Annotated in this window: 43 protein-coding genes, 3 tRNA genes and 1 other RNA gene (1 of these 47 running past the window's edge); 21 read left to right on the top strand and 26 right to left on the bottom strand. The window is 60.8% G+C overall.

The window, feature by feature from the left end; all coding sequences use genetic code 11:
• Window positions 1-109: 109 nt before the first annotated feature.
• The 4 genes from ABTW55_RS17430 (at window position 110) to ABTW55_RS17415 (ending at window position 2,447) form a co-directional block, all read left to right on the top strand.
• Window positions 110-337 carry a YejL family protein gene (locus ABTW55_RS17430; RefSeq protein ID WP_004935782.1) on the top strand — a complete coding sequence of 76 codons (228 nt, stop codon included), beginning with the start codon at window positions 110-112 and terminating at the stop codon, window positions 335-337.
• A 9-nt stretch (window positions 338-346) separates the two neighbouring features.
• Window positions 347-2,128, top strand: a complete 1,782-nt coding sequence (yejM, locus tag ABTW55_RS17425; protein WP_060421904.1) for an LPS biosynthesis-modulating metalloenzyme YejM — start codon at window positions 347-349, stop codon at window positions 2,126-2,128.
• A gap of 78 nt (window positions 2,129-2,206) precedes the next feature.
• A tRNA-Pro gene (locus ABTW55_RS17420) sits at window positions 2,207-2,283 on the top strand.
• A gap of 34 nt (window positions 2,284-2,317) precedes the next feature.
• Window positions 2,318-2,447, top strand: a non-coding RNA gene (locus tag ABTW55_RS17415) — RtT sRNA.
• A gap of 47 nt (window positions 2,448-2,494) precedes the next feature.
• Here the strand turns inward: ABTW55_RS17415 and ttrA are convergent.
• Genes ttrA through ttrB form a run of 3 tightly spaced genes read right to left on the bottom strand, consistent with a single transcriptional unit; the run spans window position 2,495 to window position 7,318 of the window.
• A complete protein-coding gene (gene ttrA, locus ABTW55_RS17410; protein ID WP_060421906.1) occupies window positions 2,495-5,566 on the bottom strand; it encodes a tetrathionate reductase subunit TtrA in 3,072 nt (1,023 codons plus the stop codon).
• Entirely contained in the window at window positions 5,559-6,584 is a 1,026-nt protein-coding gene (gene ttrC / locus ABTW55_RS17405; protein WP_060421909.1) for a tetrathionate reductase subunit TtrC, read from the bottom strand. The genes ttrA and ttrC overlap by 8 nt, the downstream gene beginning before the upstream one ends.
• Window positions 6,581-7,318 carry a tetrathionate reductase subunit TtrB gene (gene ttrB / locus ABTW55_RS17400; RefSeq protein WP_033635289.1) on the bottom strand — a complete coding sequence of 246 codons (738 nt, stop codon included), beginning with the start codon at window positions 7,316-7,318 and terminating at the stop codon, window positions 6,581-6,583. Before ttrB ends, ttrC begins: the two co-directional genes overlap by 4 nt.
• Window positions 7,319-7,547: 229 nt before the next feature.
• Here ttrB and ttrS point away from each other — a divergent pair, with 229 nt between their 5' ends.
• The 3 genes from ttrS (at window position 7,548) to ABTW55_RS17385 (ending at window position 10,174) form a co-directional block, all read left to right on the top strand.
• Entirely contained in the window at window positions 7,548-9,266 is a 1,719-nt protein-coding gene (gene ttrS, locus ABTW55_RS17395) for a tetrathionate respiration histidine kinase TtrS (protein WP_208495965.1), read from the top strand.
• Window positions 9,241-9,840: a tetrathionate respiration response regulator TtrR gene (gene ttrR / locus ABTW55_RS17390; RefSeq protein WP_060421912.1), complete on the top strand. Its 600-nt coding sequence runs from the start codon at window positions 9,241-9,243 to the stop codon at window positions 9,838-9,840. The genes ttrS and ttrR overlap by 26 nt, the downstream gene beginning before the upstream one ends.
• A gap of 91 nt (window positions 9,841-9,931) precedes the next feature.
• On the top strand, window positions 9,932-10,174 hold the full coding sequence (locus ABTW55_RS17385) for a DinI family protein (RefSeq protein WP_004935803.1): 243 nt from the start codon (window positions 9,932-9,934) through the stop codon (window positions 10,172-10,174).
• A 211-nt stretch (window positions 10,175-10,385) separates the two neighbouring features.
• On the opposite strand, the gene ABTW55_RS17380 is transcribed toward ABTW55_RS17385, so the two are convergent.
• From ABTW55_RS17380 to ABTW55_RS17365, 4 genes are all read right to left on the bottom strand, one after another.
• Window positions 10,386-10,461, bottom strand: a tRNA-Thr gene (locus tag ABTW55_RS17380).
• A gap of 6 nt (window positions 10,462-10,467) precedes the next feature.
• Window positions 10,468-10,555, bottom strand: a tRNA-Ser gene (locus tag ABTW55_RS17375).
• Window positions 10,556-10,712: 157 nt separating this feature from the next.
• Window positions 10,713-11,042 (bottom strand): osmotically-inducible lipoprotein OsmE, encoded by a 330-nt coding sequence (osmE, locus tag ABTW55_RS17370; protein ID WP_033635291.1) that lies wholly within the window; start codon window positions 11,040-11,042, stop codon window positions 10,713-10,715.
• Window positions 11,043-11,169: 127 nt separating this feature from the next.
• The gene (locus tag ABTW55_RS17365; RefSeq protein WP_049195938.1) at window positions 11,170-11,637 is read right to left on the bottom strand and encodes a nuclear transport factor 2 family protein; all 468 of its coding nucleotides are present in this window, start codon (window positions 11,635-11,637) and stop codon (window positions 11,170-11,172) included.
• A 107-nt stretch (window positions 11,638-11,744) separates the two neighbouring features.
• Between ABTW55_RS17365 and ABTW55_RS17360 the strand changes: the two genes are divergently transcribed.
• Window positions 11,745-12,323, top strand: coding sequence for a TetR/AcrR family transcriptional regulator (locus tag ABTW55_RS17360; protein ID WP_060421915.1), 579 nt, complete (start codon window positions 11,745-11,747; stop codon window positions 12,321-12,323).
• On the opposite strand, the gene ABTW55_RS17355 is transcribed toward ABTW55_RS17360, so the two are convergent.
• The 3 genes from ABTW55_RS17355 to ABTW55_RS17345 all read right to left on the bottom strand — a co-directional run bounded on the left by ABTW55_RS17355 (window position 12,317) and on the right by ABTW55_RS17345 (window position 14,473).
• Window positions 12,317-12,733 carry a VOC family protein gene (locus ABTW55_RS17355; RefSeq protein ID WP_060421916.1) on the bottom strand — a complete coding sequence of 139 codons (417 nt, stop codon included), beginning with the start codon at window positions 12,731-12,733 and terminating at the stop codon, window positions 12,317-12,319. The two genes, ABTW55_RS17360 and ABTW55_RS17355, sit on opposite strands and share 7 nt — an antisense overlap.
• A 151-nt stretch (window positions 12,734-12,884) precedes the next feature.
• Complete coding sequence (gene ompC, locus ABTW55_RS17350; protein WP_060421918.1) at window positions 12,885-14,015, bottom strand: porin OmpC; 1,131 nt, start codon at window positions 14,013-14,015, stop codon at window positions 12,885-12,887.
• 272 nt (window positions 14,016-14,287) lie between these two features.
• Window positions 14,288-14,473, bottom strand: a complete 186-nt coding sequence (locus tag ABTW55_RS17345) for a hypothetical protein (protein WP_125460720.1) — start codon at window positions 14,471-14,473, stop codon at window positions 14,288-14,290.
• 238 nt (window positions 14,474-14,711) lie between these two features.
• Between ABTW55_RS17345 and ABTW55_RS17340 the strand changes: the two genes are divergently transcribed.
• From ABTW55_RS17340 to rcsB, 4 genes are read left to right on the top strand one after another with little or no spacing between them, the layout of a single operon-like run.
• Window positions 14,712-15,119 (top strand): DUF4186 domain-containing protein, encoded by a 408-nt coding sequence (locus ABTW55_RS17340; protein WP_110620859.1) that lies wholly within the window; start codon window positions 14,712-14,714, stop codon window positions 15,117-15,119.
• Window positions 15,120-15,173: 54 nt separating this feature from the next.
• A complete protein-coding gene (locus tag ABTW55_RS17335; RefSeq protein WP_060421921.1) occupies window positions 15,174-16,328 on the top strand; it encodes an MFS transporter in 1,155 nt (384 codons plus the stop codon).
• A 20-nt stretch (window positions 16,329-16,348) separates the two neighbouring features.
• Window positions 16,349-19,051: a phosphotransferase RcsD gene (gene rcsD, locus ABTW55_RS17330; protein ID WP_033653782.1), complete on the top strand. Its 2,703-nt coding sequence runs from the start codon at window positions 16,349-16,351 to the stop codon at window positions 19,049-19,051.
• Entirely contained in the window at window positions 19,044-19,694 is a 651-nt protein-coding gene (gene rcsB, locus ABTW55_RS17325) for a response regulator transcription factor RcsB (RefSeq protein ID WP_004935900.1), read from the top strand. Before rcsD ends, rcsB begins: the two co-directional genes overlap by 8 nt.
• Before the next feature lie 61 nt (window positions 19,695-19,755).
• Here rcsB and rcsC read toward each other — a convergent pair whose 3' ends face one another.
• The gene (gene rcsC, locus ABTW55_RS17320) at window positions 19,756-22,617 is read right to left on the bottom strand and encodes a two-component system sensor histidine kinase RcsC (RefSeq protein WP_039565028.1); all 2,862 of its coding nucleotides are present in this window, start codon (window positions 22,615-22,617) and stop codon (window positions 19,756-19,758) included.
• A gap of 163 nt (window positions 22,618-22,780) precedes the next feature.
• The gene (gyrA, locus tag ABTW55_RS17315; RefSeq protein WP_200761774.1) at window positions 22,781-25,423 is read right to left on the bottom strand and encodes a DNA topoisomerase (ATP-hydrolyzing) subunit A; all 2,643 of its coding nucleotides are present in this window, start codon (window positions 25,421-25,423) and stop codon (window positions 22,781-22,783) included.
• 212 nt (window positions 25,424-25,635) lie between these two features.
• On the opposite strand from gyrA, the gene ubiG reads away from it, so the two are divergent.
• The 4 genes from ubiG (at window position 25,636) to yfaE (ending at window position 30,550) form a co-directional block, all read left to right on the top strand.
• Complete coding sequence (gene ubiG, locus ABTW55_RS17310) at window positions 25,636-26,361, top strand: bifunctional 2-polyprenyl-6-hydroxyphenol methylase/3-demethylubiquinol 3-O-methyltransferase UbiG (RefSeq protein ID WP_004935909.1); 726 nt, start codon at window positions 25,636-25,638, stop codon at window positions 26,359-26,361.
• A 438-nt stretch (window positions 26,362-26,799) separates the two neighbouring features.
• Window positions 26,800-29,088, top strand: a complete 2,289-nt coding sequence (nrdA, locus tag ABTW55_RS17305; RefSeq protein ID WP_033635301.1) for a class 1a ribonucleoside-diphosphate reductase subunit alpha — start codon at window positions 26,800-26,802, stop codon at window positions 29,086-29,088.
• A 67-nt stretch (window positions 29,089-29,155) separates the two neighbouring features.
• A complete protein-coding gene (gene nrdB, locus ABTW55_RS17300; protein WP_019453694.1) occupies window positions 29,156-30,286 on the top strand; it encodes a class Ia ribonucleoside-diphosphate reductase subunit beta in 1,131 nt (376 codons plus the stop codon).
• A 3-nt stretch (window positions 30,287-30,289) separates the two neighbouring features.
• Entirely contained in the window at window positions 30,290-30,550 is a 261-nt protein-coding gene (yfaE, locus tag ABTW55_RS17295; protein ID WP_033635302.1) for a class I ribonucleotide reductase maintenance protein YfaE, read from the top strand.
• Window positions 30,551-30,609: 59 nt separating this feature from the next.
• Here yfaE and ABTW55_RS17290 read toward each other — a convergent pair whose 3' ends face one another.
• The 3 genes from ABTW55_RS17290 to ABTW55_RS17280 all read right to left on the bottom strand — a co-directional run bounded on the left by ABTW55_RS17290 (window position 30,610) and on the right by ABTW55_RS17280 (window position 32,448).
• The gene (locus ABTW55_RS17290) at window positions 30,610-30,762 is read right to left on the bottom strand and encodes a Hok/Gef family protein (protein WP_004935921.1); all 153 of its coding nucleotides are present in this window, start codon (window positions 30,760-30,762) and stop codon (window positions 30,610-30,612) included.
• 230 nt (window positions 30,763-30,992) lie between these two features.
• Window positions 30,993-31,115, bottom strand: a complete 123-nt coding sequence (locus ABTW55_RS17285; protein WP_230120923.1) for a helix-turn-helix domain-containing protein — start codon at window positions 31,113-31,115, stop codon at window positions 30,993-30,995.
• 136 nt (window positions 31,116-31,251) lie between these two features.
• Entirely contained in the window at window positions 31,252-32,448 is a 1,197-nt protein-coding gene (locus ABTW55_RS17280; protein WP_060421926.1) for a nicotinamide mononucleotide deamidase-related protein YfaY, read from the bottom strand.
• A 245-nt stretch (window positions 32,449-32,693) separates the two neighbouring features.
• On the opposite strand from ABTW55_RS17280, the gene tyrP reads away from it, so the two are divergent.
• A complete protein-coding gene (tyrP, locus tag ABTW55_RS17275) occupies window positions 32,694-33,902 on the top strand; it encodes a tyrosine transporter TyrP (protein WP_033653776.1) in 1,209 nt (402 codons plus the stop codon).
• A gap of 47 nt (window positions 33,903-33,949) precedes the next feature.
• Here the strand turns inward: tyrP and ABTW55_RS17270 are convergent, their stop codons facing one another.
• On the bottom strand, window positions 33,950-34,489 hold the full coding sequence (locus ABTW55_RS17270) for a YfaZ family outer membrane protein (protein WP_004935943.1): 540 nt from the start codon (window positions 34,487-34,489) through the stop codon (window positions 33,950-33,952).
• Window positions 34,490-34,827: 338 nt separating this feature from the next.
• Here ABTW55_RS17270 and katA point away from each other — a divergent pair, with 338 nt between their 5' ends.
• Window positions 34,828-36,264 (top strand): catalase KatA, encoded by a 1,437-nt coding sequence (katA, locus tag ABTW55_RS17265; protein WP_033653775.1) that lies wholly within the window; start codon window positions 34,828-34,830, stop codon window positions 36,262-36,264.
• A 43-nt stretch (window positions 36,265-36,307) separates the two neighbouring features.
• Here katA and menE read toward each other — a convergent pair whose 3' ends face one another.
• From menE to menD, 5 genes are read right to left on the bottom strand one after another with little or no spacing between them, the layout of a single operon-like run.
• Window positions 36,308-37,693, bottom strand: a complete 1,386-nt coding sequence (gene menE / locus ABTW55_RS17260) for an o-succinylbenzoate--CoA ligase (protein ID WP_060421932.1) — start codon at window positions 37,691-37,693, stop codon at window positions 36,308-36,310.
• Window positions 37,681-38,664 carry an o-succinylbenzoate synthase gene (menC, locus tag ABTW55_RS17255; RefSeq protein ID WP_060421934.1) on the bottom strand — a complete coding sequence of 328 codons (984 nt, stop codon included), beginning with the start codon at window positions 38,662-38,664 and terminating at the stop codon, window positions 37,681-37,683. Before menC ends, menE begins: the two co-directional genes overlap by 13 nt.
• Entirely contained in the window at window positions 38,664-39,521 is an 858-nt protein-coding gene (gene menB, locus ABTW55_RS17250; protein ID WP_033635308.1) for a 1,4-dihydroxy-2-naphthoyl-CoA synthase, read from the bottom strand. Before menB ends, menC begins: the two co-directional genes overlap by 1 nt.
• 11 nt (window positions 39,522-39,532) lie before the next feature.
• A complete protein-coding gene (gene menH / locus ABTW55_RS17245; protein ID WP_060421937.1) occupies window positions 39,533-40,303 on the bottom strand; it encodes a 2-succinyl-6-hydroxy-2,4-cyclohexadiene-1-carboxylate synthase in 771 nt (256 codons plus the stop codon).
• Window positions 40,300-41,982: a 2-succinyl-5-enolpyruvyl-6-hydroxy-3-cyclohexene-1-carboxylic-acid synthase gene (gene menD, locus ABTW55_RS17240; protein WP_060421939.1), complete on the bottom strand. Its 1,683-nt coding sequence runs from the start codon at window positions 41,980-41,982 to the stop codon at window positions 40,300-40,302. The genes menH and menD overlap by 4 nt, the downstream gene beginning before the upstream one ends.
• Before the next feature lie 541 nt (window positions 41,983-42,523).
• On the opposite strand from menD, the gene ABTW55_RS17235 reads away from it, so the two are divergent.
• Entirely contained in the window at window positions 42,524-51,181 is an 8,658-nt protein-coding gene (locus ABTW55_RS17235; RefSeq protein WP_060421942.1) for a glycoside hydrolase family 94 protein, read from the top strand.
• Window positions 51,182-51,214: 33 nt separating this feature from the next.
• Here the strand turns inward: ABTW55_RS17235 and elaB are convergent, their stop codons facing one another.
• The 3 genes from elaB to idnO form a co-directional block, all read right to left on the bottom strand.
• Window positions 51,215-51,526: a stress response protein ElaB gene (gene elaB, locus ABTW55_RS17230; RefSeq protein WP_025303653.1), complete on the bottom strand. Its 312-nt coding sequence runs from the start codon at window positions 51,524-51,526 to the stop codon at window positions 51,215-51,217.
• 81 nt (window positions 51,527-51,607) lie between these two features.
• A complete protein-coding gene (idnD, locus tag ABTW55_RS17225; protein WP_033653769.1) occupies window positions 51,608-52,639 on the bottom strand; it encodes an L-idonate 5-dehydrogenase in 1,032 nt (343 codons plus the stop codon).
• Window positions 52,640-52,661: 22 nt separating this feature from the next.
• Window positions 52,662-53,426 carry a gluconate 5-dehydrogenase gene (gene idnO / locus ABTW55_RS17220; protein WP_033648038.1) on the bottom strand — a complete coding sequence of 255 codons (765 nt, stop codon included), beginning with the start codon at window positions 53,424-53,426 and terminating at the stop codon, window positions 52,662-52,664.
• A gap of 268 nt (window positions 53,427-53,694) precedes the next feature.
• Here idnO and ABTW55_RS17215 point away from each other — a divergent pair, with 268 nt between their 5' ends.
• The gene (locus ABTW55_RS17215; protein ID WP_047571215.1) at window positions 53,695-54,678 is read left to right on the top strand and encodes a LacI family DNA-binding transcriptional regulator; all 984 of its coding nucleotides are present in this window, start codon (window positions 53,695-53,697) and stop codon (window positions 54,676-54,678) included.
• Here the strand turns inward: ABTW55_RS17215 and ABTW55_RS17210 are convergent.
• Together ABTW55_RS17210 and ABTW55_RS17205 are read right to left on the bottom strand one after the other, a co-directional pair.
• On the bottom strand, window positions 54,658-55,167 hold the full coding sequence (locus ABTW55_RS17210) for a DUF1097 domain-containing protein (RefSeq protein ID WP_033648040.1): 510 nt from the start codon (window positions 55,165-55,167) through the stop codon (window positions 54,658-54,660). The genes ABTW55_RS17215 and ABTW55_RS17210 overlap by 21 nt on opposite strands.
• A 130-nt stretch (window positions 55,168-55,297) precedes the next feature.
• Window positions 55,298-56,533, bottom strand: a complete 1,236-nt coding sequence (locus ABTW55_RS17205; RefSeq protein ID WP_041036053.1) for an MFS transporter — start codon at window positions 56,531-56,533, stop codon at window positions 55,298-55,300.
• Between the two features lie 288 nt (window positions 56,534-56,821).
• Between ABTW55_RS17205 and ABTW55_RS17200 the strand changes: the two genes are divergently transcribed.
• On the top strand, window positions 56,822-57,671 hold the 5' portion of the coding sequence (locus ABTW55_RS17200) for a LysR family transcriptional regulator (protein ID WP_060421945.1). It continues 26 nt past the right edge of the window; the window shows 850 of its 876 coding nt (coding positions 1-850); the start codon lies at window positions 56,822-56,824; its stop codon lies off the right edge, out of view.

Here is a 57,671-nt window from a genome sequence, read left to right as displayed (position 1 = left end):
CCCGGCGCGGGCGAACAATTTCCCGAATGACAGGAAGTGATAAAAGAGCGGAAAATCACTGCCCTATACGGTAAGATAGGGCACTTTGCAGATTACTAAGCGCAATTTTATGCCACAATCATCCCGTTACAGTGACGAACACGTTGAACAACTGCTCTCAGAGCTGGTCAATGTTCTGGAAAAACACCATACCCCCACCGATCTTTCCCTGATGGTGCTGGGCAATATGGTCACTAATTTGATCAACACCAGCGTTGCCCCCGCGCAGCGGAAAACCCTGGCGAGATCGTTCGCGGAAGCCCTGCAGGCTTCTGTCCGTGAAGATAAAGCACATTAATATTGACTTATGGTGACAAACCGTCAGCGTTATCGTGAAAAAGTCTCCCAGATGATCAGCTGGGGGCACTGGTTCGCCTTATTCAACATTTTGCTCGCCCTTGGGCTGGGCAGCCGTTACCTGTTTGTCACCGACTGGCCCGCATCCCTGCTGGGCCGGGTTTATGCCTTTGTCAGCCTGCTGGGGCATTTCAGCTTTATCGTGTTCGCCGGCTATTTGCTGGTGATCTTCCCGCTCACCTTCGTGGTGATGTCGCAGCGGCTGCTGCGATTTATTTCCGCCGCGCTGGCCACCATCGGGCTCACGCTGTTGCTGGTCGACAGCGAAGTGTTCTCCCATTTCCACCTGCACCTCAATCCGGTGGTGTGGGATCTGGTGGTCAACCCGGACCAAAGCGAACTGTCGCGCGACTGGCAACTGATGTTCATCTGCGTGCCGGCGATCTTCCTGGTGGAGATGCTGTTCGCCACCTGGAGCTGGCAGAAGCTGCGCAGCCTGAACCGCCGCCGCTTCGGCAAACCGCTGGCGGCGCTATTTATTAGCGCCTTTTTTGCTTCGCACCTGATTTACATCTGGGCCGACGCCAACTTCTATCGCCCGATCACCATGCAGCGAGCCAACCTGCCGCTCTCGTACCCGATGACCGCGCGCAAGTTCCTCGAAAAACACGGCCTGCTCGACCAGCAAGAGTATGAGCGCCGCCTGATGCAACAGGGCAATCCGGAAGCGGTGGCGGTAGAGTATCCGCTCAGCGATCTCAGCTACGGCGATAAAGGCAGCGGCTATAACCTGCTGATGATCGTGGTGGACGGCATTCGCGCCAAAGACATGGCGCAGGATATGCCGGCGCTGACGCGCTTCGCCCAGGAAAACGTGCGTTTCAGCGATCATTACAGTTCGGGCAACCATGCCGATACCGGGCTGTTCGGCCTGTTCTACGGCATTTCTCCGACCTATCTGGACAGCGTGCTCGCCGGCCGCAAGCCGTCGGCGCTGATCGCTGCGCTCGGCGATCGGGGCTACCAGCTGGGGCTGTTCTCCTCCGATGGCTTCAACGCCAGCCTGTACCGTCAGGCGCTGTTGACCGACTTCTCGCTGCCGACGCCGGCGCCGCAAAGCGACGCGCAAACCACGCAGCAATGGCAGCGTTGGCTGGCGGATCAGGGTAGCAAAGAGCCGTGGTTCTCCTATATCAGCTTCAGCGGCGCCGAGGCTGTCGAAGGCGACAAAACCCCGGCTCCGGCCGACTTTATTCGGCGCTATCGCACCGGCGCGCAAGACGTGGACGCCCAGATAGCCCAGGTGCTGGACACCCTGAAACAGCGCGGCCTGCTGGATAAAACCGTGGTGGTGATCACCGCCGAGCACGGCGTCGAGTTCAACGACAGCGGCAAAGGCCAATGGGGCGCCGGCACCGGTTTCAACCAGGCGCAGCTGCAGGTGCCGTTGGTGATCCACTGGCCGGGCACCCCGGCGCAGACCATCAGCAAGCTGACCGGCCATAACGACGTGATGCGCACCCTGATGCAACGATTGCTGCACGTGAAGACCGCGCCGAAAGACTATTCGCAGGGCGAAGATCTGTTCACCGCCCAGCGCCGCAACGACTGGATCGCTACCGGCGATGGCAATCAGCTGGTGATCATCACGCCGACGCAGACGCTGATGCTGGACAACAGCGGCAACTATCGCGTCTACGATCAGAACGGCGATGAAATAAAAGACGAGAAACCGCAGCTTGCTCTGCTGTTGCAGGTGCTGACCGATGTAAAACGCTTTATCGCCAACTAACTGCTTAAAACTAAAGCAATCAAGTGGCGAGGCGCTTGCATTAACATCGGGAATCGGTAGTATGATTTTTCATAGCGTCGGCATGTAGCGCAGCCTGGTAGCGCACCGTCATGGGGTGTCGGGGGTCGGAGGTTCGAATCCTCTCATGCCGACCAAATTTAAGAAAACCTGCTGTTACAGCAGGTTTTTTTTCGTCTGCACACTGAGAGGATGAGAATCTCCGAAGGAGGTTTGAGCCGAACGTAGTGAGACCACGTTGCTTTAGCAACGGCCCGCAGGGCAAGCATCGAAGATGCGCATAATCCTCTCATGCCGACCAAATTTAAGAAAACCTGCTGTTACAGCAGGTTTTTTTTCGTCTGCCGTTTACGCGGAAAGTTTGACGATCGCCGCTGGAATCCCCTGGCGCACCGCCGCACCGGTCACCCAGTCCAGCCAGGTGTTCGGCACTTCACGCGTCGGATCGGCAAACCCCAGATCGTTGAGATTGATGCCGGCGGCAATGCGCTTATCCATCGCCAGCGGCTCGCCGTCCAGGTAGTGCTGGCTGGCGCCCATCTCCCGGTGGCCGTAGCCGTGTTCCACCGCGATCACGCCGGGCATCACCCCCGCCAGCAGACTGATCTGCGCCTCCCGACTGCCGCCCGGGGTGCTGATGCTCACCCAATCACCGTGTTGAATGCCGAAACGCGCCCCGTCCGCCGGGTTCAGCGCCACCAGGTTCACCGGCTTCACGTCGTGCAGGCGCCGGATCACCGCGGTGGAGCTGCTCATCACATTGGATTTGAAGGACATCAGCCGCAGCGGCCACTGCCGCTCAGGGTAGAGTTCTTCCACCGCGCGGCCGTCCGACAAACGCGCCGGGTAGCAGGTTGGGCAGCCGCTGAAACGCTCGCCGGTAATCGCATGCCGGTGCTTCGCCACTTCCGCATTCCAGATCTGCAGCGGCTTCTCCCAGCGGTTGCCCACGCTGCCGTCGCGGCGGCCGCTGTCATGACCGGCGAAGCGGCCGCCGCGGCTGTAGATAAACGCCACGCGGCCGATCTCATCGGCGCGCAGCGTCTGCGCAAGCTGCGGCAACAAGCGATCGACGCCGCTCAGCGCCAGCTCTTCCTCCCTCACGGCCGGCACCGGCGCCTTGCCGGCAAACGCCACGTTGGCGGCGGCGCGCAGATAATAATCCTCGGCGCGGTTGAGCGGCAGCAGCCCGCCCCGGCCGTCGCCGATAGCGCGATCGCCGAACCCCGGCAGCGCCAGGCGTTTGGCGACGGCGATGCAAAACGCCTCCATGGAGATCGGCTGCCCTTGCGCCGTTTTCGCGGTCGCCGGCGTCACTATCGGCCAGCGCGCAGTGGTGGCCTTGCTGGCGACGCCGCCCCAGGGGGCGCTGAATCCCCAGCTCTCAAAGTTATGGGTGTCCGGGACGATATAGTCGGCCAATGCCGTCGTTTCGTTGATAAACGCATCGATGGCGATAAACAGCGGCAAACGCGCCGGATCTTTCAGCCGCTCTTCCGCCACGCCGCGCAACCCGGCGATACCGTACAGGGGGTTGGTCATGTTCGAGATCCAGGCTTTCAGCCCGTACGGATATCCCGCCAGCGCCGACGTCAGCAGCTCGGTCAACTGCCCGGCGACGAACGGATACCAGGGCGCCCTGGCCGGCCAGGGCGAAACGCCCGCCGCCACTTTTTCGCGGTATTCGTCGGAGGTTTCATAGGCGGCCTTGCTGCGCGCGATATTCAACCCCTTCGGTTTTACCAGGCCGGGAAACTCGACCAGGTTATAGCGCGGCCCCTCGGCGAAACCGTTGAATTTGCCGCCGCCGACGAACACCCCGCCCGCCAGGCTCAGGTTACCGATCAACACGTTGAGCATCATCACCGACCAGGTATTGTAAAACCCGTTCGCCGCCATCATCCCGCCATGGGCGATCACCGCCGCCTTGCGCCCGTGGGCGGTAAAGGCCTCGGCCAGCGCCGCGATGCGCGCCACCGGTACGCCACATTCCCGGCTGTAGGCTTCCGGCGACAGCTTGTCGGCCGCCTCTTTCAGACACTGAAAGCCGCTCTTCACCGCCACCTGCGCGCCGTCGTGCAGCGTCACCGTGCGGATTACCCACAGCTCGGCGCGGTCACACGTCTCGGCCGCCACCAGTTCCCCCGCGCCGTTGACCACCAGCGGCGACGCCGACTCGGCGCCGTTCAGATGGGCCAGCGTCAGATGCTGCCCCGCCAACGGGTGCTCGCTCTCGGCGATCACCAGATGCGTGGCGTTGGTCCAGCTCTTCTCGCCGGCGCGTTGCATGGCCGCCTCCGACGGGATGGCGAGATAACCGGCCTGATAACGCCGATTGTCGAGGATCCAACGGATCATCGCCATCGCCAGCGCCGAGTCGGTGCCCGGCAGTATCGGGATCCAATGGCCATGATCGTCCACCAGCGTGGTGGTCAACGGCAGCGCCGGCGCCACTACCGCGTAGCGGAATTCGCTGCGCAATCTGGCGCTGGCCAACTGCCGGGCCTGACGCTTGAACGGGTTGCCGGACTGCGCCGGCGAGGTGCCCATAAACAGCGCGAATTCGACCTGTTCCCAGTCCGGTTTCACGTGCGGATTCTTGTCCAGATCGTTCATCAACGCGCCGGAACCGGCGCGGTAGGCCAGCCCGCAGTAAGCGCCGTGCGCGCCGAAATTTTTGCTGCCGAAGCTGTTCTGGGCGAAGCGCCGCAGGAAGCTGTCGCGCCCGTCATCACCGGCGTTGGTCACCAGCAGCTGGTTGGCTTTCGGCCCCAGCCCCGGCTGTCGGGCATCGATCGGCGTTTCCAGATCGCGGATCGCCCGCAGGCCGTCCACATGCCCCTCGCCGAACAGATCGCCGCCCTCCACCACTTCGGCGATCAACTGCTCGAAGCTGATGCGCTGCCACTTGCCCTCGCCGCGTTTGCCGACGCGTTTCATCGGCTCCAGCACGCGCAGCGGGCTGTAAAGCCCCTCCAGCAGCGTAGCGCCCCGCGCGCAGGCGGTGGAACGCGCGTCGAGGCCGCTCTCCCCGCCCAGCTGCGCCAACGCGTCCTGCAGCGGCAACGCAGAATCGAGGTGCCGCTCCTGAGACAGCGGATGATACGGGTTGCCGGCGATACGCAATACCCGATCGGTCTGCCTGTCCACCCGCACCCGCACGCCGCATTGCGTCCAGCAACCGAAGCACTGGGTCATCGAGATGGCCTGCTGCGGATTGCCTTGCCATTCCGGCACCGCCCGCCCTTCGGGCAGCAGAGAGTTGCCGTTGATGCGATCCAGAGTCACGCGCCCTGAGGTGCCGTGAATCAAACCGTCGATCGCCCGTTTGGCGACCTCGCGATAGCTCAGGCCGAAAGCGGACAGCCCGCCGAAGGCCAGGCCCACTTTCAACCACTGACGCCGGGTGAGTTTAGCCATGTTGTTTTCTCCGCAGTAAAAACGCCTGTGCTTCACGCACCATGATCATTAACGCCAGCCACAGCCCGAAGGTGCCGACGATCGCCAGCAAGCCATCGGTACCAAGCGGCAGGCTATAGGGGGAATAAGACGCGTTGTATTTCGGGATGGTTTGCACCTCAATCAACAGCGTCCAGCGCATCAGCCAGCTCAGCCCCAGCGCGCCGGCCACCAGCAGCGGCGCGCCGCCGCGCGGCAAACGTCGATAGGCCGCCCAGGCGGCCCACGCCAGCGCCAGCCCCCACAGCGCGATCCAGCCGGCAGCATACTGGCGCGCCGTCGCCTGCGTCTGCAGCCAGTGGCGTACCGCCGCGCCGGATAGCGTATCGCCGCACACCCACAGCAGGATCGCCCCGCCGAGCGGCAGCAGCGTCAGCAGCATCCCGCGCGCCAGCGGCGCCTGCAGGCCGGGCCGTTTGCGCATCGCCAACAGCAACAGAGCCAAGAGCGCCTGCAGCGCGCTGAGGAACATCACGATCGGAAATGCGTAGCTGAACCAGATTGGGCGGGCGCGCACGACGGAAACCTCGCGCCCGGTGTACAACAGCAGGCCGATAGCCACCAGCGCGCAGGCGGGCGCGATCCCACGCAACAGCGCAACCGGTCTGCCCGTCAGTCGCGTAAATTCAATCGCGATAAACCACAGGCCGATCAGCAAGGTAAACAGCGGCAAGAACAGCGCGCCCCACGGCATCCACGACCAGGGCGTCGGGTAGGCGTAAAAATGCCAGAAACGGGCGGTTTGATGCAGATCGGCGGTCAACGCCAGCGGCGCGGTGATGGCGCACGTCAGCCCGATAAGCAGCGCCGCGCGCTCCAAATGTGCGGCGTTGTCTCCACCGCGCCAGCGCCACACGCAGGCCAGCAACGCGGCGCAGGCGGCAATGCCAATAAAGAAGAAATATTGCACGGCCCACGGCAGCCAGCTCACCGCCTGCGGCTGGCCCAAAACCTCTGCGATCATCAGTTGGCGGCTCATCGTCCCTCCCCCCATAAGGCGACCTGCGCCCGCCCCGGCAGCGGCGTGACGAAGGCGTCATCCAGCCCCAGATAAAATACGTGGGGCGCGGTTTGGTTCTCCGGCTTGAGGACTTTGATCTCGGCCTCGTGACGCCGCAGCAGCTTGCTCAGCGTGCTGTGCGGATCGCGCATATCGCCGATGATCCGCGCCCCGCCCACGCACGACTCCACGCATGCCGGCAGCAATCCCGCCTCCAGCCGGTGTACGCAGAAGGTGCATTTGTCCGCCGTTTGGGTGGCGTGATTGATAAAACGGGCATCGTACGGGCAGGCCTGCACGCAATAGGCGCAACCCACGCAGCGTTTGTTGTCGACCACCACGATCCCGTCCTCGCGCTGGAAGGTGGCCTGCACCGGGCACACCGGTACGCAGGGCGGGTTGTCGCAGTGGTTGCACAGCCTGGGCAGCAGCACGTTGGTCGCCACCGCTTCGCCTTCGAGACTGACCTGGTACTGGTTTACCGTGGTGCGGAACTCGCCGTGCGGCGTCTGGTTTTCAATGGCACAACTGACGGTACAGGCCTGGCACCCAACGCAGCGCCGCAGATCGATCAGCATCGCGTAGCGGCGGCTGGCATCCCCCTCGCGCCGCGTCGGCGCTAACGTCAGCCCGGCCTCCGCCACGGGGATCAGCGAAGCCCCCGCCGTCAACACGCCCAGCCGCTGCAAAAACTGCCGTTTACCGAAATCCATGCGCCTCTCCCACGCCCAGGGCATCACCCCGATCACGCTATTGATGCCCGTTAGATGAATAAACAATGTCGATGATTTACAGTGTAAAAATGGCATTGGGCTCAGCTCTATTGTGGTTAACCACATACCGAACCCAACGTTGATCTAAAACAAGTGGCGGCAGGCAAATTGCCCATCAGGAGGGGCCGTGAGGGTCGTGTTATTACTGCTGTTCAGTCTCGGCTGGGGGATGGCGGCACAGGCGGGCGAGTGGTCGGTCGGCGTGCTGGCGATGCGCGGCGATGCGGCGACCGAGCGTGACTGGCAGCCGCTGATCGACAGGCTCAACGACAGCGTCGGCGGTGAGCGCTTCCGCCTGCGGCCGCTCGATCTGGCGCAGATGCGCGAAGCGGTCAATCGGGGCAGCGTGCAGTTCGTGGTCACTAATCCGGCGCAGTTTGTGCAGCTGAACAGCCACTATCATCTGCGCTGGCTGGCGTCGTTGCGCGCCGCCAACGGCGATCGGGCAACGGGCAACATCATCGGCAGCGTGATTCTGGTGCGGCGCGACAGCGGCATTACGACGCCGCAGGCGCTGATGGGAAAAACGGTGGGCGCCATCGATCCGCAGGCCTTCGGCGGCTATCTGACCGGCTATAAGGCGCTCAGCGACGCCGGCATACGGCCCGAGCGCGATTTTCACCTGCGCTTTACCGGTTTCCCTGCCGACGCCCTGCTCTATCTGTTGCGCGAGCGCGCCATTCAGGCCGCCATCGTCCCGGTCTGCCTGCTGGAGAAAATGGGCAAGGAAGGCCTGATCAACCCGGCGGACTTTCGCCCGCTGCTGCAACAGGCCACGTCGGCTCCCTGCGTCACCAGCACGCCGCTTTATCCCAACTGGTCGTTCGCCGCCCTGCCCGGCCTGGATAACTCACTGGTGGATGCGGTGGCGAGAGCCTTGCTGACCGCACCGCCCCAGTCTCCCTTCCTGTGGGGCGCACCGGCCTCGACCAGCGAGGTGGAAGCGCTGCTGCGCGCCGTCAATCAGCACCCGGAACAGCGGCGGCTATGGCTGGATATCAAGAGCTGGCTGATCCAGCATCAGACGGCCGTCGGCCTGTCGCTGGCGTTGCTGGCGCTGTTGATCGTCAACCATATCTGGATCGCGCTGCTGGTGCGCCGACGCGGGCGACAGCTGCTCCGCGCCGACGAGCAACTGCGGCGGCAGGAACGGGCGCTGGAAAACGCCAGGCAGCTGAACGTGCTGGGGGAGATGGCCTCCGGCTTCGCGCACGAGCTCAACCAGCCGCTGGCGGCCATTCGCCACTATGCGCAGGGGTGCCTGATCCAACTGCGCAACACGGACGCCGGGCATCCGCTGCTGGGGCCGCTGGAAAATATCGACCGACAGGCGCAGCGCGGCGGCGAGACGATTCATAACCTGCGCCAGTGGGTGCAGCCCACCGCGGAGGCGATAGACCAAACGCGCTGGCGCCCCACCGCGGTAAGCGAAACCGCCGAGCGGGTGTGGACGCTGCTGCGCCTGACGCAACGCTATCCCGACCTGACGTGGTTCAATAACGTGGCGCCTTCGCTGACGCTAACCCTGCCGCCGGCGCTGCTGGAACAGTTGCTGGCGAACCTGCTGCTGAATGCGGCGCAGGCCGGGGCCAATGCCGTCTGGCTTTCCGCCGCCAAGAGCGAACGGGCGATGGAGTTGCATCTGCAGGACAACGCGGGCGGCATGACAACGGCCGGGCTGGAACAGGCTTTTCGCCCCTTCAACACTACCAAGGCCGGCGGCATGGGGCTGGGGTTAGCCATTTGCCGGCGCCTGGCCCGCTATGGCGGCGGAGAAATCCGCCTGGCTAACCGCCCGGCTCCCGACAGCCGCAACGGGCTGTGCGTAACGCTGCATTTCATATTGGATAACGAGGAAAACCATGTCGCTAATTTATCTGGTGGATGATGACGTCGCCGTCACCGACGCCTGCCATTTTTTGCTGACCAGCCTCGGCCACGGCGTGCAATGCTGGAATGACAGCGCCGATTTTCTGGCGCAGGCGGACCCGTTTCAGACCGGGATCGTCTTGCTGGACATGCGGATGCCGAAGCTCGATGGTCACCAGGTTTACGGGGAGCTGCGCCGCCGCGGCAGCACGCTGGCGGTGGTGTTCCTGTCCGGCCATGGCGACGTGCCGATGGCGGTGGAGCAGATGAAGTACGGCGCGGTGGACTTCCTGCAAAAACCGATCGCCGCTGAACCGCTGATCGCCGCCCTCGAACGGGCGCAGCAGGTCTCCGCCGAGGCCTGGCAACGCCATGAAACTTGCGGCCGCTACCGCACGCTCACGCCGAAAGAACGCGACATTGCGCAGCTGGTGGTGCGGGGCATGATGAACAGGGAAATGGCTGAGCGGTTGAATATCGCCCTGCGCACCGTGGAGGTTCACCGGGCAAAAGTGATGGAGAAAATGCAGGCCGCCAGCCTGGCGGAATTGGTGATTCAGCTGCAGGATTTACCGCACACCGCGCAAGAATGAACGCATCATGCAAAATTCCGCGCCCCCTCTTGCCAACCGGCCTTCCTCAGGCCAGAATACTGTACATTAAATCAGTATTTACAGGTGAGACATGTTTGTAGAATTGGTGTACGACAAACGCAACGTCGCTGGGTTACCCAACGCCGCCGAGATTATTCGCAACGAGCTGGAAAAACGCGTGCATGCACTGTTCCCGGAAGCTGACGTGCGCGTGAAGCCGATGCAGGCCAACGGCCTGAACTCCGACGCCAGCAAAAGCGATCGTGAGAAGCTGAACCGAATGTTGGAAGAGATGTTCGAAGAAGCGGATCAGTGGCTGGTCACGGATATTTGAACCCTATCTGATAGCCGGCTCGTCCACCGGCTATATTTCTGCCAGAATAAGCCACATCCCCCCCAATCCCTCAGTGATAAATGCCCTAGGTTCCAAGCTCCGTGCGGCTGATAAAACCCCGGCTATAGGTTAATACCTATACTGTTTGTTCCTGCGGCAAGTGTAAAGATCATAACAAAAAGCCCCAGCATCGCTGCTGGGGCCTCTGTCATGGTGCCGGCTACCGGAATCGAACTGGTGACCTACTGATTACAAGTCAGTTGCTCTACCTACTGAGCTAAGCCGGCTGAATTTGGCGGAAGGACAGAGATTCGAACTCTGGGAGCTGTTACACTCGACGGTTTTCAAGACCGTTGCCTTAAACCACTCGGCCATCCTTCCAATGGGCGCTGATATTAGCGATACCGTTATGAAATGTCTATCGTTTTGATGCAAAAAAATGGCATGGGCGGCGCAGTTGCCTAAACTTCAGGCCTTAAACGCCTAAAAAATGAAAAGCCCCGCGCAAGCGAGGCTTTTTTGGTCTGCCGAAACGCGATTATTTCGGCTGAGAATCGTAGTCTGAACAGGTTTGATAGCCCTTGTTCATGACATGGCCCGTGTCGTTGTAGCTGACAAAGTACGTCTGCACCTTGCCGTCGCGCGGCGCCACCGCATAGGTGTCGCAGGTGCCCTGCGCATGGATCAGCGTAGCGGACGTCGACGGCGGACCGGCGATAGCCCGCACCTGCTGCTTGGTCATCCCTACTTTGACATCGCTGACCACCGGCTCATTGACATAACTGGCTGCGCGATCATAGGTGGTGCAACCGGCAAGAATGGAAAATACCGCCGCGGTGCCGACGGCCAAAACCAACTTCTTCGTCATAGCTTGTCCTCTTGGAGTGCATTTGTTGTTCCCTAAGTCTAGAAGCGGGAAGGCTTTTCTACAAATTCCCCTTTGTCGATCGGTGCGCTTTTGCACTCAAGAGGCCATCGCCGGCGCGCCAGCAGATTCAAAAACCGAAATCGCTCAGCGCTGGAATATCGTCCGGGCGCCGGCCGAGCGGCCAATGAAAACGCCGATCCTGTTCGCGAATCGGCATGTCGTTGATGCAGGCATGGCGGTTGATCATCAGCCCCTCCTGATTGAACTCCCAGTTTTCATTGCCGAAGCTGCGATACCAGTTGCCGGAATCGTCGCGCCATTCATAGGCGAAACGCACCGCGATGCGCGCGCCGTCAAACGCCCACAGCTCCTTAATCAGCCGATACTCCAGTTCTTTCGCCCATTTGCGTTGCAAAAAGCCGACCACCGCCGCGCGGCCGTCGACAAACTCCGCGCGGTTACGCCAGTGGGTATCGAGGGAATACACCTGCGATACGCGTTCGGGATCGCGACTGTTCCAGGCATCCTCCGCCAGCCGCACCTTCTCGATGGCGGATTCGCGGGTAAAAGGCGGCAATGGGGGTTTAATGCTCATGTTCATCTCCTGAGTGAAGGCATGTAGACAACTCTGTCTACACCTTTACGCTAGCGCAAGTAGACAGAGTTGTCTACAATCACTCGAAAATAGCCCCGGAGAAAATGATGACCGCCGATCTCAACGCCTTGCCCGCCCGCCAGCGCATCCTGCTGACGGCGCACGATCTGTTTTATCAAGAAGGGATCCGCGCCACCGGTATCGATCGCATCATCAAGGAATCTGGCGTGACCAAAGTGACCTTCTACCGCCACTTTCCCAGCAAGAACGATTTGATTACGGCGTTTTTGACCTATCGCCATCAGCAGTGGCTCAGCTGGTTCAGCACATCACTGGCCCGCCATGTGGCGCAGACCGGCGGGTTGCTGCCGGCGCTGGTACCCTGCCTGGCAGAATGGTTCGACGATCCGCGCTTTCGCGGCTGCGCGTTTATCAATACTGCGGTGGAGATAGCCGATCTGCTGCCGGAAAGCCTGCACATCGCCGGCCGGCATAAGCGGCAGATGGCGGATGAACTGGCGCGCCACCTGCCCGCCGGGCCGCAGCGGGAACAGCGGGCGGCAATGCTGGCGATGCTGATCGACGGCGCCATCGTCAGAGTGCAGATAGAGCGGCAACCGCAGGCCGCGCTGCAGGTGCTGAATGCCGCGTTGAACATGTTGGCGCTAGGCGGGTTCGATCAGTAATTGGCCCAGATGCCCGGCGTCACCAGCTCCAGCAGGTGGGCGTCGGGATCGCGAAAATAAATGCTCTCCCCGCCGTGTTCCCAGCGCATTCGCCCCTCAATCTCCACGCCGTTGGCCACCAGATGCCGTTCCCAGTGCGGCAGTTGCTCTTTCGCCACCGCCAGCCCGATATGCGCCGGCCCCACGCCATCGTGCGCGGGAATAAACCCGGTCGGATACTGCGCCCCGCGCAGCGAATCGCCCTCGATAAACAGCAACAGTACGCTCCGATCGCCGACGTTATAGGCGCGAAACCGTTCATTGGTGACCATTGCCGGCAGCTTCAGCACCTGCCGGTAAAAAGCGTCCGCGCGTTCAATATCGCTGACGTACAGCACCGTTTCGATCACCTTATCGATCTTGAGTTCCATATCACCTCCGTTCTGTTTGCTGTACTGACAGCGTAGGCCGAGCGGAGGCGATCCGAAGCGCTTCCCATGCCGACAACGGATCAATCCGTGCTTTTTACCGGCAAAAAAAACGCGGCCCGAAGGCCGCGCTGTGTCATTCACACGCTGGTGCTTAGAACTGGTAAACCAGGCCCACGGCAACCACGTTGTCGGTGTTGATGCCGGCAGCGTCGGTGAAATCGTTGTTGTCCACCAGGTTAATTTTGTAATCAACATAGGTAGACATGTTTTTGTTGAAGAAGTAGGTCGCACCCAGGTCGACGAATTTGACCAGATCTTGATCGCCGTAGTCCTTGCCGTTGCCGGCGCGGCCCAGGTCTTTACCTTTGGTCTGGTTATAGCCCACGAACGGACGCAGACCGAAGTCGAACTGGTAGTGCGCGTAGGCTTCGAAGCTCTGCGCCTTGTTGGCGTAGCCATAAACGCTGCTGTCGGAACTGCCGAAACGCGCCGCGTTGTAGGACTGGGTGAACATCACCGCCAGGTAGACGTCGTTGGCGTCATATTTCAGACCGCCGGAGTAACCTTCCGCCTTGTCGCCGCGGCCCATAATATTGCGGTACGCGCCGGCGCCGTTCTGCTCGCTGGTGCGGCGAGAGTTGAAGAAGGCGCCCGCGGCGCTGATGCCGTAGCCCATGTCATAGCTCATGGACATACCGTAGCCTTCGCCGTTTTGGCCCAGGACGTCACGACCGTTGTTGGTCTCTTCGCCGTTGCCGTTTTTACCCTGGTACTGCAGGGCGAAGTTCAGGCCGTCAACCAGACCGAAGAAGTCGTTGTTACGGTAGGTCGCCAGGCCGCTGGAACGCTGGAACATGAACTGGTCGGCGCCGTAGGTCATACCGTCGAACTCAGGCTGCAAGTCGGTATACGCCGCGACGTCGTACAGCACGCCGGTGTTACGGCCGTAGTCGAAGGAGCCGTAGTCGCCGAATTTCAGACCGGCGAAGCCGTAACGGGTGAAGTTCTTGTTGTCCTGGTTTTCAGCGTGGTTCAGGTTCGCCTGATATTCCCACTGGCCGTACCCGGTCAGCTGATCGCTGATTTGCGTTTCGCCGCGCAGGCCAAAACGCATATAAGACTGATCGCCGTCCACGCCGTTGTTGCTGGAGAAATAGTGAAGACCGTCGACTTTACCGTACAAATCCAGTTTATTACCGTCTTTGTTGTAGATTTCCGCCGCGCCTGCTGTGCCTGCAAGCAGCAGTGCGGGTACCATCAGAGAGAGTACTCGAAGTTTCATCGTTATTATCCTCGTTAATTATGTCGAGCTACGGCCACTGCCCTTTTCGAGCATTATTAGCACGACTGTGCATTACCATTCTGGTAACAAGGGTTATATTAATCCAGAAAGAAAATGATACCAAGTATCCGATAGTGTTTCAGTGTAATTAATAAAGGTTTCGAAATGTAAATACGCGCGAACTTTCACAAAACCTTACAGACAAACAAAATAAAGCACTTAAAGACAAAGAATAGATTAATTGATAAAAAATCATGTAGTTATACATATCTTTAAGAAAAAAAAGCCAACCATACAATTGAGACGGGCAATAAGCACATTGTGCCAAAACGCGCCCCACACGCAGCCGCTATAATCACTTCGCTATCATCATTATTTTCATTATTACCTTCATTATCGGAAGATAATTTCTGCATTCCTTTTAACCGGCTTCTGGCCGGTTTTTTATTTCCCTCCATACTCCCCTCACAATTTCGACTCGCACAAATAGCAAGCAAATAAATAACCCAATGATATAGTTTCACTAATTTACCGCCGCACTAATTGCTAATCTTTTTCCTTATTTTAGCCTACAAATTGAGCTTGCTTTTCATTTCGTGCTTTATCTTGCCGATTATTTCCCGCCGCAGGCACAATTAGCCGCAGAGTTTCAGTTCTGGTAATCTGAAAAAAGCGCACCTTCAGCGAGTAAAATTCATGATGCCCTTTCAACCCGACGTGCTGTGGCGGCGGCTGCAAAGTTCCCCCTTCCGCGCTCGCTTCCGTTTAAATGCCAAAGACCAGGCTTATCTCGAGGGCAAGGGATTACCCCTTATCCTCAGCCATGCCCGCGATTTTATCGATCGCCGCCTGGCCGCCGCCCACCCTAAAAACGACGGCAAGCAAACGCCGATGCGTGGCCACCCGGTGTTCGTCGCCCAGCACGCCACCGCCACCTGCTGCCGCGGCTGCCTGGAAAAGTGGCACGGCATACCGCAGGGCGTCGCACTGGACGAGCGGCAAAAGGACTATATTGTCCAGGCTATCGCGCTGTGGCTGGTGCGCAGAGGCGGCGCCAGGGATATGTCAGGCACGAATATTTTCGACCCGGATCGCGGATTGTGATAAAAACTGTCAGTAACTTTCACCATTCTTTTGACCCAAGATCCTGACGCTTACATGACAGCCACCTTGTGCAATGAACAGCAAACGCCCGGCGTTCCTCAACAGATCGCCACCCGTCTGGCCTTTTTCGTCGCCGGTCTCGGCATGGCCGCCTGGGCGCCGCTGGTCCCCTTCGCCAAAGCGCGCATCGGCATCGACGACGGCTCGCTCGGCCTGTTGCTGCTCTGTATCGGCGCCGGCTCCATGCTGGCGATGCCGCTGACCGGTTTCCTGACCGGCAAATTGGGCTGCCGCTCGGTGATTTTGATGGCGGGGCTGGGATTGTGCATCGATCTGCCGCTGCTGGCGCTGATGGACTCTCTCGGCGGCATGGCCGTGGCGCTGCTGCTGTTCGGTGCGGCGATCGGCATGATCGACGTAGCGATGAACGTTCAGGCGGTGATCGTCGAACGCGCCAGCGGCAAGGCGATGATGTCCGGCTTTCACGGTTTCTTCAGCATCGGCGGCATTGCCGGTGCCGGCGGCGTCAGCGCGCTGTTGTGGCTGGGGCTGACGCCGCTGCAATCCACCCTGCTTACCGTATTGGCGGTGATAGTGCTGCTGGCGCTCGCCAACCGCCATCTGCTGCGTGAGAGCGGCGCCGACGACGGCGGGCCGATGTTCGTCTTGCCGCGCGGCTGGGTGATGTTCATCGGCATTCTTTGCTTCATCATGTTCCTGGCGGAAGGATCGATGCTCGACTGGAGCGCGCTGTTCCTCACCACATTGCGCGGCGTCGAACACAGCCAGGCCGGTCTGGGTTATGCGCTGTTTTCCATCACCATGACGCTCGGCCGGCTCAATGGCGATCGGGTGGTGAACTCGCTGGGCCGCTACCGGGTGTTGCTGCTGGGCAGCCTGTGCGCCGCTCTCGGCCTGAGTCTGGCCATCGCCTTCAATCACGCCACCGTGTCGCTGGTCGGTTTCATGCTGGTCGGCCTGGGCGCCTCGAACGTGGTGCCGATCCTGTTCAGCGCTGCAGGCAACCAGCGCGACATGCCGGCCAATTTGGCGATCGCCTCCGTCACCACCGTCGGCTATGCCGGTATTCTGGCCGGCCCGGCGCTGATCGGCTTCATCGCTCAGTTTTCCAGCCTGACGGTGGCCTTCGCCTGCGTAGCCGCTCTGCTGTTGGCGGTGACCGCCAGCGCCAGGGCCGTCACTCGCTGATTCAGGAATGCGCAGCCACTATGCAAAATAAACAATTGACCATCAGCTCCAGCAACATTACCCGCTGCTTCCTGCTGTTTATCGTGCTGCTGACGATCGGCATCGGCCTGTATGGCTACAACTACACCAACGCCTGGCTGGCGGAAAAAAAGTACGCGCTGAACAGCATTGCCGGTTCGCTGCAAAAGCGCATCGATACCTACCGCTATATGACCTATCAGGTCTATGACAAATTCGGCAATGCGCCGGCGCAGAATGTCGATCCCGGTTTGCAGGAAACCCGCCTGCGGCCCGACGTCTATTATATCGAGAAACCGCACAAGAAAACCGACGCGGTGATCTTCGGCAGCCATGACGAGAGCACGCTGGCGATGATCGCCAACATCTCGGACTACCTGGACACCCGCTGGGGCGCCAAGACCGAAAACTACGCCATGTATTACCTCAATGGTCAGGACAACAGCCTCAGCCTGATCACCACTCAGCCGCTCAAAGAGCTGGCTTCGCGCTTTCGGGAAAGCTACCTGACCACCTCGGCGGACGAACGCCGCGCCGAGATGCTGCAGCAGGCCAATATGCTCGACGAGCGCGAGAGCTTTTCCGATCTGCGCAAGCAGCGCTTCCAGAACGCCTATTCGTTCTCGATTCGCACCACTTTCAATCAGCCAGGGCATCTGGCGACGGTGATCGCCTTCGACTTGCCGATCAACGACATCATTCCGGCCAATCTGGCCCGCGCCAATTTCCTGCTGCAGCCGGACGATGTCGATCTCGACGACAGTACCATCCCGGCGGAAACCGTCCTCGGCACCCATGCGACGATGAGCGGCGGCTGGGTGGAGTTCAGCGCCGCCCTGCCCAATGCGCCGCTGAAGGTGGTGTATCGCGTTTCGGCCATCAATCTGGCCATCGACCTGCTGCGCAACAACATCTGGCTGATCGCGGTCAACTTGCTGCTGCTGGCGCTGTCGATGCTGAGCATCTACTTTATCCGCCGCCAGTACATTCGCCCGAGCGAAAACATGGCGGTGGAACTGGAGGCCGAGCGCGCGCTGAATCAGGAAATCGTCTCCAGCCTGCCTTCCGGCCTGCTGGTCTACAGCTTCGCCAACAATGCGGTGATCGCCAGCAATAAAATCGCCGAGCACCTGTTGCCGCACCTCAGTCTGCAAAAGATCGCCCATATGGCCGAACAGCATCACGGGGTGATCCAGGCGACGGTCAACAACGAGGTGTATGAAATCCGCATCTTCCGCAGCCAGCTGTCGCCGGACACCTACCTGTTCCTGATGCACGATCAGGATAAAGAGGTGATGGTGAACAAGCGGCTGCAGCAGGCACGGCGCGAATACGACAAAAACGTTCAGGCGCGCAAGCTGATGCTGCACAACCTGGGCATTGAGCTGAATCAGCCGGTACGCCAGATGCACGATCTGGTCGATCGTCTGCACGGCCGGCCGGATGAGGAACAGCAGCAGGCGCTGCTGGGCCAGCTGACGGCGGCGTCGGCTTCGGTGCTGGAATTGATCGATAACATCACCCTGCTGACCCGGCTGGAAACCCAGGACTGGCAACCCTCGCGCGAGCCGTTTAGCCCGACGGCGATGATCGACGAGTTGCTGTTGGAGGCCCTGCCCGCCCTTAATCAGAAGGGGCTGGCGCTGTTCAAGCATTTCCAGCTGGACGTCGAGCAGAACTATATCGGCGACGCCAACGCGCTGCGCAAGGTGATCTCGCTGCTGGTGCATTACGCCATTATCACCACCGCCTGCGGCAAGATTTCCCTGGTTGTCGACCATGAGCCCGAGCACCCGGATCGCCTGATTTTCCAAATCAACGACACCGGCTCCGGCATCTCCAACGAAGAGATCAGCAACCTCAACTATCCGTTCCTCAGCCAGACGCTGGTGGACCGCTTCAACCACGGTTCCGGCCTCACCTTCTTCCTGTGCAATCAGCTGTGCAAGAAGCTTAACGGCCAGTTGGACATTCGCAGCAAGGTGGATATCGGCACTCGCTACACCATTCGCGTCGCCATGGAGATGGAGAAAAAAGAGCCGCAGGAGCAGGAAAAACTGCTCGACGGCGTCACCGCCCTGCTGGACGTCACGTCGGATGAAGTGCGCGGCATCGTGACCCGTCTGCTGCAGGCCTACGGCGCCGACTGCCTCGTCGCCGACGATCGCGCGGTCAATCGCGATTATGACGTGCTGCTGACCGATAACCCGCAGCGAGCCGATGATTACACCCTGCTGCTGGCGACCGATGAGCCGGGTTGGCAAGCGCTGGATAAACGCTACATTCGGGTGAACTACAACCTGAACGGCGCATTAATCGACGCCGTGCTGATACTGATCGAACAGCAAATGGCCGCGCTGGAACAGGAAGAAAGCCCGCTTTCATTGAGTTCAGAAGATATCCAACTCTATGAAAAACAATTGAAATCAAGTGATTACTATGGGCTGTTTGTCGATACAGTACCCGACGATGTCAAAAAACTGTATACTGAGGCGGGCAGCAGTGATTTCAATGCGCTGTCACAAACCGCACATCGCCTGAAAGGCGTGTTTGCCATGTTAAATCTGCTTCCCGGCAAGCAGCTGTGCGAATCGTTAGAACAGCGCATCGCAGAAGGTGATGCGCCCGAGATCGAGAATAACATCAGTCAGATTGATTTTTTCGTCAGCAGACTGCTGAAGCAAGGTAGCCAACAACATGAATAACCTGAACGTAATTATTGCTGATGACCATCCTATCGTACTGTTTGGCATCCGGAAGTCACTTGAGCAAATTGAATGGGTGAATGTCGTTGGGGAGTTCGAAGACTCAACCGCACTGATCAACAATCTGTCCAAGCTGGACGCCAACGTGCTGATCACCGATCTGTCGATGCCGGGTGACAAGTATGGCGACGGCATCACGCTGATTAAGTACATCAAGCGTCACTATCCGCAGTTGTCGATCATCGTGCTGACCATGAACAACAACCCGGCGATCCTGAGCGCGGTATTGGATCTGGATATCGAAGGCATCGTGCTGAAACAAGGCGCGCCTACCGATCTGCCGAAGGCGCTGGCCGCCCTGCAGAAAGGCAAGAAGTTCACGCCGGAAAGCGTCTCTAAACTGCTGGAGAAGATCAGCGCCAGCGGCTATGGCGACAAACGCCTGTCGCCGAAAGAGAGCGAAGTGCTGCGCCTTTTCGCCGAAGGTTTCCTGGTGACCGAGATCGCCAAGAAGCTCAACCGCAGCATCAAAACCATCAGCAGCCAGAAGAAATCGGCGATGATGAAGCTGGGCGTCGAGAACGACATCGCCCTGCTCAACTACCTCTCCTCCGTCAGCATGACGCCGTTGGACAAAGACTAAAGCCTGACTCACGGCAGGTTAACGCCAAACAGGCACGGCATTCGCCGTGCCTGTTTGCTTTTCAAGCCTCGCTGCGGCTGTAGCGCACCTGCTGGCTGTAGTAAGCCAACGTCTGTTCCAGCGTCTCCAGCGTGACCGGTTTCGACAGGCAATTATCCATACCCGCCTCGAGGCAACGCTGCTTCTCTTCCGCCAGCGCGTTCGCCGTCACGCCAATCACCGGCGCGCTGAACTGCATCTGCCGCAGCGCCTGCGTCAGACGATAACCGTCCATATTCGGCATATTGACGTCGGTCAGCACAATATCGACGCGATGCTGTTTCAGCACGCCGAGCGCGTCGACGCCGTCGTTGGCGGTCACCACCTGATATCCCAGCGATCCCAGCTGATCGGACAACAGGCGACGGTTGATCGGATGATCGTCGACCACCAGCAGATGAATATCGCCGTTGTCCGCCGCGCTGGCCTTGGCGGGCACCGGCAGCTGCACCAGCGCCTCTGCCGCGCCGCTGCCGACGCCGAACAACCGGTTAAGCAAGGTCAGCGTTTCACGCGGCGTGGAGGTACTGTGCATCCAATAGCCCGGCCGGGTTTCCTGTGATGGGCCGATATGCTCGGTGGAGAATTGGATCTGAGCCAGCAGCGGCGCATCCAGCATCAGCGGATGATCGCTGAGCAGCACCTCTCCCGCGGCGGTCTCCTGCCCGTCATAGCGCTGGATATCGGCGCCGTAGCCGCCCAGGATCGCCATCAGGTAGCTTTCCAGCCGCTGATTGCGGATATCCAGCCACAGCCGACGCCCCTGCCAGGTATCGCTGGCCTGCGGGATCGGGAACTGGGCGTTAAACAATGGAATGCGAATGCTGAACAAGCTGCCCAGGCCCGGCTCGGACTCGACGGAGACGTCGCCGTCCATCAGGTTGACCAATTTCTCGCAGATCGCCAATCCCAGGCCGGTGCCCTGGAAATGACGCTGCACGCCGGTCCCCACCTGGAAGAACGGATCGAACAGGCGCGAAATCTCCTTCTCCGGGATGCCGACGCCGGTATCGCGCACGCTGAACTCCAGGTAGCTGCCGCGGGTGCAGACCTGCAGCACGATACAGCCGGTATCGGTGAACTTGATGGCGTTGTTCACCAGGTTGGAGAGCACCTGCTGCAGCCGTACCGGATCGCCGAAGATACGCTCCGGCACGTTCTGTTCGATAAAGCAGTACAGCCCCAGACGTTTCTTGACCACCAGCGGCAAATAGTTGCCGGCGATATGGGTGATCACCTCCAGACAGGAGAACTCGCGCGGTTCAATCTTCAACTGCTCGGACTCGATTTTGGAGAAATCGAGGATATCGCTGATGATTTTCAGCAGCAGGCCGGAAGAGTTGTTCATCGCATTGACCAGCCGATCGACCCCTTGCGGCAACGCCTTGGTTTGCAGCAGATCAAGGTTGCCGATGATGCCGTACAGCGGCGTGCGCAGCTCATGGCTGACGGTGGCCAGGAACATCGATTTCGACTGGCTGGCCTGCTCCGCCGCCGCCGCCATCTCCTGCAGCGACTCTTCCATCTTCACGCGCGCGCTGACGTCCACCAACACGCAAATCGCCACCTCTTCGTTACGGTAGCGCGAATGGACAAAGCTGATCTGCAGGTTATTGTTGTTGCTGGTCATCACATCGACGAAATTCGCCTGCTGTTCGCAAATGATGCGCGTTATGCGATCGCGATCTTCGTGGGTCAACAGGTTGATGTAGTTGTGCGCCAGTTCGTTACTCAGGATATTGGTGCCGTCGCTGATGCGCAGGATACAGATGCCCACCGGCGCCGAAGCGACGATCTTGCGGTTGAACTGCTCGTGCTCTTCCAGGCGAAACGCGTTGTCCTCCGCCGGCAGGAACATTTTACGCTCAAACAGCCACGCCAGCGTGAACAGCACGATGGCCGACAGCAGGTTCAGCAACAGCGCGTTGAGGATCAGCATTTTGAAGCGTTCCACCACGCTTTTCACCGGCAGCGCATAGACGATGCTCAGCGAAGAAGGCGGCAGCGCTTTCTTCAGGATCAGGTCGCGGTAATTGTCGACATAACCGAAGTAGGCATGCTCTTCGGGGTAGCTGTTGAGCGCAGCGGCATAGCGTTCGCCATCCGCCAGGCGCAGCACCGGCTCGTTGTTCTCATCCAGCAGCGTGACGCCGATCGGCAGGTTGCCGGCGGTAACGAAATCTTCCAGCCGAACGGTTTGCTCGATGCCCAGCAACGCCTCCAGCTTGTTGCCGATATAGAGAGGCGTCAGCACGTACAGATAACCGACGTCCGGCCGCTGCGCGCTGGGGCTGATCCAATACAGGTTGTTGTCTTTGTCGAGATTCTTGGCGTTGCGGTATTTCAGAATCCGCTCGTGCAGCAACTTCAGCATGTTTTCCCGATTGGCGCTCGCGTTGCCGCCGCCGAATTCCGCCATACACAGGCTGTCGCCGCCGATGAAGAACACCCGGTTGAGATCGTAGGCCGCCACGAAGTTCTCTTTCCAATACTGGATCAGGCCGCTCAGCGAATCGAGCGAACTGCGATAGGTGGTGCTCAGCGCGCAGTTGGACTCCGGGTACAGCGGAAAGAATTGCGGCGGGCTGCCCTTGCCGGGGATCACGCCGCTGAACATGTCCAGGCCGCTGACCGAACCGTTGAGGCGATTTTCCGCCATATACTTGATGTCGCGAATGATGTCAGCGGAATGACGGATGTAGCCCTGCGCCTGGTCGAAGTTGAGGTTGTACTCCTGCCGGATGTCCGATTCTTTCTGATGCAGGATATTCAGAATATAAAAGGTGGTGAGCAGCGCACCCAACGACCACAGCAAAATCGCCAGTACCCGGAACAGATAGCGGGATATCTTCAGCGTAGTTCGAAAAGAGGCTAAGTATTTCAATCGGATACCATACGAAAGTCAGTGGCGGCGCACGCTGTCGCCGGCGCGGCGGCCGGCGGCTCGGTGCGCCAATTAAACCATATAACTGAAAAAGGGCCTAGCATCGCTGCCAGACCCTTTTGTCTCAGTGCATCATGGTGCCGGCATGCCGACGCCCTTTGCTTTAAACGTTGTCGTCATCCATCGGGTCAGCCGCGTCGTCGCCATCGTCCAGCGGCGTGGTGTCTTCTTCCACCGCTTCCGCGCCCGGCTCCAGGCTGTCCAGCTCTTCGTCTTCCACCGGCTCGGCCACGCGCTGCAGACCGACGACGTTTTCGTCTTCCGCCGTGCGGATCAGCGTCACGCCCTGGGTGTTACGGCCCACCACGCTGACTTCCGAAACGCGGGTACGCACCAGCGTGCCGGCATCGGTGATCATCATGATCTGGTCGCTGGTTTCCACCTGCACGGCGCCGACCACCTGGCCATTACGCTCGCTCACCTTGATGGAGATAACCCCCTGGGTGGCGCGTGACTTGGTCGGATACTCGGTCACCGCGGTACGTTTACCGAAGCCGTTTTGCGTGACGGTCAGGATGTCGCCTTCGCCGCGCGGCACGATCAGCGAGATCACGCTGTCGCCTTCGCCGAGGTTGATGCCGCGCACGCCGGTCGCGGTACGGCCCATCGAACGCACCTGCGTTTCCGGGAAGCGCACCACTTTACCGTTGGCGGAGAACAGCATCACTTCGTTGCTGCCGTCGGTCAGATCGACACCGATCAGCTCGTCGCCCTCGTTGAGGTTGACGGCGATGATGCCGGCGCTGCGTGGGCGGCTGAACTCGGTCAGCGCGGTTTTCTTCACGGTACCGCTGGCGGTGGCCATGAACACGTGGCGCCCTTCTTCATACTCGCGCACCGGCAGAATGGCGGTGATACGCTCATCGGCTTCCAGCGGCAGCAGGTTGACGATTGGGCGACCGCGCGCGCCGCGGCTGGCTTCAGGCAGTTGGTACACCTTCATCCAGTACAGGCGGCCACGGCTGGAGAAGCACAGGATCGTATCGTGGGTGTTGGCCACCAGCAGACGATCGATAAAGTCTTCTTCTTTGATACGCGCCGCAGACTTGCCTTTGCCACCGCGGCGCTGCGCTTCATAGTCGGACAGCGGCTGATACTTCACGTAGCCCTGGTGAGACAGGGTCACCACCACGTCTTCCTGGTTGATCAGGTCTTCGATGTTGATGTCGGAAGTATTGGCGGTGATCTCGGTGCGGCGGCCGTCGTTGTACAGCTCTTTGACTGCCACCAGCTCTTCGCGGATCACTTCCATCAGGCGCTCTGGGCTTTCCAGGATAAAGATCAGCTCGGCGATAAAGTTGAGCAGCTCTTTATATTCGTCCAGCAGCTTCTCGTGCTCCAGGCCGGTCAGTTTCTGCAGGCGCAGATCCAGAATCGCCTGAGCCTGCTGCTCGGTCAGGTAGTACTTGCCGTCGCGGATGCCGAACTCCGGCTCCAGCCACTCAGGGCGGGCGGCGTCGTCACCGGCGCGCTCCAGCATGGCGCTGACGTTGCCCAGATCCCACGGCTGCGCCACCAGCGCGACTTTCGCTTCGGCCGGGGTCGGCGCACGGCGAATCAGCTCGATGATCGGATCGATGTTGGCCAGCGCGATAGCCAGCGCTTCCAGGATATGGGCGCGGTCGCGGGCCTTGCGCAGTTCGAAGATGGTGCGGCGCGTAACCACTTCGCGGCGGTGACGCACGAAGGCTTCGAGGATGTCTTTCAGGTTCAGCAGCTTAGGCTGGCCCTGATGCAGCGCGACCATGTTGATGCCGAAGGTGACCTGCAGTTGCGTCAGCGCATACAGGTTGTTCAGCACCACTTCGCCGACCGCGTCGCGTTTGACTTCGATCACGATGCGCATGCCGTCTTTATCGGACTCGTCGCGCAGCGCGCTGATGCCTTCCACGCGCTTTTCTTTCACCAGCTCGGCGATCTTCTCGATCAGACGCGCCTTGTTCACCTGATACGGGATCTCGTGAACGATGATGGTTTCGCGCCCGGTCTTGGCGTCGGCTTCCACTTCCGCGCGCGCGCGCAGGTAGACTTTGCCGCGCCCGGTGCGGTAGGCCTCTTCAATGCCGCGACGGCCGTTGATGATCGCCGCCGTCGGGAAGTCCGGCCCCGGGATGTGTTCCATCAGCCCTTCGATGCTGATGTTTTCATCGTCGATATAGGCCAGGCAGCCGTTGACGACTTCCGCCAGGTTATGCGGCGGGATATTGGTGGCCATGCCCACGGCGATGCCCGACGAGCCGTTGACCAGCAGGTTCGGGATCTTGGTCGGCATGACGGCCGGGATCTGCTCGGTGCCATCATAGTTAGGCACGAAGTCGACGGTTTCTTTTTCCAGATCCGCCAACAGTTCGTGAGCAATCTTGGACATGCGCACTTCGGTATAACGCATCGCCGCGGCGGAGTCGCCGTCGACGGAGCCGAAGTTACCCTGACCGTCCACCAGCATGTAGCGCAGTGAAAACGGCTGAGCCATACGCACGATAGTGTCGTAAACCGCGCTGTCACCGTGCGGGTGATATTTACCGATCACGTCCCCGACGACACGGGCCGATTTCTTGTATGGTTTATTCCAGTCGTTACCCAATACGCTCATCGCGTACAGAACGCGGCGGTGAACCGGCTTCAGTCCATCACGAACATCTGGCAGCGCACGTCCGACAATAACGGACATCGCATAGTCCAGATACGAGTTTTTCAACTCGTCTTCGATGTTTACCGGTGTGATTTCTCTGGCAAGGTCGCTCATGGAGCTGCTATCCCTCTACTAATGATTCATCTGCCCGCTGCCATAGTGGCAAAGGTGTAAAACTATATCACAAAGCACGCTTTACGGGAAAATAACCGCCGCTGTTTCACGGAAATTGTGCAGATAAGTGCGCTAAAAACGCATCGGCGCAGACGATGCCGCGCCGGAACATGTATAATCCGCGCAACGAGAACAAGGAGCCAGACAAGCCCATGAACGCAGAATCATCCAGCCGAGTGCAAAACGTTGACCACCAGGAAATCGCCAAGTTCGAGGCCGTCGCCTCCCGCTGGTGGGATCTGGAAGGCGAGTTCAAACCGCTGCACCGCATCAACCCGCTGCGCCTGAACTACATCATGCAACGCGCCGGCGGCATTTTTGACAAGCAGGTGCTCGACGTGGGCTGCGGCGGCGGCATTCTGGCGGAAAGCATGGCGCGCGAAGGCGCCAAGGTGACCGGGCTGGACATGGGCGCGGAGCCGCTGCAGGTCGCGCGGCTGCACGCGCTGGAAAGCGGCATGGACGTCACCTATGTGCAGGAGACGGTGGAAAGCCACGCTCAGGCCAACCCGCAACGCTACGACGTGGTCACCTGCATGGAGATGCTGGAGCACGTGCCGGATCCGGCCTCGGTGGTGCGCGCCTGCGCCCAGCTGGTGAAACCGGGCGGCCACGTGTTCTTCTCCACCATCAACCGCAACACCAAAGCCTGGCTGATGGCGGTGATCGGCGCGGAGTACGTGCTGAAGATGGTGCCGCAGGGCACCCACGATCATAAGAAGTTCATTCGCCCTTCCGAACTGATCGGCTGGGTCGACGGCACGCCACTGCGCGAAAAGCACATGATCGGCCTGCATTACAACCCGATCACCGATCATTTCAAGCTTGGGCGCAACGTTGACGTGAACTACATGGTGCACACCCAGCACGAAGGTTAAGCGCTGTAAACCGCGCCGGCCCTGCATTACCGGGGGGCGGCGCCGTTGGCGTATTCGGAAAAATACCTAATTTCCGCGATTTCGCTCAAAATACCCGTTGTAAACAGTTTTTTAGAATATTAAAACAGATCAATATGCCGTTTTTTTCTAACGTTTAATAAAGCGCCAAACGATCGATTTTTTCAGTTTTTCAGTAAAATCTGATCGCGCTTATTGACAAGCTTGTCGCGCCAGTCACGGCGCGCACTGCGAACGGCAAGTTACATTTCACCCCCAAGTTATCCACAAATTAGGCCGGTTTTGTTCACTTGCAAACGCCGTTTTTTCTCACTATCTTGTTACCTCACCGACATACAACCCCTATATATAGTGTTTACATACTGAGCAGAGCGACTACACTTCTGCTTAGGGGCACCATACGGACAGGTAAAACACCACATGAACCAAAGTCTGCTTGTAACTAAACGCGATGGCCGTAAAGAGCGCATCAATCTCGACAAAATCCACCGGGTCATCGATTGGGCCGCAGAGGGATTACACAACGTCTCGGTTTCTCAAGTAGAGTTGCGTTCACACATTCAGTTTTATGACGGCATCAAAACCGCCGACATTCACGAAACCATCATCAAAGCCGCAGCCGATCTGATCTCCCGCGATGCGCCGGACTATCAGTACCTGGCCGCTCGCCTGGCGATCTTCCACCTGCGTAAAAAGGCTTATGGCCAGTTCGAGCCGCCGAAGCTGCACGCTCACGTGACGCGCATGGTCGAGATGGGCAAATACGATAAGCATCTGCTGGAAGACTACAGCGCTGAAGAGTTCGAGCAGATGGATTCCTTTATCGATCACTGGCGCGACATGAACTTCTCTTATGCCGCCGTCAAGCAGCTGGAAGGCAAGTATCTGGTGCAGAACCGCGTCAGCGGCGAGATCTACGAAAGCGCCCAGTTCCTGTACATGCTGGTGTCCGCTTGCCTGTTCTCCAACTACCCGCGTGAAACCCGTCTGGACTACGTCAAACGTTTCTACGACGCGATTTCCACCTTCAAGATTTCGCTGCCTACACCGATCATGTCCGGCGTGCGCACCCCAACCCGCCAGTTCAGCTCCTGCGTGCTGATCGAGTGCGGCGACAGCCTGGATTCCATCAACGCCACCTCCAGCGCCATTGTGAAATACGTTTCGCAGCGCGCCGGCATCGGCATCAACGCCGGCCGCATCCGCGCGCTGGGCAGCCCGATCCGCGGCGGTGAAGCCTTCCATACCGGCTGTATTCCGTTCTACAAACACTTCCAGACCGCCGTCAAATCCTGCTCGCAGGGCGGCGTGCGCGGTGGCGCGGCAACGCTGTTCTACCCGATGTGGCACCTGGAAGTGGAAAGCCTGCTGGTGTTGAAAAACAACCGTGGCGTTGAAGGCAACCGCGTGCGTCACATGGACTACGGCGTGCAGCTGAACCGCCTGATGTACCAGCGTCTGATCAAGGGCGAAGACATCACCCTGTTCAGCCCGTCCGACGTGCCGGGGCTGTATGACGCGTTCTTCGCCGATCAGGACGAATTCGAACGCCTGTATACCCAGTACGAGAAAGACGACAGCATTCGCCAGAAGCGCGTGAAAGCGGTTGAGCTGTTCTCGCTGATGATGCAAGAGCGCGCCTCTACCGGCCGCATCTACATCCAGAACGTCGACCACTGCAACACCCACAGCCCGTTCGATCCGCAGATCGCGCCGGTGCGTCAGTCCAACCTGTGCCTGGAAATCGCGCTGCCAACCAAGCCGCTGGAAGACGTCAACGACGAAAACGGCGAGATCGCGCTGTGCACCCTGTCGGCCTTCAACCTGGGCGCGATCGACAGCCTGGACGATCTGGAAGAGCTGGCGACCCTGGCGGTGCGCTCGCTCGACGCCCTGCTGGATTACCAGGATTATCCGATCAAGGCCGCGCACCGTGGCGCGATGGGCCGCCGCACCCTGGGCATCGGCGTTATCAACTTCGCCTATTACCTGGCGAAGAACGGCGTGCGCTACTCCGACGGCAGCGCCAACAACCTGACGCACAAAACGTTCGAAGCCATTCAGTACTACCTGCTGAAAGCCTCCAACCGCCTGGCTCAGGAACAAGGCGCTTGCCCGTGGTTCAAAGAGACCACTTATTCGCAGGGTATCCTGCCTATCGACACTTACAAGAAAGACCTGGATGCGGTCTGCAGCGAGCCGCTGCACTACGACTGGGAAACCCTGCGTAAAGAGATCCAGGAAACCGGCCTGCGCAACTCGACCCTGTCTGCGCTGATGCCATCGGAAACCTCTTCGCAGATTTCCAACGCCACCAACGGCATCGAGCCGCCGCGCGGCCACATCAGCATCAAGGCGTCGAAAGACGGCATCCTGCGCCAGGTGGTGCCGGAGTATGAGCGTCTGAAAGACAACTACGAGCTGCTGTGGGAAATGCCGAGCAACGACGGCTATCTGCAGCTGGTGGGGCTGATGCAGAAATTCATCGACCAGTCGATTTCGGCCAACACCAACTACGATCCGACCCGCTTCCCGGGCGGCAAGGTGCCGATGAAGCAGCTGTTGAAAGACCTGCTCACCACCTACAAGTTCGGCGTGAAAACGCTGTACTACCAAAACACCCGCGACGGTGCGGAAGACGCCCAGGAAGATTTGCAGCCTGCCAAGGCCGGCGATGACGACTGCGAAAGCGGCGCCTGCAAGATCTAAAGTTTGACCTAGCGGGCCGGAATTTTCCGGCCCCTTCATTTAGCCACGTTACGATGGATTCAGGCTTATGGCTTACACCACTTTTTCTCAGACCAAAAACGACCAGCTGCAAGAGCCGATGTTCTTCGGCCAGTCGGTAAACGTTGCGCGTTTCGACCAGCAAAAGCATGAAATCTTCGAAAAGCTGATCGAAAAACAGCTCTCCTTCTTCTGGCGCCCGGAAGAAGTTGACGTCTCCCGCGATCGCATCGATTACCAGGCGCTGCCGGAGCACGAGAAGCATATCTTCATCAGCAACCTGAAGTATCAGACGCTGCTGGATTCCATCCAGGGCCGCAGCCCTAACGTCGCTCTGCTGCCGCTGATCTCGATCCCTGAGCTGGAAACCTGGGTGGAAACCTGGTCGTTCTCCGAGACCATCCACTCCCGTTCCTACACTCACATTATCCGCAACATCGTCAACGATCCGGCGCTGGTGTTCGACGACATCGTCACCAACGAAGAGATCAAGAAGCGCGCGAAAGACATCTCCGGCTACTACGACGATCTGATCGAGATGACCAGCTACTATCACCTGCTGGGTGAGGGCACCCACCAGGTGAACGGTAAAACCGTCACCGTCAATCTGCGCGCGCTGAAGAAACAGCTGTACCTGTGCCTGATGAGCGTGAACGCGCTGGAAGCGATCCGCTTCTACGTCAGCTTCGCCTGCTCCTTCGCGTTCGCCGAGCGCGAACTGATGGAAGGCAACGCCAAAATCATCAAGCTGATCGCCCGCGACGAAGCGCTGCACCTGACCGGCACCCAGCACATGCTGAACCTGATGCGTTCCGGCGCCGACGATCCGGAAATGGCGGAGATCGCCGAGGAGTGCCAACAGCAGTGCTACGATCTGTTCGTGCTGGCTGCCCAGCAGGAAAAAGAGTGGGCGGAATACCTGTTCCGCGACGGCTCGATGATCGGCCTGAACAAAGACATTCTGTGCCAGTATGTGGAATACATCACCAATATCCGCATGCAGGCGGTCGGCCTCGGTCTGCCGTTCGAAACCCGCTCCAACCCGATCCCGTGGATCAACGCCTGGTTGGTGTCCGACAACGTGCAGGTGGCGCCGCAGGAAGTGGAAGTGAGCTCCTACCTGGTTGGCCAGATCGACTCGGAGATCAACGCCGACGACCTGAGCGACTTCGAACTGTAAGCGATGGCGACGCCAATCGTAACGCTGCGCGCCGCCGGCACGCAGCTCTCCTGCCCCAACAGTGAAAGCTGCCTGCTCGACGTGCTGGAGTTGCACGACGTGCAGGTGGAGTACCAATGCCGCTCCGGCTATTGCGGCGCCTGCCGCCTGAAGCTGGTGAAAGGCGAAGTGGCCTACCGCCAACAGCCGCTGGCGTTTATCAACGCCGGCGAGATCCTGCCCTGTTGCTGTATGCCGCTGACGGATATCGAGCTGGAAATGTAAAGTCGGGTGCCGGAAACCGCGCCTGGAGACCAGAAGGCGGGGTTGCCCCCGCCCTATGATTACCGCTTCACCTCACACGCCAACCTGATCAGGATAGTGATATTTTCCTGGTAGATTTTCAGCTCGCACAGCGAGTCTCTTATCATCCAGATAAATAACAAAACCGTAATACATACAACGGTTAGCGAATGAAACACATGCCTTAAGCGCATGCTTGCCTCCTTGCTGTGAAGGGGCTACCATAACGGTGTCTAGGCGTTAGGGCAGCCCCATTCTGATTGAGAGTCAGTTTGGGGCTTTCATCTATCCGCCTTGTCACACAATGCCCAAGACGAACAGTCTCAAGCACCCGCCAAAAGAGTAACAGCATTCCCTCGCCGCGAATATCCCCTATAAGATTATGATTAATCAGGGATATATAACTATCCTCAAAGTATTTCGCTTAGCGCCCCTTTCCTGCCGATGCGGAAAAATAACGCGCCGGAGAATCGCCAAAGGCTTTGCGAAACATGGCGATAAAATTACTCGACGAGGCATATCCCAGCGTTTCCGCGATCTGCAGCACGGTTTCGCCGCGCAGGCGCTAAAGGACTATGGTGCAAGATCTGCAAACGCGGGGCGCGGCGGCGATACACCTTTCACGCCTGGCGTCCGAACGGCTGCAGCAAAGCCGTGACGCCGGCAACTCGGCGCCATGACCGTCACTCGATAATTTCCACCACCTCCAGCCAGGCGTTTTTACCGCACGCCTGGCCCCCATTCAGCCAGCGGCGCAGCATATCCAGCGCCAGCATCGCCACCGACTCCTGCCGCAGCCGCAAGCCGTGGCGCGACGCACGATAGCGAACAGTCTGGCCAATGCCGTCGCGCGGTGTATGCAGCGCAATGCTCACCTGATCGTCGCACATGGCGCTGACCGCCAACGCCAACGGCGCGCCGGTCAATTCCGCCAGCGAGCGGGCGCGCGCCAGCGTGGTTTCCAGCGTTTCGATGCAGTGCGCCGGCAGCAGTTCGCCCCCCGCCAGCGGCGCCCCTTCGCTCTGCAGCTGCAGATTGATCAACCCGGCGCTGAACTGCTCGCTCAACGCCAGCTTCAGCCCTTGCTGATTCAGGCGCTGCGTCAGCGTCGCCGGCAACCCGATAGTGCCTTCAAAGATGCAGTTGTCCCCCGCCACCTCGCGCACGCGCCGCCAGGCCAGCTCCATTTCCGCACGCCGGCTTTCCGGCCCGGTCAGCTTCAGCTCGATGATCGGGCTGGAGGAACGGTAACCCAGCACCACATCCGGCGGCAGCGGCATACCGTCCAGCTCGGCGGCCAGATCGCTCTCGGAGGTGCCGAAGGTGGTCAGGCGCAGGCAGAGCGGCGGCGTCGGCAAGGTGAAGCGCTGGCGCAGACGCGGCACGATCTGCTGTTCGACCATCACTTTGAATTCCGACGGCACGCCGGGGGTGAAGAACATCTGACATCGGTTCAGCTGCAGCGCGAACCCGCAGGCGGTGCCCACCGGGTTATCCAGCATTTCCGCGTTGGCCGGGATCTGCGCCTGCTTGCGGTTGGAAGGGGCCATCGGCCGCCCGCGCTCGGCGAAATAGGCTTCCATGCGCGCCAGCCAGTCGGCCCGTTCAACCAGCTCTACGCCACAGGCTTTGGCGGCGGCCAGCGCGCTGAGATCGTCGCTGGTCGGCCCCAGGCCGCCGTTGACGATCAGCACATCGGCGATATGGCTTCGTTCCTGCAGGATCTCGATCAACGCAGAGAGGCTGTCCCCGACCGTTTCCCGCCCGCTCATCGGCACTCCCTGCCGGAACAGGTAGTCCGCCAGCCAGGCGGCGTTGGTATCAATAATTTGCCCGTGCAGCACCTCATCGCCGGTGCTGAGCATCTCCACCCTTAACATTGATCTCTCCCACATTTTTTGGTCATTCCACTATAGAAGCCCGTAAATAACTTTTCACTAGCCGCCTGCGGATAATTTCAGCCATGGGCCCGTTCCTCATGTGCCATGCAGCTCGCCGCAATGTAAACATTAATGTACATCATGCGTAACGTCGGTTTGACACAAATTAGGGCTTCCACTATCCTGCCATCCTCATAAATCGTTACCTATAATTTTCAAAATCTTTCGGCTGGTAGAGAAAAAACGTGAAGAATCGCACTCTTGGCAGTGTTTTTATCGTGGCGGGCACCACCATTGGCGCCGGGATGCTGGCGATGCCGCTGGCGGCGGCCGGCGTCGGCTTCGGCGTCACGCTGGCCTTACTGGTCGGGCTGTGGCTGTTGATGTGTTACACCGCGCTGCTGCTGGTAGAGGTTTACCAGCATGAGCAGGCGGATACCGGTCTGGGCACCCTCGCCAAACGTTATCTCGGCGGCGGCGGCCAGTGGCTGACCAGCTTTAGCATGATGTTCCTGATGTACGCCCTCACCGCCGCCTACATCAGCGGCGCCGGCGAACTGCTCGCCACCAGCATCAGCCAGTGGACATCGCAGGACTTCCCGGTGTCGCTCGGCGTTCTGCTGTTCACCCTGGTGGCCGGCGGCGTGGTATGCATCGGCACCCACTCGGTCGATTTGTTCAACCGCATCCTGTTCAGCGCCAAAGTGGTATTTCTGGTGGTGATGCTCGGCCTGATGTTGCCGAATATCCACCAAACCAACCTGATGACGCTGCCGCTGGAGCAAGGCCTGGCGCTGTCGGCCATTCCGGTGATCTTCACCTCTTTCGGCTTCCACGGCAGCGTGCCGAGCATCGTCAACTATATGGGCGGCAACATTCGCAAACTGCGCTGGGTGTTTATCATCGGCAGCGCTATCCCGCTGATGGCCTACATCTTCTGGCAGTTGGCAACGCTGGGCAGCATCAGCTCCGACACCTTCGTCGGCATTCTGGCGCAGCAGGCCGGGCTGAACGGTTTGTTGCAGGCGGTGCGCGACGCGGTGGCTTCGCCGCACGTTGAACTGGCGGTGCACCTGTTCGCCGATCTGGCGCTGGCGACCTCGTTCCTCGGCGTCGCGCTCGGGCTTTTCGATTTCCTGGCCGACCTGTTCAAGCGGCAAGACAACGTGCGTGGCCGCCTGCAAACCGGCGCCATCACCTTCTTGCCGCCGCTGGCCTTTGCGCTGTTCTATCCGCGCGGCTTCGTGCTGGCGCTAGGATTCGCCGCCATTGCCTTGTCGGTGTTGGCGCTGCTGTTGCCTTCACTGCTGGTGTGGAAAACGCGCAAAAAACATCAGGCGCAGTATCGCGTCTGGGGCGGTACGCCGGCGCTGGCGTTGGTGTTTGTCTGCGGGGTGACGGTGATCGCCATTCAACTGGGCATCGCCAGCGGCATGCTGCCGGCGGTGGGGTAAACCAGGCAGAAAAGATAAAGGGGCCTGAAGGCCCCTTTTTCACAGTGTCAGAAGCTCAGACCCACGCCGACGTAAGGGCCATCGGCCAGCGTGTTGTCGCGACGCCCGTCTTTGCCTTCCATTTGCATGTAACGGTAGCCCACGTCCACGCTCAGCGGACGGAACTTCCAGCGCAGGCCGCCGCTGGCTTCGTTATAGGCTTTCACGCCGCTGGTGAAGGATTCAGGGGCAAAGTACCCTTCGCCGTGCAGGCTGAAGTAACGGTTGATCTCCCACTCCAGGCCGCCGCCCAGCGCCACCGCCCCGCCGCTCTTCCCGTCTTTCGGGCTGAGGTACAGCGCTTTGGCACCCACGGTCGCCGTCAACGGCCCCAGCGGCACGCCGAAGTTCAGCCCCACGCTGCCGACGTTACCGTCGTGGTCGCTGCGCGCCCAGTTGCCGGTCAGGCCCAGACCAGAAGAGCCGGTGCTCATGCCAACGCCCAGGTTGGTGTAGTGCTGCCCGGCTTCGCCCGACACGCTGATGGCGTTCGCCGCGCCGGTCACCAACAGCAATCCTGCCGCGCACGCGACCCAAGTCTTTTTCATCATCTTTCCCTCTGGTTTGTCATCCGTACCGAATGATCGAATCAACGCATAATAATAACGTCACGAGTCTATACCAAAGCGCAATGAGTATTTAAGGGATAAAAGCGAAAAAATTCTTCAATAATCAAATAAATGTAAATATTTGCAAACAAGATTCTATATTCGTCAAGGCAATGCCAACGATAACCGAGACCTATTTGCCGTCGCTCGGCAATAGGGCTACAACTAGTAGTGGCTTTGACCAAGGTCAGGGGAAGAAGCCCCGCCAAAGGACTATGCTGATGAACGCTTAAACCGCCCGAGTCTTTACTTAACTGCACTACGATAAGGAGCAAGTGATGAGCAAGAAAGGACTGACCACCGCAGCCGGCGCTCCGGTTGTCGATAACAATAACGTGATCACCGCAGGCAAACGCGGCCCGATGCTGTTGCAGGACGTGTGGTTCCTGGAAAAATTGGCCCACTTCGACCGTGAAGTCATCCCCGAGCGCCGCATGCACGCCAAGGGATCCGGCGCTTACGGCACCTTTACCGTCACCCACGACATCACCCGCTACACCCGCGCCAAGATCTTCTCCGAGGTCGGCAAACAGACCGACATGTTCATCCGCTTCTCCACCGTCGCCGGTGAACGCGGCGCCGCCGACGCCGAACGCGACATTCGCGGCTTCGCCATGAAGTTCTATACCGAAGAAGGCAACTGGGATTTGGTGGGTAACGATACGCCGGTGTTCTACCTGCGCGATCCGCTGAAATTCCCCGATCTCAACCACGTGGTGAAACGCGATCCGCATACCAACCTGCGCAACCCGGTCTACAAATGGGACTTTTTCTCCCACCTGCCGGAATCGCTGCACCAGCTGACCATCGACTTCAGCGATCGCGGCATTCCGAAGTCCTATCGCCACATGCACGGCTTCGGCAGCCACACCTTCAGCTTTATCAATGCCGCCAACGAGCGTTTCTGGGTGAAATTCCACTTCCGCTGCCAGCAAGGCATTGAAAACCTGATGGATGAAGAAGCGGAAGCGATCATCGCCAAGGATCGCGAAAGCTCACAGCGCGATCTGTTCGACGCGATCAAACGCGGCGACTTCCCGCGCTGGAAGCTGCAAATTCAGATCATGCCGGAACACGAAGCCTCGCAGACGCCATACAACCCGTTCGATCTGACCAAGGTGTGGCCGCACGGCGACTATCCGCTGATCGACGTCGGCTATTTCGAGCTGAACCGCAACCCCGACAACTACTTCTCCGAGGTTGAGCAGGTGGCGATGAACCCCGCCAACGTGGTGCCGGGCATCAGTTTCTCGCCGGATAAAATGCTGCAGGGCCGTCTGTTCTCCTATGGCGATGCGCACCGCTATCGCCTGGGCGTCAACCACCACCAGATCCCGGTGAACGGCGCCAAATGCCCGTTCCACAACTACCATCGCGACGGCGCGATGCGCGTGGACGGCAACAGCGGCAACGGCGCCACCTACGAACCAAACAGCTTCGGCCTGTTCCAGGAGCAGCCGGACTTCAGCGAGCCGCCGCTGAGCATTGAGGGCGCGGCCGACCACTGGAATCATCGTGAAGACGACGATTACTACAGCCAGCCGCGCGCGCTGTTCAACCTGCTGAGCGCCGAAGAGCACCAGCGCATGTTCACCCGCATCGCCGGCGAACTGTCGCAGGTGCCGGAGCAAATCCAGCGCCGTCAGGTCGAGCTGTTCACCAAGGTGCACCCGGACTACGGCGCCGGCGTCGCCAAGGCGCTGGGGCTGCAATAACCCCCTGCCGTCATCCACTCAGCCGCCCTTTCGGGCGGCTTTTTTATGCCTGAGAGAGGCGCTGCGCCACCCATTGCTGCAACTGGCGGCGCGAAATCTTGATGCCGCCGTTTTTCAGCTCGTCAGGCAGCGGGAGCAGCGCCGCCGGGCGTTGGAAATTGGCCAGCTTGTCCTGCGACCAGGCGAGCAACGCCGCCAGCGACAGCGACGGATCGCCGTCGATTACCGCCACCGGCCGCTGGCCGAACTCGACGTCCGCCGCCGGCACCACAAACGCCTGCGAGATCTGCGGGTGCGCCGCCAACACGCGTTCGATATCCTCCGGCTGCACCCCTTCGCCGCCGCTGAAAAACAGGTTGTCCAGCCGGCCGAGAATACGCAGTTCCCCCTCGGCCATCGCGCCGCGATCGCGGGTCGCGAACCAGCCTTGTGCATCCGCCAGCGGCTGCAGCTGGCCATGACGCCAGTAGCCGAGCGCCAGGCTGTCGGCGCGGATCCAGACCTCTTCGTCCACCAGTTTTACCTCGCGGCCGCTGAGTGGCAGGCCGACGCCCGGCCGCGCATCGGCGCGCTTGGCGCACACCGTGGAAGCCAGTTCGGTCAGCCCATAGCCGCACCAGCAGCGGATCCCCGCCGCTTCCGCCCGTTCGGTCAGCGCCACCGGGATCATGGCGCCACCGAGCAGCACCTCTTTCAGCGTCATACCCGTCAGCGGTTGCGCCAGCAGCCGCCAGAGCTGTGTCGGCACCAGCGAGGCGTGCGTGCATCCCGCCAACGCCTCGGCCAGCGGATGCATCTCGCGCACCGCCAGCCGCGCCCCCGCCGCCAGCCAGCGCCAGACGATGCCCTGGCCGGAGACGTGAAACAGCGGCAATGACAGCAGCCAGCAATCCTCGCGCTGAAAATCCATCAGCCGCAACACCCCGGCGGCGCTGGCCAGATGGTTGGCGTAGCTGTGCGCCGCCGCCTTTGGCATGCCGCTGGAACCCGAGGTCAGCGTCAGCGTCGCCAGACGTTGCGCATCCCACATCGGCAGGTTCGGCCAGCGCGGCTCGGTCGAGGGCGGCGTCAATCGAATCACCTCTTCCGGCAGCGCCGGCAACGGATCCGGGCCGAAGGCAAAGGTGATGCCCAATTCGGGTAACAGCTGCGCCAACAGCGGCGTCGGCAAGGCAGGATTGAGCGGCAACAGGCGCGCGCCGCATTGCAGCAGCGCCAGATAGGCCAGCAGCAGCGGGTAGCTGTTTTTACCGCACAGCGCCACGCCGCAGCCCGGCTCCACGCCCTGGTGCTGGAAGTCCGCCGCCAGCTCATCCACCTGGCCTTGCAACGCCAGCCAGCTCAGCGGCTGTTCGCCGAGCAGCAGGGCCGTCGCCTGCGGCTGAAGGCGTGCCCAGTGTCGCCACGGCCAATCGCTTAACGGCGCCATAGGCACTCCAGCGCCGAGGCATCCAGCAGCGGTAATGCGCTGCCCGGCCAAGGCCGCAGCACCTGCGCCTGCATCAACCCCAGGGTATCCAGCCCCGGCACGGTGTCCGGCGTCAGCCAGCGGGCGATGCGCGCCAGCTGGGTTAATCCCAGGCTGGACTCGATGCTGGAACTGATCACCGCCGTCAGCCCCGCCGCGTGAGCCTGCGCCACCAGCGCCTGGCAGCGCGCCAGGCTGCCGACCAGCGTCGGCTTGATCACGATGGCTGCCACGCCCGGCTCGGCCTGCACCACAAAGTCCGCCTCGCGCACGCTCTCATCCCAGGCGATGGCGATGCCGGTCGCCCGGGCGAAATCGCGCGATTCATCACGGGTCTTGCAAGGCTCTTCCAAAAAGGCGATGCGATCGCGCCACGCCGGGTTGACGTATTTGGCGAAGCCGTCGGCTTTGGCGCGGGTCCAGCTGCGGTTGGCGTCCAGCCGCAGCCGCAGATCCGGCAGCGCCTCCAGCAGCACGTTGACGATCATGCCGTCGCGCACCGCTTCATACAGCCCCACCTTCACCTTGGCGACTTTCTCGCCCGGCAAGGCGCTCAATGTCTCGAACAGCTCGTCCGGATCGCCGGTACACAGCGGCGCCTTGCGGAAATCCGCCTGCGTCGGCAAGCGCTGCTCCAGCTCGGCCTGCGCGCAGCTGAGCCCAAAGGCCACCGAGGGCAGCGTGCTGTCATCCGGTTCGTTGCCCGCCAACCAGGCCTGCAGCCAGTCCAACGCGGCCTGTTCGGCCTGCGCCAGCGTTTCCCGGCTGAATTCCGGCAGCGGCGCGATCTCGCCCCAGCCTTCACGCTCGCCCTGACGCAGCTGCACCACCCATCCGTCACGCGTTTTCAACCGCTGATTGCGCAGCACCACGCCCGCCTCCATCGGCAGGCTGTAACGGTAAAGCGCCGCGCTGCGGTTTACCCCGCTCATTACGGGTTACGCTTGAATTTGCTGAAGTCCGGCTGACGCTTCTCGTTGAACGCGTTGCGCCCTTCCTGCCCTTCGTCGGTCATGTAGAACAGCATGGTGGCGTTGCCCGCCAGCTCCTGCAAACCGGCTTGGCCGTCGCAGTCGGCGTTCAGCGCCGCCTTCAGGCAGCGCAGCGCCATCGGGCTGTTCTGCAGCATTTCGCGGCACCAGCGCACCGTCTCTTTTTCCAGATCGGCCAGCGGCACCACGGTATTGACCAGCCCCATGTCCAGCGCGGCGGCGGCATCGTACTGGCGGCACAGGAACCAGATTTCGCGCGCCTTCTTCTGGCCGACGATGCGCGCCATGTAAGACGCGCCCCAACCGCCGTCGAACGAGCCCACTTTCGGGCCGGTCTGGCCGAAGATGGCGTTATCCGCCGCGATGGTCAGATCGCACATCATGTGCAGCACGTGACCGCCGCCGATCGAATAACCGGCCACCATCGCCACCACCGGTTTCGGGCAGGTGCGGATCTGGCGCTGGAAGTCCAGCACGTTGAGGTGATGCACGCCGCTGTCGTCGCGATAGCCGCCGTAATCGCCGCGCACTTTCTGATCGCCGCCGGAGCAGAAGGCCTTATCGCCGGCGCCGGTCAGAATAATGACGCCAATGCCGTCGTCGTAACGGGCGTTGGCCAGCGCGTCGATCATCTCTTTAACCGTTTGCGGGCGAAACGCGTTGCGCACCTGCGGCCGGTTAATGGTGATTTTGGCGATGCCGTCGGCGGACTTGTGATACAGAATGTCTTCGAAATCGCCGGTGCAATCTTGCCAGGCGATGGCGGCATACAGCTGTTCTTCATTCGGATAAAGCATGTTCGGTTCCTTTAACCAGGGTTAACGAGAAAGGTCTGCAGCTCGGCGACGAAATCCTGCGGATTGGCCAAGTGCGCGTTGTGCCCGGCCTGCGGCACGATGCGCAACGGCAACCCGGCGTCGCGCGCCAGCCGTTGAAATTTGGGGTCGTTCTCACCGCACAACACCCGCAGCGGCACGGTCAGTTGGCGCAGCTGCGGCGCCAGATAGGGCTGCCGCCCGAGCGACGTGGCTTCGAGCATGTCGGCGATCGCCGGGCCGCTGTTGACCGAGCGCGCGGCGATCAGCGCCTGGCGGTGCACGTGGCTGAGCTCTTTGAACACCGGTTGCTGATACCAGTCCGCCAGGACCTCGGCGATCGGCTCACTGCGAAAACGCGCCGCCCACAGCGCATCCTGTTCGCAGCGCCGGCGGCGCTGTTCTTCGTCCTCCAGCCCCGGATTACCGCCCTCGACGATCACCCCCTGCAGGCCGGCATGGTGGCCGTGGCAGGCGTGATACATGGCGATGCGCCCGCCGAGCGAGTAGCCCACCAGCCAATAGCGTTCGATATTGCGCAGCTGCAGCGCGGCGGCGATCTGCGCGCTGATGTCGTCGAAGCCGCGGCAGCTCACCGCCACGGAATCGCCGTGGCCGGGCAGATCGATGGCCAGCGACGGCCATTCCGGGCTGCGCGCGGCGATCACCCGCCATTCATTGTTGTTGCCAAGCAGGCCATGCAGCCACACCAGCCACGAGCGGCCCGCCTCGCCCTGTTGCAAAATTCGCGTCGCCAGCATCATTGCACCGCCATCTGTTGCACCAGGTATTGCAGGCTTTCAGCCCCCGCGCTCGGCGGCACCTGCAGTTCGACAAGCGTGGCGCCGCCGCGCCGCCAGCCTTGTTCAACCGCCTGTTGCAGCTGGCTCCAGTTCTTCGGCCGTGCGTAACCCAGCTGGAACATCGCCGCCGCGTGGCTGAACTCGACGTTCTGCGGCATGCAGTAAAAGCGCTGACGATCCTCTTCCGGCGTCGGCAGCAGCGAGAAAATTTGGCCGCCGTTATTATTGACGACGATCAGCACCGTCGGCGCCGAGCTCTGGCGCAGCAGCGCCAGCGCATTGAGGTCATACAGAGCGGAAAGATCGCCCACCACCGCCAACGTCGGTCTGGCGGTGGCGCGCTGCACGCCGGCGGCGGTGGAGATCAGGCCGTCGATGCCGCTGGCGCCGCGATTGCTGAATACCGGGTAGGCGACGGGCAATGGCGTTAGCGCGTCGATGAGCCGCACCACCAGGCTGTTGCCGAGAAACAGCTGGCCGTTCTCCGGCAGCAGCTCCGGCAGGCGGTGCGCCAGTTGGGCTTCGCCAAAGTTATCGTGCAGATGCGTGGATACCGCCGTCAGCGCTTTATCCGCCAGCACGGCCAGCCCGGCGGCCCAAGGCTGGCGCGGCTGCGCCGGGTGCTGCGCCAACCACTGAGCCACGCCGGCGCGCAGGCGCCGCCCCCGGTGCTGGGCCGGATCGAGCCGCCCCGGCAGCTCGTCGATGATCCAATACTCTTCAGGCCGGCACTGCGCCTGCCACTGCAGCAGGCGTTTGCCGGTCAGGCTGCCGCCGAACTGCACCACCAGCTGCGCATCTTGCAGTACGCGCTGCGCCTGCGGATGAGCGAGCCACAAATCGGCGCAGGGCAGCGGTTGCCCGGTCTGCGACAGCACGTCGCCGATCAGCGGCCAGCCCAGCGTTGCGGCCCATTCGGCCACCTGCGCGCCCTCTTGCGCGCTCATGCGCCCGGCCAGCACCACGCCGCGCTTTTGCCGCCAGAAGAACCAGTCCGGCTGCGGCTGCGGCACCGGCGCCGTACGCGTCTCGCTTTCCTGCAGCCACGGGCGATCGCTCTGCCACCAGTCGCCCAGCGCGGCGGACCAGTCGGCATAGTGACGTTCGTCGCCGCCGTACAGCGGCTCGGCGAACGGGCAGTTGATGTGCAAAGCGCCGTGTTGCAGGCGCGCCATCGCGCTGTCGACGCTGGAGGCCAGCCACGCGGCCGGAATATCCGGCGTAGGACGCGGCAGATCGATCGCCAGCGTCGGGTGGCTGCTGTAGAGGCCGTTTTGACGGATCGCCTGATTGGCGCCGCAGTCGATCAACTCCGGCGGCCGATCGGCGGTGAGAAACACCAGCCGCTCACCGGTCAGGCCGGCTTCAATCAACGCGGGATAAAGGTTGGCCGCCGCGGTGCCGGACGTGACGATCACCGCCACCGGCTCACGCGCCGCCTTCGCCAGCCCAAGCGCCAGATGGCCGAGCCCGCGCTCGTCAAAATGGGTATGACAGATAAACGATCGGTTAGCCGCGGCGGCCAGCGTCAGCGGCGTGGAGCGCGATCCCGGAGCGATACAAACATGCCGCACCCCATGGCGGGCCAGCGCCTCGAGCAGCACAGCCGCCCACCGGCGATTAAAAACACTTGTCGACATAGTTCGCTCACAAGTCAGTTAGCAGAGATCGTCTCCGGCGCAGCCGACGGACGCCGCGCCTGTAGTTACGCTCTGTATTATATGAGGTGTTATTTTCACGGCTTTTGCGCCAGCGCAAGAACGCCGTATATCCCTGGGCGTTTACACCAGATAATTATTTGATTTAGAACAAAAAATAAACAATAAAAACACAAATACTTTACACCTGCGACATTCTGAGCTCAATCCGCCCATACAAAAATCAGGGAAATACCCAGTGAGTTTATCCTGACGTATCTTCCCGCCACAGCAAGTCAACCTCCATGACATACCGTTGCTGATCGGGCATAGGTCAGAACGCCCCGCCTCGACAAATGTTTATTAAAATTAAACAATGCGATTAAATAACAGACACATCTCATTCTGAACAGCTATACTGGAAAGGTCTGTTCCTTCCTGCAACAAATCCACGCCATATGTTCCCGGCGCCAGATACAGGATGTTCACGCACTCCCAGCGGGTTTACCGGCTGCCCTTTTGGTCAGAAGTGAGGAGCTTTTGTGTGAAAGAAAAACTTATCAATTGGTTAAGAAGTCAACGCAAAAACAGCAAAATAAAGCCGCTCGCCGCCAGAAGCGCTAAAGGCGAACCGGAACCGCTCGGCGGCACCATCAAGGCCGAGCTGTTTTCCGTCGATCAGATGGAACGCTACGGCCAGCGTCTGGCACGCTCTCACAAACTGGCGACGCGTAAGACCCCCTACTATTTGCTGAAGCGGCTGGATCACAACGAACGGGTGCTGGCTGAGAGCTGCCGCCAGCTCAGCAACGGCAAAAAAAGCAGCATGACGCCCGCCGGGGAGTGGTTGCTCGATAATTACTATTTGATCGAAGAGCAAATCCGCGTGGTGCGGCATCACTTGCCTAAGACCTTTGGCCGCGGCTTGCCGCAGCTGACTGCACCGCACAACTGCCCGCGCATTTACGACATCGCCGCCGAAGCCATCACCCACGGCGACGGGCGCTGGGACGCAGAGAGCCTGACGCGCTATATCGCCGCCTATCAAAAGGAAACCAATCTGACGCTGGGTGAACTGTGGGCGCTGCCGGGCATGCTGCGTCTGGCGCTGATAGACAACCTGCGCCGCGTCAGCGTCGAGGTAGCGCAGGCTCAGCGTGAACGCAACCTGGCCGATGACTGGGTCAATAAAATGCTGGAATCGGTGGAAAACGATCCGGCCAATTTGATCATCGTTATCGCCGACATGGCGCGATCCAATCCGCCGCGCACCAGCGCCTTCGTCGCCGAGCTGGTGCGCCGTCTGCAGGGCCACGGCACCATGCTGGCGCTGCCGCTCACCTGGGTGGAACAGCGTCTGGCGGAGGTCAGCATGACCTCCGATGAACTGATCCACCGCTTCAACCAACAGTTGGCGGTCAGCCAACTGTCGGTCAGCAACAGCATCGCCGGCCTGCGCCAGCTGAGCGAAATGGATTGGGCGGAATTTGTGGAAACCATGAGCCTGGTAGATCAAACGCTGCGTCAGGATCCGGCTGGGGTGTATCCGATGATGCACTTCGACACCCGCGATCACTATCGCCACGTGATCGAAATGCTGGCCCGCCACAGCCCGCACGACGAGGTACAGGTTGCGCGACACGTGCTCAACATGGCGCGAGTGGCGGCGGAAGATCACGTCGGCGATGCGCGCAACCATCACATCGGCTACTACCTGATCGACGACGGCAGACCGGCGCTGGAACAGCAGTTGGCGGTACGCCTCAGCCGCATTACCCGGGTGCGCCACGCGCTGAACCAGGCGCCGCTGCTGTCCTGGCTCGGCAGCCTCAGCCTGCTCACCACCGCCAGCTGTGCGGAACTGTTGCGCCACGCGGCGGGCAGCGGCATCAGCTGGTGGGGATTGGCGCTGCTGTTTTTCCCGTTGGCGATCGTCGTCAGCCAATTCGTGCTTAACCTGCTCAGCGAGGTTACGACCCGCAGCCGGGAACCCCGACCTTTGCCGAGGCTCGATTTCTCCTGCGGCATTCCGGCCGAGTTCCGCACATTGGTGGTGATCCCCACCCTGCTCGACGAGAAAACCGGCATCGACCGGCTGCTCAACGCGCTGGAGGTCTGTTATCTGGGTAATGCGATGAAACACCTGCATTTCGCGCTGCTCACCGACTTTAACGACGCCCCGCATCAGCGGCAGGCTGACGACGCCGCGTTGCTGGCTTACGTCAGTGAAAAAATCGGCGCGCTGAATGCACGCTATCCCTGTGAAGGGCCGGGCCACTTTTTCCTGTTCCACCGCGATCGGCAGTGGAATGACAAACAGGGCGTGTGGATGGGGCTGGAGCGCAAACGCGGCAAGCTGAATGCGCTTAACGACTGGCTACGCAACCGCGACAACGCCTTCTCCAGCCTGGTTGGCGCCGGCCTTGAGGCTCTGAAAAACGTCAAATACGTCATCACCCTCGACAGCGATACCGTATTGCCGCGCGACACCGCTCACCAGCTGATCGCCGCCATGGCGCATCCGCTCAACCAGCCGCAGTATGACGAAAACAGACAGCGCGTGGTGGAAGGCTACGCCATTTTGCAGCCGCGCATGGCCGAAGAGATCCCGCGTTTTGGTCAGGGACGTTACGCCGCCTTATGCAGCAGCACGCCGGGCAACGATCCCTATACGCGCATGGCGTCGGACATTTATCAGGATCTGTTTGGCGAAGGCTCATTCATCGGCAAAGGCATTTACGACGTGGACGTGTTTGCGCGCAGCCTGCAAGGCACCTGCCCGGAGAATTTAGTGCTGAGCCACGATCTGCTGGAAGGTTGCTATGCCCGCTCGGGGCTGTTGAGCGATGTGCTGTTGTATGAGCAATATCCCAGCAACTATCTGGTCGACGTGGCGCGCCGTTCGCGCTGGATCCGCGGCGACTGGCAGTTGCTTAACTGGCTGCTGCCGCGGGTGAAAAAAGCGGACGGCTCACGCTGCGCCAACCCGCTGAGCGCGCTGTCGCAGTGGAAGCTGTTCGACAACCTGCGCCGCAGCCTGGTGGCCCCCAGCCTGTTGCTGCTTTTATTCTGCTGCCTGACAGGGTTGCCCAACACCGGTTACTGGCTGGCGGTGGTCTTTATCCTTCTGCTGCTGCCTTCCGCGCTGGCGCTGCTGCAGGACATCGCGCGCAAACCGCCACGCCGCCCGTTTCTCCAGCATGTGCGGCTGGCGCTGAAGGGCACGCTGCACCGGTTGGCACAAATCGGCCTGCGCCTCGCGGCACTCCCGCACGAAGCGCTGTACAGCCTGAAAGCGATCGCCGTTACCCTATGGCGCCTGCTGTTCAGCCAACGCAATCTGCAAGAGTGGACCAGCTACGCCCAGAGCAAAACGCGCCTGCGGGTGACGCCGACCAATTTCTATCGCGCCATGTGGGTCAATCCGCTGGCCGGGGCGGGGTTGCTTCTGCTCACCGCGTGGCATAACCCGATGGCGCTCGTCGTCGCCTTGCCGCTTTCCGCGCTGTGGGTATTCGCGCCGTTCTTGCTCTACTACCTGAGCCGCGAGCCGCAGCGCAGCAAAACGGCGATCGATGAGGAGCAACGGCGCTTCCTGCGCCATACCAGCCGCCAGACCTGGGACTTTTTCAACACCTTCGTCAATGCTCAGGAGAACTGGCTGCCGCCGGACAACTATCAGGAAATACCGGAACCGGTGATAGCGCACCGCACCTCGCCGACCAATATCGGTTTGTCGCTATTGGCCAACCTCACCGCCTGCGATTTCGGCTACCTGACGCTGTGCGAGGCGCTGCGCCGCATTGAACTGACGCTCGATACGCTGGATCGCATGGAGCACTATCGCGGCCATCTGTACAACTGGTACGACACGCGCACCTTAGAGCCGTTAAACCCGCGCTATATTTCCAGCGTCGACAGCGGCAACCTGGCCGGGCATCTGCTGACGCTCTGCGCCGGGCTGCCGGCGCTGGCCCAACAGCCGGTCATCGATCCGCAGCGGATAGTGGCCGGTCTGGGAGACAGCCTGGAACTGCTGGAACAGCAGTGGGGAAACGCAGCGCCGAAAAACCTGGCCAAACTGCGCCAACATTGGCAACGGGCGCAAAACAGCCCGTACGCCGCGCTGCTGCTTGAATTGGACGCCATGCGCAACTACAGCAACGGGTTGCAGGAGCCGGCGTTAAACCACGACGAAGAAACTAAACGCTGGGCCGGCGCGCTCCATCAGCAGCTTAATGAACTCTGTGCGGAATGGGCGCAATGGTATGGCTGGCTGAGCGATGCGCCGCCGGATCTGGCGCAGCCGCCCAGCCTGCGCTGGTTGGCCGACGCCCCGGCGAACCTGGGGCTTTCGGCCGAGCAACAAAGCCGGCTCGATGCCGCCGCCGCGCTGGCGCAACAGCGCCTGGCGCAACTCGGCAGCCTGCGGCAGCGGCTGGAAAAAATGGCGCAGATGGACTTCCACTTCCTGTATGACGAATCGACCCACCTGCTGAGCGTCGGCTTCAACTGCGACCATAACCGCATGGACAGCAGCAAATACGATCTGCTGGCGTCGGAAATCCGTCTGACCAACTACGTGGCCATCGCGACCAATCAGGTGCCGCAGCGCAGCTGGTTCGCCCTTGGCCGGCTGTTCACCGTCATCGACAAGGAGCCTGCGCTGATGTCGTGGAGCGGGTCGATGTTCGAATACCTGATGCCGCAGTTGGTCATGCCCGCCTATCCCGATTCGCTGCTGGTGCAGATGTGCCGCGCGGCGGTGGCGCGCCAAATCGCCTGGGGTAAGGAGCGCGGCGTCCCCTGGGGCGTTTCCGAATCCGGCTATTTCGGCTTCGACGCGCAGCAAAATTATCAATATCACGCCTTTGGGGTGCCCGGTTTGGGGCTGCGGCGCGGCCTGGCCGACGATATGGTGATCGCCCCTTACGCGACGCTGATGGCACTGATCGTTGAGCCCGTCGCCGCTTGCAATAACCTGCTGACGCTGGAACACAACGGCGCCAAAGGGCGATACGGTTTTTACGAAGCGCTCGATTACACCACCGCACGCCTGAGCCGCGGGCAACTGTACACGATCGTCCGCTCCTACATGGCACACCACCAGGGCATGGGGTTCCTGGCGCTGTCGCACCTGCTGCTGGATGCGCCGATGGTGGCGCGTTTCGCCCGCTATCCCGCCTTCCAGTCAGCGCGCCTGCTGCTGCAGGAACGCGTGCCGGACGCAGTCGAGCTCTATAGCCCGCGTCGTCATTTCGAAACCCACGAAGGCACCATCCAGCCGGCCAGCTTCAGCGCGCGTGAATTCACCCGCGTCGATACGCCGATACCCGAAGTGCAACTGTTGTCCAACGCCAACTATCATCTGATGCTGTCGCAGGCCGGCGGCAGTTACAGCCGGTGGCAAAACCTGGCGCTGACCCGTTGGCGCGAGGACGCCACCCGTGATAACTGGGGCGCTTTCTGCTACCTGCGCGATCCGCAAACCGGCGAAGTGTGGAGCAATACCTGGCAACCGATCGGCGGCGGCGGCGCCAAAGACTATCGCGCGGTGTTCAACGACGCCGGCGCCGAATTCCAGCGCCATCTGGGCACGCTTTCGGTCAAAACGCAGGTGGTGGTTTCGCCGGAAGATGATATCGAACTGCGCCGCCTGACGCTCATCAACCGCGGTAAACAGCCGCGCATCCTTGAGATCACCAGCTATGCCGAAGTGGTGCTGGCACCGGCCGGGAACGATCTGGCGCACCCGGCCTTTAGCAATCTGTTCGTGCAAACCGAGCTACTGCCAGACCAGGAAGCGATCCTGTGTCATCGCAGACCGCGCGAGCCCAAAGAGACGTGCCCGTGGCTGCTGCACATGATGACGGTACAGGGAAACAGCGCGCAAACCTCGTTCGAAACCGATCGCGGCATATTTATCGGCCGCGGCCGCACGCCGGCCAATCCGCAGGCGTTGTACCACAATGCGCCGCTGACCAACAGCGCCGGGCCGGTTATCGATCCGATCATCGCCATCCGCCAGCGCGTGGTGCTGGAACCCAACGTTCCGCTGACGCTGGATGTGTTTTACGGCGTTTGCGAGGATCGCGCCTCCTGTCTGGCGATGCTGGAAAAATATCGCGATCGCCACTTGGCGGATCGCGTCTTCGAACTGGCCTGGTCACACAGCCAGGTGGTGTTGCGCCAACTGAACGCCAATGAGGAAGACGCCAATCTGTTCAACCGTCTGGCCGGCGCCGTGGTGTTCCCGGCGCAGGAAATGCGCGCCGGCGGCGGTGAAATCATCAGCAACCGCCGCGGCCAGTCCGGGTTATGGGGGCATTCGATCTCAGGCGATCTGCCGATCGTGCTGCTGACGGTCAGCGACGCGGAGAATATCGCGTTGGTGCAGCAGCTGATCCAGGCACACAACTATTGGCGCCTTAAGGGGCTGCAGGTGGATCTGGTGATCCTCAACGAAGACGTCGGCGGCTACCGCCAGGATCTGCAAAATCAGATCATGGGCTTGATCGCCGCCGGCATGGAATCCACCCTGACCGACAAGCCGGGGGGCATTTTCGTGCGGACCAGCGAACATATGTCGCCGGAAGACCATCGTCTGCTGCTCAGCGTGGCGCGCATCTATCTCGACGACCGACGCGGCGGTTTGGCGGAGCAGCTCAACCAACGCCTGCAGCTGCCGCAAACCCTGCAACAGCCGCTGTCTCCGGTCACCGCGTCGTCGAAGCTGGCGACGGTAGACAACCTGCCGCGCAACCTGCATTCGCCGCAGTTGCCCGCCATCGAAGACCTGCAATTCTTTAACGGGCTGGGCGGATTCTCCAGCGACGGACGCGAATATGTCATTGCGATGAACGAGAACAAGATCACTCCGGCACCCTGGTCAAACGTTATCGCCAACCCGCTGTTTGGCACGGTTATCTCAGAAAGCGGTCAGGCCTATAGCTGGTACGAAAACGCTCACGAGTACCGGCTGACGCCGTGGGATAACGATCCCATCAGCGATCGCGGTGGCGAAGCGTTTTATCTGCGCGACGAGGAAAGCGGCCACGTCTGGTCCCCCACGCCGCTGCCGGCCCGCGGTCGCGGTCACTATTTGACGCGCCACGGCTTTGGCTACAGCGTGTTCGAGCACCGCGAAGGCGGCATCGACAGCCAGCTGACGATGCTGGTGGCGCAGGACGCGCCGGTGAAGCTGTTTTTGCTGACGCTGACCAACGGTTCAGGCCGCACGCGCAAACTCTCCGCCACCGGCTACATGGAATTCATCCTCGGCGATTTGCGCAGTAAAACCGCCATGCACGTCGTGACACAGGCCGCGACGACGACGGGCGGCTGCGGCATTCTGGCCACCAACCATTACGGCGGCAACGGTTCCGAGCGCACCGCCTTTTTCGGCGTTACCGGCGCCCACTGTTCCATTAGCGGCGATCGGCGTGAATTCCTCGGCCGCAACGGCACGCTGGCCAATCCGGCGGTGCTGAAACTGCGCCGGCTTTCCGGCAGGGTCGGCGCCGGGCTGGATCCGTGCGGCGCGGTACAGTCGGCGCTCAGCCTGATCGACGGCGATCAGCGCAGCCTGGTGTTCGTCCTGGGACTGGGACAAAACGCCGACGAGGCCGACATGCTGCTGCAGCGCTACCTGGATGAAGATCGCCTGCAAGACGAACGGCAACAGGTCGCCGCCTATTGGGACGGCATCCTGAATAAGGTGCAGATCGGCACGCCGCATCCGGCGGTCGATCTGCTGGCTAACGGCTGGCTGCTGTACCAAACTCTCTCCTGCCGCATTCAGGCACGCAGCGGCTACTACCAATCCGGCGGCGCCTTTGGCTTCCGCGATCAGCTGCAGGACACGCTGGCACTGACCCACGCCGCGCCGCAACGGCTGCGCGAACAGATCCTGCTGTGCGCCTCACGCCAGTTTATCGAGGGCGATGTGCAGCACTGGTGGCATCCGCCGCAGGGCAACGGCGTGCGCACCCGCTGTTCCGACGACTATCTGTGGCTGCCGCTGGCGATGTGTCATTATTTGGACGCCACCGGCGACGAGAGCATTTTGACCGAACAGGTGGGCTATCTGGAGGCGCGCCAGCTGGCGCCCGGCGAAGAGTCCGCCTATGAACAGCCGGCGCAGAGCGCAGTGCGGGAAAGCCTGTACCAGCACGGCGCGCGCGCGCTGAAACACGGCCTGACCTTCGGCGAGCACGGGTTGCCGCTGATGGGGGCCGGCGACTGGAACGACGGCATGAACAGGGTCGGGCTGGAAGGCCGCGGCGAAAGCGTCTGGCTCGGCTTCTTCCTGTTTTCCATCCTGCAGCGCTACGGCGATCTGGCGGAACGCCACCACGATGACGACCTGGCCGCACAGTGCCGCCGCCAGGCCGCCGCCCTGAAGGACAACCTGCACAACCATGCCTGGGATGGCGAATGGTACCGCCGCGGCTATTTCGACAACGGCGAACCGCTCGGCTCACACCTGGCCGCGGAGTGCCGCATCGACGCCATTGCGCAAAGCTGGTCGGTGCTGTCCGGCGCCGGCGATCCGCAGCGCAGTCGGCAGGCGATGCAGTCATTGGATACACATCTGGTCGACCCGCAGGCCAGGCTGATCAGACTGTTGACGCCGCCGTTCGACGGCAACGGCCCCGATCCCGGCTATATCCGCGGCTATCTGCCCGGCGTGCGGGAAAACGGCGGCCAATACACCCACGGCGCGGTATGGGCGGTGATGGCCTTCGCCGAAATGGGTGACATCGAACGCGCCTGGCAGCTGATGGCGCTGATCAACCCCATCAACCACAGCCTGGACAGCGCCGCCGCCGAACGTTACAAAGTCGAACCTTACGTGGCGACCGCTGATGTCTACGCAGTTGAGCCGCATATCGGCCGGGGTGGCTGGAGTTGGTATACCGGCTCGGCAGGCTGGATGTATCGCTTGATTCTCGAGTCGCTGCTGGGCCTGAAACGCCGCGGCGATCGGCTGACGATCGATACGCGTCTGCCGGCCGACTGGCCGCAATTCACGATCAACTACCGCGAAGGCGCCAGCGAATATCAGCTGGTCGTGCGCCAGGGAGAAGGCGAAACGCAGATCATCGTTGACGGCATCCCTCAGTCGGAGCCGACGATCGCGCTGCGGGACGACGGCAGGATCCATCAGGTGGAAGTGATTTTGGGGAAAGAAGATACGTAGCTGTCGGGCGGCGCAGGCCGCCGCCCGACGTCGTTATTTTCTGGCCAGCAGCAGTCCCAGCACCAGCCCGACGGTGGCGCCGATGCCTACGCTGTGCCAGGGTTTATCCCGCACGTAGTCGTCGGTGCGGTGTACCGCTTCTTTGGCGCGCGCATAGTAGGATTCGCCGGTGTTCGCCCAGCGCGCCTTAACCTCACTCAGCGCCTGCTCGGCGTGCGACTTGATGTCGATGTAGGCCTGATCCGCGCGATCGCCGGTATATTGCAGCACTTCTTCCAGCGTCTCGGTCAGCATTCTCAGATCGTCATCCAGCGTAGTTTGCTCAGCATCCGTATGTCTTGCCATAGTGAGATCTCCGTGGTTGAAAAATTAAGCGTTCCTACACTATAGACAAGGATCGCCGCCTGCGGCCATCGGACTTTTACCCTAAAACACCAATTGCACCTTGGCGGCCTGGCGCTTATCGCCGGCAAACTCCAGCGCCTGCGCCAGTTGCCCGCTGGCGAACTCCGCCGACAGCAACGGCAGCGGATCGACCACGTCGTCGGCCAGCCACGCCACCGCCAGCGCAAACTCCGCCACGAAGCGGAAGGATCCGAGCAGGTTCAACTCCTTGGCGATCAACAACATCAGCGGAAAATCGGGGAAGCTGGCGCCCATGCCCACCTGCACCACGGTGCCTTTGGCGCGGGTGATCTCCAGGCAGCGCTGCAGCGACTGCGGATGCCCCGCCACTTCGAAGGCGACGTCGAAATATCCTTTGTCCTGCTGATAACCGCTAACATCGTCGTCCGCGGCATGCAGGCACCGATCGGCCCCCATTTGCCTGGCGATCGCCAGGCAGCGCGGGCTGAGATCGGCACAGACAATTTCGGCGGCGCCCAGCGCTTTCAGCGCCGCCACCAGCAGGCAGCCGATCGGGCCGACGCCGGACACGAAGATCTTTTTCCCCGTCACGTCGCCGGGCTGCTTCGCCGCGTGGATCGCCACCGCCAGCGGTTCAGCGAACACCATCACCCTGTCGTCGCGATCGGCGCCGTAAGGAATGCACTGCGCGCTGTCCACCACTTTGTATTGGGTAAAAGCACCGTCGACGTGCGGAAAATACATCGCGCTGCCGAAAAAACGCATCTCGACGCATTGATTGCTTTGCTGCGCCAGACAGTATTTGCACTGCCCGCAGGGTTTGCTGGGATTGAGCGCCACCTTCTGCCCGACCGGCAGCTGCGGCGAATCGCTGGCGACCACCTCGCCGATCACCTCATGGCCCAGCACCATCGGCTGGCGCACCTGAAAATTGCCGACCCTGCCTTCCTGAAAGTAATGCAGATCCGAGCCGCAGATGCCGCCGCGGCTGATTTTCACCAGCGTTCCCTGCCCCCGGTAATCCACTTCTTGCGCAATCACCGCCACGTCGCGTTTGCCATTGACCACGCAGGACTGGGTTTGAATTTTCATCTCAACACTCCACGAAAAAAGGTTACACCGCCGCCGACATGCCGCCATCGACAAACAGCAGTTGCCCGTTGACGAAGGCGGAGGCGTCGGCGGCCAGGAACACCGCCGCGCCGATCAACTCCTGCGGATCGCCCCAGCGTGCGGCGGGCGTGCGTTGGGTCAGCCAGGCGGTGAAGGCCGGATCGTCGGCCAGCGCCTGCGTCATCTCGGTTTTGAAGTAGCCGGGGGCGATGCCGTTGACCTGAATGTTGTAGCGCGCCAGCTCCACGCACATGCCGCGCGTCAGCATTTTCACCGCGCCCTTGGAGGCCGCATAAGGGGTGATGGTGTCCCGCCCCAGCTCGCTTTGCATCGAGCCGATGTTGACTATCTTGCCGCGCCGGCGCGGCACCATATAACGCGCCACGGTTTGCGACACGATGAAAACCGCCTTCTGGTTGACGGCGATGATGTCGTCCCAGTCTTGCTCCGGAAACTCGGTGAACGGGTGGCGGCGTTGGATGCCGGCGTTGTTGATCAAGACATCTATCGCGCCGATATCCGCTTCGATACGATCGATGGCGGCATGCACCGCCTGGGAATCGGTGACGTCGAACGCCGCCGCATCGGCGCGCAAGCCCTCTTCGCGCAGGCGATCGGCGGCGTGTCGGGCATGTTCGTCGGTGGTGGCGTTGACCAGAATATGCGCGCCTTGCTGCGCCAGGCCGCGCGCCAGCAGAAAACCGATGCCGCGCGAGGCGCCGGTGATCAAGACAATTTTGTTATCCAGTGAAAACAGATTATTCATGGTGATTCCCGGCCATCAGGCCTCCAATCGGACAGGCCTCTATCTCAGCCGATTGTTACCGGTAAAAACGTGACGGAAATCACTGAACATCATGTTACGAAACCCTGTTACCCTTAACGTGATCTCACGCAGGCAGCAAGCGGGTAAAACTCAGTTATCCAATTGAAAAATAGCCATTTTCAATAGGAGCGCATTCATTGTTATCGCCAAATCGATTTGTTAACATACCGCTATCCACCCTTGCCGCGCCGCCCGTGAAGGCCACCGAATGAAACACCCTCGCGTTACGCTACAGGACATCGCACAATTGGCCGGCGTGACCAAAATGACCGTCAGCCGCTTCCTGCGCACGCCGGAAAAAGTGGCGGCCGACACCGCCGAACGCATTGTGCAGGTCATGCGGGAGCTGAACGTCACAGATGCCGATACCGCACAGGCCGGCAGAAAACCGCGCATCGGCGTACTGATCCCCTCCTTCAACAACCAGATCTTCGCCGACCTGCTGGCCGGCATCGAATCCGTTACCCAAGCGCGGGGTTACCAAACGCTGGTGGTGAACTACGATTACAGCCCGCAGCGGGAAGAAGAGCAGATCGCACAGCTGTTGAGCTACCCGATCGCCGGGCTGATCCTCACCGACTCTGCGCATACCTTGCGCGCAGAGACCTACCTCGGCGCCGCCAAAATCCCCCTCGCGCAGGTGATGGATCTCGACGCGCCGCCGGGGCGGATTGCGGTGGGGTTTGATAATGAACAGGCGGGGTATGACATGACCGAAGCGCTGCTCGCCAGCGGCAAACGGCATATCGTTTACTTTGGCGCCATGTCGGACGCCCGCGACAATAAACGCTATCGGGGGTACTGCCGCGCCATGGCGGCTCAGGGGCAAACGCCGCGCCAGATCACGCCGCATCGGGTCTCTTCGGTTTCGATCGGCGCCGACATGCTGGCGATGGCGCGCGAACGCTACCCGCAGTTGGACGGTATCCTGTGCACCAACGACGATCTGGCGGTGGGCGTGTTGCAGGCCTGCCTGCGTCTCGGCGTGCGCGTGCCGCAGGAGATTGCGCTATCGGGTTTTCACGGCCTGGATATTGGCCAGGCGACCACGCCGGGCATCGCCAGCGTGATCACGCCACGCTTTGACATGGGGAAAACCGCCGCTGAAATGCTGCTGCTGCGGATCGCGGGCGAACCCTGCGCCGAGCGCCACGATCTGCACTACCGCCTCTCACTCGGCGGCACCGTTTGAGCCGGCATTCGGGCTGACCGGCTGTGCGGCACGGGCTTTTTCGCTGCGTGCCGCCCACCACAGACCGCTGTTTTTCATCGCATAGCCAAACAGCAAGCCCACCAGCAGAGAAAGCGTCACCAGCGGCCAATCTCCGCCGCCGGCGAAGGTCGCACAGGCGCCGATAAAGGTGCCGGGCACAAACCCCAGCCACTGCTGTTTGGCCTGAATGCACATCAGGAACGCAACGACGCCGGTCAGCAGATACCCCAGCAGCTCCCACTGTGGCGCCAGTTCGCTGCCGTGGATGATCGCCATTGCCCAGAAGACGCCGCTGCAGCAGGTCAACGCGCCGATCAACAGCCCTTTCAGCCCGCCCTGCGGGCAGGCGAAATACGCCGTGCAGCCGAGAAAACCGGCCCAACCGATCAGCCCCAGGCTGACGGCAACCCAGCCCCACACGCCGGAGAGGATCCCGGTAGTAACGGCAATGGCGAAAAGAACGTTCATAAAGTGACCCGCGGCAAAAAGAAAGCGCGCAGTTTACCCGAAAGCCGGTTATTTCATGTGATTAAAATCACAATATAAATGCAATTAAAGAATAATTAATTAAATAAAAGAGACTTAAATCACAAAATTATTAACGTGGGAACCCTACACGTACCGTCATCCATGCCAACAACAGGCATACCGTGGTGCTGCTCAGGAACAGCAGATGGGTTGCCTGCTGCAGATCGACACGGTCGACCACGATCCCCAGCAAGATCGGCACCCAGTTGGCGATATAAGCGATAACGTAAAACAGTGAAAGCAAACGCGCATGGCTGGCCGGCGGCGAAATCAGGTTTACCAGGGTCGCGCTGCCGACGAAAATGGCGCCGTAAGCATAGCCGGCCACCACCAGGCCCGCAGCCGCCAGCCACAGTGAATGCCATTGGATCGCCGCAGCGAATACCACCGCCGCCAGCACCTGCGCCAGGCAACCGAACAACAGCGAATGACGGGCGTTAAGGCGGCGGCTCAGGATCTGGCTAATACCGGCGATCAACAGATACACCGCAATCGCATAGCCAAAGACGCCCCGCTGGTGCATGCCTAACAGCGTTTCCGCCACGCTGGGGCCAATAGCCAAAATGCTGGCGGCCAGAGCCCAACAGATAAACAGCGCCCCGGCACAGACAAAGAATTTACCGCCGGTGATACGCAGGCCATCGAGCAGCGTGCTTTTTTCTGTCGCCGTCGGCGCAGCGCGGGTCGGTGCCGTAACCACGCCACGCGGCCACGAGAACATCACGCCCAACGCCGCCACGGCGGCAATGATCATGATGAAAATGAACGGCAGCATCGTGGGATGAAAACCGGTCTGCAAAGCGATGCCGCTGAAGATCGGGCCCAGCGCCAACCCTGTGGTAAAGGACAACGTGGCGATCAGCGCGGCGTTTTTACCGCCATCTTGTGGCCCAAAACGCACCAGGGCGATGTTTGCCGCCCCGGTCAATGCCCCGGTGCCCACCCCGGCCAGCAGTCGCGCCATGAGCATCATGACAAAGGTATCCGCCAGCGCAAACAGCAGCGCACCGCTCAACACCACCAGCAATGCCGGCACGATCACGCTGCGCAAATCCTTCACTTTGCCGGCCAGATTGCCGACGCCGAACAAAGAGATCAGTACGCCGGCGGCGTAGGCACCGTAAACGACGGTCAGGCTGACGGAACTCAGCGCAAACTGCTGCTGATACAGCGGATAAAGCGGCGTCGGCGCACTGCTGTTCAGCAATGCCGACATCAAAGCCAGCGCCAGGAACAATAAAATGGTCCTGCGCGACGCCTGAGCATTTTGCGGCGCCGCGATCTGGCTGGCGGTATTTTCTGACATGTTTCAACTCCCAAAGTCGGCAGACGGCGGCCTGCCATCGACATCTTTCTCACCCGGCGGGCCGGGAACGGGGCTTATCATAGCGTTACGGCGGCGGGCGAAGTATCGTCAAGAATGAATCACCCTGATGCATTCTTGCATCACCGGAGAAATAACCGCCGATGTGCAGGCCGCTAGCCGTCTTTCTCTCCCCCAGGGCAGAGCAACGCTTTATGATATAACCCGTTATCATTCGTCCGGCCCGGCCTGTTTCCTACCGCGCCGACAAATCTGCAGAGAGGAAATGGCATGATAAATTGGGACGACGCGCGCTTCTTTTTGGCCGTCGCGCGCTGCGGCACGCTACGCAAAGCCGCCAGCCAGCTGCATGTCGATCAGGCGACCGTCGGTCGACGGCTGTCCGCTTTCGAGGACGCGCTCGGTTCCAAGCTGTTTATCCGCACGCCGAAATCCTTCGCCCTCAGCCCGTTGGGGGAAGAAATGCTGGCGGACGTGATGAAGATGGAAAATGCGGTGCAGGCGATCAACCGCAAAGCCGCCAGCGGTGACGAAAGCCTGAGCGGCAACGTGCGCATCGCCACCACCGATACCCTGGCCGAAGCCTTCGTGATGCCGGCGCTGCAAGATCTGCGGGAACGCTACCCCGCCATCACCGTCACGCTGTTAACGGCGCTGAACATCGCCGATATCTCTTACCACGGCGCAGATCTGGCGATCCGTGGCGCCCGCCCCGATGACGATGAGCTGATCATCAAACGCTTAGCCACCATCGAAATGGGTCTGTACGCCAGCCCACACTACCTGGCGCGGCGCGGCATGCCGCTCAGGGGCGAGCAGCTGCGCGGCCACGATCTGCTGATGTTCCCGCGCGATCTGGTGCCGCGCCACTGGAACAATTTCTGCGGCGAGGCCCTGCACGAGCCCAACGTGGTGCTGCAATGCAATTCGCAGCTACTGCTGCGTTCCGCCACCCGCAGCGGGCTGGGCATCGGCCTGCTCTCCGCGTTTTTGGCGGACAAAGACCCGGAGCTGGTGCGCCTGTTGCCGGAGAACAAAGACTGGGTGGATATCTGGCTGGTGCTGCATCCCGATTTGCAACGCGCCGCCCGCGTGCGCGCGGTAGTGCAGGCGCTGGAAA

Source organism: Serratia sp. SM04, assembly GCF_040280225.1.
In the GTDB taxonomy this organism is placed as follows: Bacteria; Pseudomonadota; Gammaproteobacteria; order Enterobacterales; family Enterobacteriaceae; genus Serratia; species Serratia sarumanii.
Note: the sequence above shows the minus strand (reverse complement) of the source record. Positions and strands in the feature narration are given on the sequence as shown.

Bases quoted from the DNA above. Each gene is read 5' to 3' on its own strand.
- ABTW55_RS17430 (WP_004935782.1), top strand. From the start codon at position 110: ATGCCACAATCATCCCGTTACAGTGACGAACACGTTGAACAACTGCTC.
- yejM (WP_060421904.1), top strand. From the start codon at position 347: ATGGTGACAAACCGTCAGCGTTATCGTGAAAAAGTCTCCCAGATGATC.
- ttrA (WP_060421906.1), bottom strand. From the start codon at position 5,566: ATGGCTAAACTCACCCGGCGTCAGTGGTTGAAAGTGGGCCTGGCCTTC.
- ttrC (WP_060421909.1), bottom strand. From the start codon at position 6,584: ATGAGCCGCCAACTGATGATCGCAGAGGTTTTGGGCCAGCCGCAGGCG.
- ttrB (WP_033635289.1), bottom strand. From the start codon at position 7,318: ATGGATTTCGGTAAACGGCAGTTTTTGCAGCGGCTGGGCGTGTTGACG.
- ttrS (WP_208495965.1), top strand. From the start codon at position 7,548: ATGGCGGCACAGGCGGGCGAGTGGTCGGTCGGCGTGCTGGCGATGCGC.
- ttrR (WP_060421912.1), top strand. From the start codon at position 9,241: ATGTCGCTAATTTATCTGGTGGATGATGACGTCGCCGTCACCGACGCC.
- ABTW55_RS17385 (WP_004935803.1), top strand. From the start codon at position 9,932: ATGTTTGTAGAATTGGTGTACGACAAACGCAACGTCGCTGGGTTACCC.
- osmE (WP_033635291.1), bottom strand. From the start codon at position 11,042: ATGACGAAGAAGTTGGTTTTGGCCGTCGGCACCGCGGCGGTATTTTCC.
- ABTW55_RS17365 (WP_049195938.1), bottom strand. From the start codon at position 11,637: ATGAGCATTAAACCCCCATTGCCGCCTTTTACCCGCGAATCCGCCATC.
- ABTW55_RS17360 (WP_060421915.1), top strand. From the start codon at position 11,745: ATGACCGCCGATCTCAACGCCTTGCCCGCCCGCCAGCGCATCCTGCTG.
- ABTW55_RS17355 (WP_060421916.1), bottom strand. From the start codon at position 12,733: ATGGAACTCAAGATCGATAAGGTGATCGAAACGGTGCTGTACGTCAGC.
- ompC (WP_060421918.1), bottom strand. From the start codon at position 14,015: ATGAAACTTCGAGTACTCTCTCTGATGGTACCCGCACTGCTGCTTGCA.
- ABTW55_RS17345 (WP_125460720.1), bottom strand. From the start codon at position 14,473: ATGGAGGGAAATAAAAAACCGGCCAGAAGCCGGTTAAAAGGAATGCAG.
- ABTW55_RS17340 (WP_110620859.1), top strand. From the start codon at position 14,712: ATGATGCCCTTTCAACCCGACGTGCTGTGGCGGCGGCTGCAAAGTTCC.
- ABTW55_RS17335 (WP_060421921.1), top strand. From the start codon at position 15,174: ATGACAGCCACCTTGTGCAATGAACAGCAAACGCCCGGCGTTCCTCAA.
- rcsD (WP_033653782.1), top strand. From the start codon at position 16,349: ATGCAAAATAAACAATTGACCATCAGCTCCAGCAACATTACCCGCTGC.
- rcsB (WP_004935900.1), top strand. From the start codon at position 19,044: ATGAATAACCTGAACGTAATTATTGCTGATGACCATCCTATCGTACTG.
- gyrA (WP_200761774.1), bottom strand. From the start codon at position 25,423: ATGAGCGACCTTGCCAGAGAAATCACACCGGTAAACATCGAAGACGAG.
- ubiG (WP_004935909.1), top strand. From the start codon at position 25,636: ATGAACGCAGAATCATCCAGCCGAGTGCAAAACGTTGACCACCAGGAA.
- nrdA (WP_033635301.1), top strand. From the start codon at position 26,800: ATGAACCAAAGTCTGCTTGTAACTAAACGCGATGGCCGTAAAGAGCGC.
- nrdB (WP_019453694.1), top strand. From the start codon at position 29,156: ATGGCTTACACCACTTTTTCTCAGACCAAAAACGACCAGCTGCAAGAG.
- yfaE (WP_033635302.1), top strand. From the start codon at position 30,290: ATGGCGACGCCAATCGTAACGCTGCGCGCCGCCGGCACGCAGCTCTCC.
- ABTW55_RS17290 (WP_004935921.1), bottom strand. From the start codon at position 30,762: ATGCGCTTAAGGCATGTGTTTCATTCGCTAACCGTTGTATGTATTACG.
- ABTW55_RS17280 (WP_060421926.1), bottom strand. From the start codon at position 32,448: ATGTTAAGGGTGGAGATGCTCAGCACCGGCGATGAGGTGCTGCACGGG.
- ABTW55_RS17270 (WP_004935943.1), bottom strand. From the start codon at position 34,489: ATGAAAAAGACTTGGGTCGCGTGCGCGGCAGGATTGCTGTTGGTGACC.
- katA (WP_033653775.1), top strand. From the start codon at position 34,828: ATGAGCAAGAAAGGACTGACCACCGCAGCCGGCGCTCCGGTTGTCGAT.
- menE (WP_060421932.1), bottom strand. From the start codon at position 37,693: ATGGCGCCGTTAAGCGATTGGCCGTGGCGACACTGGGCACGCCTTCAG.
- menC (WP_060421934.1), bottom strand. From the start codon at position 38,664: ATGAGCGGGGTAAACCGCAGCGCGGCGCTTTACCGTTACAGCCTGCCG.
- menB (WP_033635308.1), bottom strand. From the start codon at position 39,521: ATGCTTTATCCGAATGAAGAACAGCTGTATGCCGCCATCGCCTGGCAA.
- menH (WP_060421937.1), bottom strand. From the start codon at position 40,303: ATGATGCTGGCGACGCGAATTTTGCAACAGGGCGAGGCGGGCCGCTCG.
- menD (WP_060421939.1), bottom strand. From the start codon at position 41,982: ATGTCGACAAGTGTTTTTAATCGCCGGTGGGCGGCTGTGCTGCTCGAG.
- elaB (WP_025303653.1), bottom strand. From the start codon at position 51,526: ATGGCAAGACATACGGATGCTGAGCAAACTACGCTGGATGACGATCTG.
- idnD (WP_033653769.1), bottom strand. From the start codon at position 52,639: ATGAAAATTCAAACCCAGTCCTGCGTGGTCAATGGCAAACGCGACGTG.
- idnO (WP_033648038.1), bottom strand. From the start codon at position 53,426: ATGAATAATCTGTTTTCACTGGATAACAAAATTGTCTTGATCACCGGC.
- ABTW55_RS17215 (WP_047571215.1), top strand. From the start codon at position 53,695: ATGAAACACCCTCGCGTTACGCTACAGGACATCGCACAATTGGCCGGC.
- ABTW55_RS17210 (WP_033648040.1), bottom strand. From the start codon at position 55,167: ATGAACGTTCTTTTCGCCATTGCCGTTACTACCGGGATCCTCTCCGGC.
- ABTW55_RS17205 (WP_041036053.1), bottom strand. From the start codon at position 56,533: ATGTCAGAAAATACCGCCAGCCAGATCGCGGCGCCGCAAAATGCTCAG.